Consider the following 56572-nt stretch of genomic DNA (forward strand, 5'->3'; position numbering starts at 1 on the left):
GATCACGAGGTCGAAGGGCGAGGCAGGCATGTCGTGCTCCGGCTGGACGGGAGAAGTTTCCGGCCCGACAATAGACAGACCCAGAGCCGAAGCGGAACCTCATGGCACGCAGACCCCGTATCCTCGTCATCAACCCCAATTCCAACGAAGCCGTCACCGAGGGCCTGCGCCAGGCGGTGAAGCCTCTGACCTATGCCGACGGGCCGGAGATCGTCTGCGAGACGCTGGCGGAAGGGCCCTTCGGCGTCGAGACGCAGGAACATGTGGAGAGCGTCACCCTGCCGCTGCGGCGCAAGGTGGAAGCCACCAACGACGCCGACGCCTTCATCATCGCCTGCTATTCCGATCCGGGCCTCTTCGTCGCCCGTGAGGGCACCAGCCGCCCGGTCTTCGGCATCGCCGAATGCGGCGTGCTGACCGCCCTCGCCCGCGCCGACCGCTTCGGCGTCATCGCCATCAAGTCGCGCTCCATCCCCCGCCACATCCGCTATCTCCGGCAGATGGGGCTGATGGAGCGCCTCGCCGGCGAGCGGGCGCTGGAAATGTCGGTGGCCGAGACCGCTTCGGGCGACGGCACGCTGGCCCGCATGATCACCATCGGCCGGGAGCTGAAGGACCTCGACGGCGCCGGCGCCATCGTCATGGGCTGCGCCGGCATGGCGCGGCACCGGAAGCCGCTGGAGGACGCGCTGGGGATCCCGGTGATCGATCCCACCCAGGCCGCCGTCACCATGGCCATCGGCACGCTGGCGGTGGGGTGATCGGGGCGGCCTCGGGCGCGACGGCCGACCTCTCCCCGCCGGGGAGAGGTGAAGCGCGGGCCCCCGAGCGCCGCGACCCTGGTGCCGGTAGTCTCCCTCCTTATCCTTAGGTGCGCGTGAGCCGATGGCGAACGAGCCTCGAAGGACGCACTTGCCCTGATGCAGGGCAGAACGCCCAGCGCGTCTGACGGCGGCTATTGACGGCGGACTCCGCACACACGAGTCTGCCGTCATGCTGACCTACATCATCCGGCGCACCCTGCTCATGATCCCGACCATCCTCGGGATCATGCTGATCTCCTTCCTCGTGGTGCAGTTCGCGCCGGGCGGGCCGGTGGAGCGCGTCATCGCGCAGCTCACCGGCAACGACGTCTCGGCGACGCAGCGCGTCTCCGGCGGTGGCGCTGATGCCGCCCAGTCGACGGCGGCGGAAGCGGCCAACAGCGCCTACCGCGGCGCGCAGGGGCTCGACCCGCAGTTCATCGCCCAGTTGGAGAAGCAGTTCGGCTTCGACAAGCCCGCCCACGAGCGGTTCCTGCTGATGATCTGGAACTATGCCCGCTTCGATTTCGGCAAGAGCTATTTCCGCGACGTCTCGGTGCTGCAGCTCATCGGCGAGAAACTGCCGGTCTCCATCTCGCTCGGGCTCTGGCTGACGCTGCTGACCTATCTCGTCTCCATCCCCCTCGGCATCCACAAGGCGATGAAGGACGGCTCGCGCTTCGACGTCTGGACCTCGGCAATCATCATCGTCGGCTATGCGATCCCCGGCTTCCTCTTCGCCATCCTGCTCATCGTGCTCTTTGCCGGCGGCTCCTTCCTCGACTGGTTCCCGCTGCGCGGCCTGTGGTCGGACAACTGGGCGGAGCTGAGCCTCGGCCAGAAGATCCTCGACTATCTCTGGCACCTCGCCCTGCCGCTCACCGCCATGGCGCTCGGCGCCTTCGCCACCATGACGCTGCTGACGAAGAACTCGTTCCTCGACGAGATCCGCAAGCAATATGTCATGACCGCCCGCGCCAAGGGTCTGGATGAGGGCCAGGTGCTCTACGGCCACGTCTTCCGCAACGCCATGCTGATCGTCATCGCCGGCTTTCCCGGCGCCTTCGTCCACGCCTTCTTCACCGGATCGCTGCTGATCGAGACCATCTTCTCCCTCGACGGGCTCGGCCTCCTCGCCTTCGAGAGCGTGCTCAACCGCGACTATCCCGTCGTCTTCGCCACGCTGTTCATCTTCTCGCTCGTCGGGCTGGTGGTGAACCTCATCTCCGACCTCATGTACACCTGGGTCGATCCACGCATCGACTTCGAGGCGCGGGAGGTCTGAGCCATGAGCACCGCCGTCCTGCGGAACGCCGCCGCCGCGCCGCGCCCCTTCCTGTCGCCGCTCAACCAGCGCCGCCTCGCCAATTTCCGCGCCAATGGCCGCGGCCTTTGGAGCCTGCGGATTTTCATGGTCCTCTTCGTCGTGACGCTCTTCGCCGAGCTCATCGCCAATGACAGGCCGCTCTTCATCCGCCTCGAGGGGCAGAATTTCTTTCCCGCCCTGGTCAACTATTCGGAGAAGCAGCTCGGCGGCGAGTTCGAGACGCCGGCGGACTACAAGGACCCCTTCCTGCTCGACCATTTCGACGCCAAAGGGGCTTTCCTTGTCTGGCCGCTGATCCGGCACAACTACGCCTCCACCGTGAAGGACCCGGTGACGCCCTTCCCCTCGGCACCGACCTGGGCCCAGCGCGAGCGGCTGCCGGATTGCACCACCGCCACCGCGAGGCCGCGCGGCGAGCGGCCACAAGGGTCGAGCTATTGCGAGATCGGCAACTGGAACTGGCTCGGCACCGACGATCAGGGCCGCGACGTCCTCGCCCGCGTCATCTACGGCTTCCGCATCTCGGTGCTGTTCGGCCTCGCACTTTCCATCATCTCCTCGCTGGTCGGCATCGCCGCCGGCGCCGTCCAGGGCTATTTCGGCGGCTGGACGGACCTCCTGTTCCAGCGCTTCATCGAGATCTGGACCGCCATCCCCTCGCTCTATCTCCTGCTGATCATCTCGTCGGTGCTGGCGCCGAACTTCTTCGTGCTCCTCGGCATCCTGCTGCTCTTCTCCTGGGTGACGCTGGTCAGCGTCGTCAGGGCCGAATTCCTCCGCGCCCGCAACTTCGAGTATGTCACCGCCGCCCGGGCGCTCGGCATCGCCTCCTCCACCATCATGGTCCGCCACCTCCTGCCCAACGCCATGGTGGCGACCATCACCTTCATGCCCTTCGTCCTGTCGGGCAGCGTCATGACGCTGACCGCCCTCGACTTCCTCGGCTTCGGCCTTCCCGTGGGGTCGCCCTCGCTGGGAGAACTCCTGCAACAGGGCAAGTCCAACCTGCAGGCGCCCTGGCTGGCACTGACGGGCTTCTGCACCCTCGCCGTCATGCTCTCGCTGCTCATCTTCGTCGGCGAGGCGGTGCGCGACGCCTTCGACCCCCGCAAGACCTTCACGTGAGATCGTGATAGGGTCCGGGCATGAACGAGGTCGTCAGGAAGATCGTCTCGGTTGCCGACCTGCCGGAGCATCTGCGGGCGGGTCTCGACCCGGCACGCCCGGTCGAGATCGTGCAGGAAGTCGCCGCCGCGACGACCGCCTCACAGCGTCTGCGGGAGCGTATGGACAAGCTCGGATTCAAGCGCATCCGCTCGACCGAGGAAGCCGTGGAGCGCGTCCGTCGCATTCGGGACGGCGGGCCGATCTGACGTGACCCTGGCCTATCTCGACGCAAACTTTCTCATCCGCATCGTCGAAAGCCCCGGCCACACGCTGTCGGGGCATGAGCGCCTGTGGGACATGGCCGGGGCCGGCCGGATCTCTGTCGTCACAAGCTGGCTGACGCTCAGCGAGGTCCTCGTCGTACCGATGCGCGACAAAGAAGACGGGCTGGTCATGGCCTACCAGGACCTCTTCGCCGGCCAGATGGTGCCCATCACCCTGATCGACGTCAGCGTCGACGTTCTGACGTCCGCCGCGCGGCTGCGCGCCCGTTGGCCGGCCCTGAAGCTTCCCGATGCGGTGCATCTCGCCTCGGCGGAGAAGGCGGACTGCGATGTCTTCGTGTCGGGCGACCGCCGGTTGCGGATCGCCGACGCGCCATTCGTCATCGATCCGGACAACGACGTCGACGTCGACCGATACTTGACGGCCATCCCATGACCGCAGACACGCCCCTCCTCTCCGTCCAGGACCTCTCCGTCGCCTTCATCCAGGGCGGCAAGGCTTCGCTTGCCGTCGACCGCGTCTCCTTCGACGTCCATCGCGGCGAGACCGTCGCCATCGTCGGTGAATCGGGTTCCGGCAAGTCGGTCTCGGCCCTGTCGGTGATGAAGCTCCTGCCCTATCCGGCGGCCTCCCACCCCTCCGGACGCATCCTGTTCAAGGGCGAGGACCTGCTCGCCGCCGACGAGGCCGCCATGCGGCGGGTACGCGGCAACGCCGTCACCATCATCTTCCAGGAGCCGATGACCTCGCTCAATCCGCTGCACACCATCGGGCAGCAGGTGGCCGAGACGCTGATCCTGCACCGGGGCATGGCGACGGAAGCCGCGAGGACGCGCACCATCGAACTCCTGGAAAAGGTCGGCATTCCCGATCCCGCCGGCCGGCTCGACGCCTATCCGCACCAGCTCTCCGGTGGCCAGCGCCAGCGCGTGATGATCGCCATGGCGCTGGCCAACGAGCCCGACCTCCTGATCGCCGACGAGCCGACCACCGCCCTCGACGTCACGGTCCAGGCACAGATTCTCGCTCTCCTGAAGGATCTGCAGCGAGAGCTCGGCATGGCGATCCTCTTCATCACCCATGACCTCGGCATCGTGAAGCGGCTCGCCGACCGGGTCTGCGTCATGAAGAACGGCCGCATCGTCGAGCAGGGGCCCGTCGCCGACATCTTCGAGCGCCCCCAGGACCCCTACACCGCCGCGCTCATGGCGGCCGAGCCGCAGCGCCGCACCCGGACCACGCGCGCCGAGGCCGGCGCCATCATGCAGGCCGACGATCTCAGGGTCTGGTTTCCGGTCAAGCGCGGCCTGCTCCGCCGCACCGTCGGCCATATCAAGGCGGTGGACGGCATTTCCGTCACGGTGCGCGAAGGCCATACGCTCGGCATTGTCGGGGAATCGGGCTCTGGCAAGACGACGCTCGGCCTCGCCCTGCTGCGCCTCATCGCCTCCGAGGGGCCCATCGTCTTCATGGGCCGGCCGATCCAGGGCCTCGGCTTCAAGGCCATGCGGCCCAACCGGCGCTTCATGCAGGTGGTCTTCCAGGATCCCTATGGCTCGCTGTCGCCGCGCATGTCGGTGGCCGAGATCGTCGCCGAGGGGCTGGCCGTCCACCATGCCGGGCTGAGCGATGCCGCACGCGACGAGCGCGTCGTCGCGGCCCTCCGCGATGTCGGCATCGATCCCGAGACCCGCCACCGCTACCCGCACGAATTCTCCGGCGGCCAGCGCCAGCGCATCGCCATCGCCCGCGCCATGGTGCTGGAGCCGACCTTCGTCCTGCTCGACGAGCCGACCTCGGCCCTCGACCGGATCGTCCAGGCCCAGATCGTCGACCTGCTGCGCGACCTCCAGGCGAGGCGCAACCTCACCTATCTGTTCATTTCGCACGACCTGAAGGTGGTCTCGGCGCTGGCCGACGACATCATCGTCATGAAGGGCGGCAAGGTGGTGGAGAGCGGTCCCGCCGAGCGGGTTTTCAAGGCGCCGGAGAACGAATACACCAAGGCACTTTTCGCGGCCGCCTTCGATCTCGCGGCCTCAACGCATGAGAGACCGTCGACGTGAACACCTTCCTTCTTGGTTTGTCAGGCTGGGATCCGGAACCCTGGCGCACGCGTTTCCAGACTGTCCTGCCCGGCTGGAAGGTCGTGCTGCACAGCGAGCCCTTCGATCCCGCAGAGATCGCCTATGCCGCGGCCTGGAAGCAGCCTGAAGGCACCTTTGCCGGCCTGCCGAACCTCAAGGCGATCTTCTCGCTCGGCGCCGGCGTCGATCATCTGTTCAAGGACAAGCGCCTGCCGGCCGGCATTCCGATCGTCCGCGTCGTCGATCCGGACCTGACCACCCGCATGTCGGAATACATCGTCATGCACTGCCTGATGGCACTGCGCCGGGTGCGCGTCTATGACGGCTTCCAGATGCAGCGCTCATGGACCGATCTGCGCGACCAGCCGCAGGCGAGCGACATCCAGGTCGGCCTGCTCGGCATGGGCGTGCTCGGCCAGGACGCCGCCGGCAAGCTCAAGGCGATGGGCTTCCGGGTCGCCGGCTGGAGCCGGCGCGAGAAGTCCGTCGACGGCGTCGCCATGCATCACGGCGCATCGGGTCTGACAGCACTCGCCGCGAGCTCGGACATTCTGGTCGCGGTCATGCCACTGACCCCCGACACCGCCGGCATCCTCAATGCCGGCTTGTTCGCCCATCTGCCGAAAGCGGAGGCCCTCGGTGGCCCGGTGCTCATCAATGTCGGCCGCGGCGGGTTGCAGAACGAGGCGGACATCCTGTCGGCCCTCGACAGCGACAGGCTCGGCGCCGCCGTGCTCGACGTCTTCCAGGTGGAGCCGCTGCCGGCTGACAGCCCGTTCTGGCTGCATCCGAAAGTGACGGTGACGCCGCACAATTCGGCGATCTCCTCGCCGCCGGCGATCGCCGCCTATGTGGCCGGACAGATCAGAAGCGCCGAGCAGGGCGGCGCGCTCACCAATGTCGTGGACCCGTCACACAGCTATTGATGGGGCAAGACCTTCCCTTCGGTCATGTTTTTTCAGGCGCTTTGCTTGAGCAAATCGGGCTGCTTTCGCGTTGCTCTTAGCGCTTCCTTTACTACGGAACCCGACAGTGCTTCCGTCGCTGCACGAGCTGCCCGGAGAGCGTTTTGTTCAACAAGATTTCAGTCAACATGCTGCTGAAGACGGTTGTCACCGTCCTTGTGCTGGCCGTCGTGGCGCAACTGGCTATCGGCGCCTGGTCGTCCTGGACGAAGCTGCAGAGCGCCAGCCGGACCGCCGCTGTCTCTGAAGCGACCTCGCAGATGTTTACGGCGCTCCATAACCTTCGCGTCGATCGCGCGACAACGATCCGGCAGCTGAACGCGGACGCCGTCATCCAGAGCGTGCCGCCCGCCATCGCCCGGAACCGCGCGGCGGAAATCCCGGCGCTGAAGGCGGCGGTCGCCGTGATGAAGACCATCGAGTTTCCGGGGTCTGCAGCGACCATCGGCAGCCTTGAACGCGCTACTCAGCGCCTCGAAGCGATCCACGCCGAAAGCGCTGCCGCCTTTGCCCAGCCCAAGGCCAGCCGCAGGGCCAACATCGCGCAGGACTTTCACGCGATCGCCACCGAAACGCTCGACAGTCTGGAGCGGGCGTCAACCCAGCTGACACGGCTCATCAAGCTGGAGGATTCCTTCATCGACCAGCTCATGGAGATCAAGGAGCTGGCCTGGGTTGCCCGGGAAGCTGCCGGCGACATCTCGGTCTACATCTCCAACGCGCTTGCCGGTGTGGCGCTTCCCGCCGATCCGCTGGTTGGCTACGCAACCATGACCGCCCGCCTCGAGACGGCGTGGACCGCAATGGAGAAGCTGGCAGCCGGTCTGCCCATGCCTCCGGAATTCGCCGCAGCCGTGGCCAAGGCCAAGGCCGGCTTCCTGTCTCCCGACTACACCGCTCTGCGCATGACGACGCTGAAGCAGATCATCGCCAAGGAGACGCCGGCTCACACGACCTCGCAGTGGACGCCGATGTCGGTCGAGCGGCTCGCCGGTCTGCTCGGCGTTGCCGACGCAGCTCTCGACATTGCCGAGAAGCGTGCCGCAGAGCTGCGGTCAGATGCCAGCCGGTCGCTCTTGCTGCAGCTCAGCCTGCTCGGCGCTGCGGTCATCTTTGCCATCGGCACGATCATTCTCGTCTCGCGCCGCGTCACCGGCCCGCTCGGCGAGCTGCAGCAGGGCATGCTCCGCCTCGCCAAGGGCGACATGACCGTGGAGGCGATGTTCTCCGAACGCAAGGACGAGATCGGCGCACTCGGCAGCGCCATGAAGACCTTCAAGGACAACATGACCGAGGCCGAGCGCCTGCGTTCCGAACAGGGCGCCCTCGCCGCGCGCAGCGCCGCGGAGCGGCGGGAGGCCATGCTGCAGCTGGCCGACGCCTTCCAGGGCACGGTGGGCGGCATCGTCCAGACGGTCTCGCGCGCTTCCGCCGAACTGGAGGCCGCCGCCACCAGCCTGTCGAAGACGGCCGAGAACACCCAGGGCCTCGCCACCGTCGTCGCCTCGGCCTCGGACGAAGCTTCCGCCAACGTCCAGTCGGTGGCCGGAGCCGCCGAGGAAATGTCGAGTTCGGTCAGCGAGATCGGTCGTCAGGTCGAGGAATCGAGCCGCATGTCGGGCGAGGCCGTCAAGCAGGCGGAGAAGGCCGACCAGCGCATCGCCGAAATGTCGAAGGCGGCCGGGCGCATCGGCGATGTGGTCAAGCTGATCACCGCCATCGCCGAACAGACCAACCTGCTCGCCCTCAACGCGACGATCGAGGCGGCCCGCGCCGGCGAGGCCGGCAAGGGCTTCGCGGTCGTCGCCTCCGAGGTGAAGCAGCTCGCCACGCAGACGGCCAAGGCCACCGAGGAGATCGGTGCGCAGATCGCCATGATGCAGGCGGCGACGCAGGACTCGGTCACCGCGATCAAGGAGATCGGGTCGACCATCGACCATCTCGCCGGCATCGCCTCGGCCATCGCCGCCGCGGTGGAGGAACAGGGCGCGGCGACCCAGGAGATCTCGCGCAACGTCCAGGAGGCCGCGCAGGGCACCGCCGAGGTCGCCAGCAACATCGCCAGTGTCAACAGCGGCGCGGCCGAGACCGGCTCGGCCTCGACACAGGTGCTGAGCTCGGCCCGGTCGCTCTCCCGCGAGAGCGAAGTCCTGCAGCGGGAGGTGGCGCGCTTCATCGAGACAGTGAAGGCCGCCTGATCCCTGCCCGTCACGCAGGCTTGATTGTCCATGCGACGGCCGCTCCGTGATGGTGCGGCCGTTCGCATTCGAGAGATCCCGCCATGCGCATGACCCGCCGGTTCGCCGCCCTGTCCAGCCTCGCCGCCGTCGCCGGGCTCGCCGTCCCGCGCCCGCTCCGCGCCGAGGAGGGCTGGTATCCGCTGAAGGACGAGGCAGGCCGGCCCATCCAGAATTTCCGCGTCCCCATCGAGCTGCAGACCGAGATCATGGCGCTGGAGAACGCCGTCACCTTCGGCGCGCGCCAGGCCGACGTGACGATCATCGAGGTCTTCGATTCGAACTGCCCCTATTGCCGGGTCGCAGCAGGCGAGGTGAAGCAGATGATCGCGCGGGACCGCGAACTGGCCGTCACCATCATCAATGCGCCGAGCATTGGCCTGCCCTCGGTGCAGGCGGCGCGGGTGGAGTATGCCGTCAAGGTTCTCGGTGGCGTCGACAAGGCCCGCGCCTTCCACGAAGCCTCGATGAAGGCCCGCGGCCTCTTCGACGGACTTCGCGCCCTCAGGGTGGCCGCCGAGATCGGGCTTGATCGCAAGGCCGTCGAGGACCTCGCGGACCGGCCGGAATCGGGTCAGGTCGTCGCGCGGGCCGTGCGCCTCGCCAATGCCAGCAACCTCGCCGCGACCCCGTCCTGGCTCATTGCCGGGACCGCCGTGATCGGCTGGCCGGGGCGCCCGACGATGGAGGCTGTCGTCCGATCGGTGCGTGACTGTGACAAGCCGGTCTGCGCCTAGGCGAGAAGCCGCCTGACGCTGGTGACCTCGCCGTAGGACTTGTCGCGGATTCGGGCGATCGCGCCGCTGAGCGGCTCCGTCACCACCATCATGTGATGGCCGTTGGCGTGGAGCAGGGAGTCGGGACCGGCGACGATGCCCACATGCCCCTTCCAGAAGACGAGGTCACCCCGTCTGAGGGCGGTCACATCACCGTCGAAGGCAACGGTGTCGCCGACGGCCTTCTCCTGCATGTCGGTATCGCGCGGCACCGCGATGCCACAGGCCTCCAGCGCTGTCTGCACCAGGCCGGAGCAATCGATGCCGAGGCTGGTGCGGCCGGCCCACAGATAGGGCGTGCCGAGGTAGCTCTCGGCCACCGCGACGAAGTCGCTCGCGACCCGGTCGAGCGGTTCAACATGGGCCGCGATGACATGCGCCCCCGTGTCCGTCACCGCGAATTCGCTGGTCTCCCGCTCGATGGTCAGGCGGCTGTTGCGGTGGATCAGCCAGTTCGGCGGCAGCTTGATGCTCGGGCCGGGATAGAGATGGGTGCGGGCCACGGCGACCCGGTGCGTGGCCGGCGCCCGGCGCGGCCTGAAGGCCGGCGAGACGGCATAGCCGACATAGCCGTCGCGGGCCGACTGCACATAGGCGAAGCCGGCCTCGTCCTCATAGAGCACCGCCTCCTCGCCGTAGAGCAGCTCGCTGTCGCGGGCGGCATTGACGACGCGCGACGGCGCGAGCGGCACCACCGGCAGTTCGACGCGGACGGCACGGCCCTCGACGAAGCGTGCGCTGTCGACCCGGCCCTCCAGATGGGCGGCGGCGAGGTCGGCACGGGCCGGGGTCAGGCGGCGGTCGAGACCGGGAGGCAGGGCAAAGGTCATGGCGATCAGGCTAGCATGAGGGCGGTTAACGGCTCAGGGCGGCAGCAGGCCGGCATGTTCGGAGACGAGATCGCCCAGCCTTTCGACCGCGAGCGCGCCCTTCACCGTACGTTGGATGACCACGTCCCGCCGGTCGTTCTCGTCGCGGCGGCGCGAGACGAGCTCGAGCTTGCCCATACTGTCGAGGGCGCGGGTGATGACCGGCTTGGTGACGCCGAGCTTGCGGGCGAGATCGCGGACGTGATGGGGCGGCGGCTCGAGATAGATGGTGAGCAGGATGGCGAGCTGGCGCGAGGAGAGATCGGGTTCGCCGTCGCGCACCAGGGCCAGCGACACGTCGTGCATCAGCTTCATCGCCTGGGACGGGCGCAACGCGACGGCCATGGGATACGCTACCGGAAGACACTCGGGACAACTCGTTTCGGACCCGTAGTAAAAGGCCCCGCGGCCCACTGTGCAAGCGCCATCCGCCATGGCATGAGGCGAGAGTTAACCCGGAGCGCCCTGTGGTCGCCGACCTCGCCACGCTGACGACCATGGCCCTCGCCGCCTTCACCGCCGCCACCCTCCTGCCGGGAGGATCGGAAGCGGTCTTCGTCGCGCTCCTCGCCGCCGGCACGTCCAGCCCCTTCGCGCTGTTCCTCGTCGCGGCCATCGCCAATACGGCCGGCGGCATGACGAGCTGGTGGATCGGCACGCAGATCGCCCGCGGCGCCGACAGCGAGCGCGGCCATGCCTGGATGCGGCGGTTCCGGCTGCCGCCCGAAAGCTTCGCCCGCGCCACGCGGCTGTTCACCCGATACGGCTGGGCGACCCTGCTGCTGTGCTGGCTGCCGGTCATCGGCGACCCCATTACCCTCGTCGCCGGCATGGCGCGCTATCCCGCCCTGCCGACGGCGCTGATCACGGGCCTCGCCCGCACGTTGCGCTATGCCGCAGTCTGGGCGGCGGCGGCCGGGATCATCGCCTGGTGGAGCTGACCGGACGGCGCCCATCCGCGCCGCCGCCCCTGTACCTCACCGGTGAAATGCACTAATCACGGCGCATTCCCCGTGACTGCGAGAGGCTATCGCGATGCAGACCTACGACAGGCTCGTCACCGTCTTCGGCGGTTCGGGATTCGTCGGCCGACATGTCGTGCGTGCCCTCGCCAAACGCGGCTTCCGGATCCGCGTCGCTGTCCGCCGTCCCGATCTCGCCGGTCATCTGCAGCCGCTCGGCGCGGTGGGGCAGATCCATGCCGTGCAGGCCAACCTGCGCTATCCCGATTCGGTCCGCCAGGCGGTGATGGGCTCCGAGATCGTCATCAACTGCGTCGGCATCCTCTTCGAGACCGGCCGGCAGAAATTCGATTCCGTCCAGGCCCGCGGTGCCGCGACCGTCGCCAAGGCGGCGGCGGAGGCGGGCGCCCGCCTCATCCACCTCTCGGCCATCGGCGCCGATGCGGACAGCACCGCGCTCTATGCACGCACCAAGGCGGCCGGCGAGGCCGCCGTGCTGAGCGAAGTCCCCGACGCGGTGATCCTGCGGCCCTCCATCGTCTTCGGACCGGAGGATGATTTCTTCAACCGCTTCGCCGGCATGGCGCAGATGTCGCCGGTCCTGCCGCTGGTCGGTGGCGGCGAGACGCGGTTCCAGCCGGTCTTTGTCGGCGATGTGGCGCAGGCCGTGATGGCCGCCGTGGACGGCCAGACCAAGCCCGGCGCCGTCTATGAACTCGGCGGCCCCGCGGTGAAGAGCTTCCGCGACCTGCTGGAATTCGTGCTGGCGACGATCCAGCGCAAGCGCCTGCTGGTGTCGCTGCCCTTCGGCGTCGCCCGCCTGCAGGCCAAGATCCTGCAGCTTCTGCCCAAGCCGATGCTGACCGAGGATCAGGTCGAACTGCTGCGCGCCGACAATGTCGTGAGCGAGGCCGCCAAGGCCGAGGGGCGGACCCTCGAGGGGCTCGGCATCCAGCCCCAGTCGGTGGAGGCGGTCGTCCCCACCTATCTCTGGCGTTTCCGCCGGCAGGGCCAGTTCACCGAATCGACGCGCTGACCGCCCTCAGCGCATCAGGTAGAGCCCCACGAGCCCGGCCGAGCCGACCACGATCCGCCACACGGCAAAGAGCGTGAAGCCGTGGCGGCTGACATAGTCGAGCAGGAAGCGCACCACGAAGAGGCCGGAGATGAAGGCAGCGACGAAGCCGACGCCGATCGTCGTGACGTCGGAGAAGTCCAGGATCTTGTGGTTCTTGTAGAGGTCGTAGGCGAAGGCCCCCGCCATGGTCGGCATGGCGAGGAAGAACGAGAACTCGGCGGCGGCGCGCTTGGACGTGCCCATCAGCAGGGCCCCGACGATGGTGGCGCCCGACCGCGAGACGCCCGGAAAAAGCGCGGCGCACTGGCACAGGCCGATCTTCAGCGCCAGCCAGGGCGAGAAGCGGAAGGCATTGTCCTCGCGGACCTCGAGCTTCATCCGATCGACGACGAGCAGGACGATTCCGCCGAGGATCAGCGCCACGCAGACCAGATCGGGACGTTCGAAAATCGCCTTGATCTGGCCGTGCAGCAGCGCGCCGAGCGCCGCCGCCGGCAGGAAGGCGACGAGGACGGAGACGACGAAGCGCCGCGCCCAGGCATCGGTCGGCAGGCACAGGACGACGCCGAGCAGGCGGGAGAAATAGACCAGCAGGATGGCGAGGATCGCCCCGAGCTGGATCAGCACCTCGAAGGTCTTCCCCGTCGATTTGAAGCCGAGGAAATGGCCGATCAGGATCAGGTGTCCCGTCGACGAGACCGGAATGAACTCGGTCGCCCCCTCCACCACGCCGAGGACCAGCGCCTTGGCCAGATTGACGATGTCCATGTTGACCTCGGTCGCGTCGCAACAGCCGGAACGCCGGCTCTGCCCCTGTCATAGCCACGACTGTCTTCATGTCCGGTTAAGCATGCGCCTCCGTGAAAGTGCTGAGGTCCGCGCATCGCACGGCCTGTTCACCAAAGGTCAACCATGACGGATCGTGAAGGCCGATCGGCAAATCCTGCGGTTGTTTCCCTGCCGCCATGGCGCTATGCACCCGCCTCCACCCGCATTGTCATCGAAAAACCACATCGGGACCCTCGATTGCGGTCATTCAGGTCTGGGGCGCATGGGACTCACTCTCCACCATCGATTTTTCTGCCCGCATTCCCGCTTTGTGCGCCTCGTGCTTGCCGAACGTGGTCTCGAGGCGGAACTCGTCGAGGTGAAGCCGTGGGAGCGCCGGACCGAGTTCCTGCGGATCAATCCCGAGGGGACGACGCCGGTTCTGGAACTGTCGGAAGGCGTCGCCGTTCCCGGTCCCGAGGGCGTCGCCGGCTGGCTCGACGACACCGACACCCTGCCCGCCGATCGCCGCCTGATGCCCGAGGCCATCCTGCACCGCATCGAGGTGCGCCGCCTGATGCGCTGGTTCCACGGCAAGTTCTTCGAGGAAGTGTCGGGTCCTCTGGTGGAAGAGAAGATCGACAAGCGGTTCATCCCGGCCGAATACGGCGACGGCGCGCCCAACACGACGGCGCTGCGCGCCGCGCGCGCCAATATCCGCTATCATCTGGCCTATGTGGGGTGGCTGGCGGCGCGGAGCGACTGGCTCGCCGGCCCTCAGATGAGCTACGCCGATCTGGCGGCCGCCGCGCATCTGTCGGTGGTGGACTATCTGGGCGAGGTTTCGTGGAACGACGACGCGGCAGCGAGGGACTGGTATGCGCGGGTGAAATCGCGCCCGTCCTTCCGCACCCTGCTGAACGACCGCGTGGTCGGCATGCAGCCGAGCGCGAGCTACGCCGATCTCGACTTCTGAGCGACACTGTCGCGCTGCGTGCCGCCATCACCGCGCAGGCCCGCGCCGAAGGGTTCGATGCGATCGGCTTCACCCGCCCTGACGCCATTCCCGAGGCCGGCCAACGCCTCGCCGAGGCTATCGAGGCCGGTCATCACGGATCGATGCACTGGATGGCGGAGACCCTGGAACGGCGATCCCACCCCAATGCCATGTGGCCCGAGGGCCGTTCCCTCATCATGCTCGGCGTCAATTATGGGCCGGACGAAAACCCGCTCGACGGCCTGAGAGACCATGACCGCGGCCTGATCTCCGTCTATGCCCGCGGCGACGATTATCACGAGGTCATCAAGGCGCGGCTGAAGGCGCTGGCCCGCTGGCTGGTGGAGGAAACCGGGTGCGCGCTCAAGGTCTTCGTCGACACCGCCCCTTTGATGGAAAAACCGCTGGCGGCCGCCGCCGGCCTCGGCTGGCAGGGCAAGCACACCAACCTCGTCTCCCGCGACTTCGGCTCCTGGCTCTTCCTCGGCGCCATCATGACGACGCTGGAGATTCCCGCCGACGCTGCCGAGCGCGATCATTGCGGCTCGTGCCGCGCCTGCCTCGCCATCTGCCCGACCGACGCCTTTCCGCGTCCCTATGCCCTCGATGCGCGGCGCTGCATCAGCTACCTCACCATCGAGCACAAGGGCCCGATCCCGCACGAATTCCGCAAGCCCATGGGCAACCGCATCTATGGCTGCGACGATTGTCTCGCCGCCTGCCCCTGGAACAAGTTCGCCGAGACCGGGCGCAACCTGAAACTGGCGGCGCGCGAGCACCTGAAGCGCCCCGCCCTCGCCGATCTGGCGCGGCTCGACGACGCCGCTTTCCGCGTGCTCTTCGCCAAGAGCCCGGTGAAACGCATCGGCCGCGACCGCTTCGTCCGCAATGTGCTGATCGCCATCGGCAACAGCGACGACCCGACCCTCGTGCCGCCCGCCTTCGACCTCCTCGCCGATCCCGCCCCGGCCGTCCGCGGCGCGGCCGTCTGGGCTCTGCGGCAACTGGCGCCGGAACGCCTGCCCGCGCGGCCGCCGGCCAGCGAGGACGATCCCGACGTGCTCGCCGAGTGGGCACCCATCCCCTAAGCTCCTCCCCGATCGCCAACCGCAAGCTCATCCCATGACGCATCTCCTCGTTTTCGGCCTCGGCTATTCATCCCGCGCGGTGCTGCGCGCCACACCGGCCGCCACCACCCGGATCACCGCGACGGTCCGCTCGGCCGAACGGGCCGCCGCCCTGTCCTCGGCGCCCGTCGAGGGACGCGCCGTCACCATGCTGCCTTTCGACGGCACGGCCCTGTCGTCGGACCTCGCCGCGGCCATTGACACAGCCGACCACATCCTGGTCTCCGCCCCGCCGGACGAAGCCGGCGACCCCGTCCTCAGGGCCTGCGCCGTGGCTCTTGCGGCCCATCCGGCAAAGGCCATCGCCTATCTCTCCACCGTCGGCGTCTACGGTGACCATGCGGGCGGCTGGGTGGACGAGACCACCGAACCGCGACCGGCGAGCCCGCGCAGCTTTGAAAGACTGGAGGCGGAGCGCGCCTGGACAGCCTATGGCGCGGCGCATGGCGTACCGGTCGCCATCCTGCGCCTTTCCGGCATCTACGGGCCGGGGCAGAACGCTCTGGTCAATCTGGCGCGTGGCACGGCGCGGCGAATCATCAAGCCGGGCCAGGTCTTCAACCGCATTTACGTGGATGACATCGCCCAGGCGGTGCTGGCGAGCTTCGCCCGCCGTTACAACGGCATCGTCAATGTCACCGACGACGAGCCCTCGCCGCCCCAGGACGTCATCACCTATGCGGCGGAACTGATGGGCGTTCCGCCGCCGCCAGAGGTCCCCTTCGAGGAGAGCGGCCTCTCGCCCATGGGGCGGAGCTTCTATGGCGAGTGCAAAAGGGTCAGCAACATGAGGCTGAAAACTGAACTGTCCGTTAAGCTGTTGCATCCAAACTTCAAGGCGGCGCTCCGGGCATTGGCCGCCGGGGGCGACGGCAGGCGCTAGGGAGTTCCGCAGAGTCATCTTGATATTGCATTGCAGCATAGTCGTGACAGCATTGCTGCGACGCACAAATCACGGAACCATACCCCTCGTTCGTCAGCCGCACGCCTTCCCGACGGCCGGTGCCGCGGATGACGACCGTCACCCGAGCCTTAGGGGTATGTCATGATGATCGATATCGGCATTGCAGACTTGGCCATCATTCTCATCGGTCTCGGCGTTGGCGCGGCACTCGCGCTCTTCGTCATCGACACGGCCAAGCAGATGAATCTGCGCACCGACCCGTAAGATCCGGGCTCAGGACGCGTCGCCGGACACCAGAAGCCGGCCCGCAGGAACGTTCAGGGCGTTCCACAGCAACTGACCGGCCGCACGGATGACCGGCGCGAGCGTATAGGGGGCGTTGACGGTCACCAGACCGGCTCCCGACAGGCGCTGACCGTCAACGACGCGCCAGGTCGCCTCGATGGTGAGGCATTTCGGAATCGCGAGATCGGCGATCATCCGGTGGAAGCGCTTCACCTCAAGCGGATCCTTCACCGGGTACCAGAGCACGAAGACCCCCGTCGCGAAGCGGCGCACGCCGTTGGCCAGAGCCTCGGCGAGACGGTCATAATCGCCGCGTCTTTCGAAGGGAGGATCGATCAGGACGAGCCCGCGCTTCTCCTTCGGCGGCAGGAAGGCCTTGGGCGCCAGCCAGCCGTCGAGCGTGATGACCTTGGCGCGTTTCTCCGCATGGAAGAGCGATGCCAGCGTCCGGGAATCCTCCGGGTGGAGCTCGCAGAATGTCAACCCGTCGATCGGGCGGGTCATCAGCCGCGCGATCTCGGGACTGCCGGGATAATGCGTCAGCCGGCCGTCCGGATTGAGCCGCGCGACGACGTCGAGATAGGGATCGAGAAAGACCGCCAGCGGCTCCGGCAGATCCTTGCCCCACAGCCGGCCGATGCCCTCCACCCATTCACCCGTCCGCTCGGCGGGGTCGGAGGTCAGGTCATAGCGGCCGGTGCCGGCATGGGTGTCGACGACGCGGAGCGGCGTATCCTTCTGCATCATATGCGCGAGGATGAAGGCGAACACCGCGTGCTTGATGACGTCGGCCGGATTTCCCGCGTGGAAGGCGTGGCGATAGTTCATGCAGGAAGGCTGTGACCGGCATTACCGCCGAGGTCAACTTTTCATGCCCGGCAGGCGACGACCAGCCAGCCGGGAACCGGTTGTCCGGCCTCCCGGCGCGTCGTCGCCGGCTCGAAGACGACGGGGCGAAGGCCTCCGGCCGCCAGTGCCTCCTGCAGCACCGGTTCGGCATGGGCATAGCGGAGCCCGGCACCGAGGACGACGCCGTCGCCGTCATGGCTCTCGACGGTGAAGGCGCAGAGGCCGGCCTTCGACAGGACTCGGCCAGCCTCGGCGAGGATCGGCCCGAGATCGGCGCAGTAGATGAACACGTCGGCGGCCACCAGAAGGTCGGCGGAGGCATCGGGCAGAGCTGCCAGATGGGCCGCCAGGTCGCTGACGGCGAGGCGCTCATAGATCCCCTTGCGCCGGGCGATCTCGACCATCCGCCCCGAGAGGTCGACGCCGTCGATGGTGCCGGCGAAAGGCGCGAAGACCTCGCCTGCCAGCCCGGTGCCGCAGCCCAGATCGAGAACGCGGTCGAAGCGGAGGGGTTCTCCGGAGGCCGCGCGGGCGCGCGTCACCGCGTCGAGGAGGACTTCCGGACCGCGATAGGCCAGCCCCTCGCGCAGCGCCTGCTCGAAGCGCGGCGCGTAATCCTCGTAGAGAGCCGTCACATAGGCCGGCGTCATCGCCTCGGCGGCGCCGACTTCGCCGAGGCGGGCGAGCATCAGCTGCGCCCCGAACATGTCGGTCGGATCCCGGTCGAGCGCCTGGCGGAACGCCGTGGCGGCCGCGCCATGGTCGCCCCGCGCCATCTCGACCTCGCCGAGGGTGAACCATCCGGCGGCCCAGTGCGGCGCGATCTCCAGCGCCTGGACGAGGAGATCGGCGGCCGCTGTCAGGTCGCCATCGGCCTTGGCCGCCATGGCATAGTCGAAGCGGCGGTCGGCGAGAAGGTCGCCGGATGAGCGGAAGGCTTGCGGCCCCATCAGTCGTCGGCCGAAAGCCTGCCCGTCGGCCGGGTCAGGAAGGCGAAGTGGCCGCGGCTCTGCAGCCACCACAGGAGGACGAGGCTGGGGATGGCCGTCAGGCAGGACAGGACGAAGAACCAGAACCAGCCGGTCTCCGCGGCGACAAAGCCGGCGGGTGCGGAGATATAGGTCCGCCCGACGGCCGACAGCGCCGACAAGAGCGCATATTGCGTCGCCGTGTGCAGCGGTGACTGGCAGAGCGACGAGAGGTAGGCGACGAAGATCACCGTGCCGATGGCACCGGTGAAATTCTCGGCGACGATGACGAAGGCGAGCATGGCATAGCTGGCGGGCATCACCGCCTGCAGGGCGAAGACGAGGTTGGATCCCATCTGCAGGAAGGCGGCGAGCCACAGGCAGGTCCGCAGGTCGAGGCCGCGGGCGACGAAGCCGCCGGCGAACCCGCCGGCCAGCGTCGCCGCCAGGCCGAGGCCCTTGACGATCGCCGCATATTCCTCGCGCGAGTAGCCCATGCCGCGGATGACGAAGGGTCCGGTCATCGCCCCGACGAAGGCGTCGCAGAGCTTGAACAGGATGACGAAGGCGAGGATGGCGAGGGCCGCATCGCGGGTCAGGAACTCGGAGAAGGCGCCGATCGCCGCCTTCCAGACCCGCGCCAGCTGGTTCTCGCCGGCAAGGCCCCTGGCCGCTTCCGCCGAACGACCCGGCTCGCGTGCCACCAGCGTCGTCACCATGCCGACGACGACGAAGCCCGCCATCACCACATAGCCGAAGGTCCAGGCGGAGGCCTTGTCGAAGCCCTGGACCTTCTCGAAATAGGAGACGATGAAGAGGGCTCCGGCGGTGGAGACGAGCATCCCGATGCGATAGGCCGCGACATAGGCGCCGACGCCGGCGGCCTGTTCCGATACGTCGAGCTTCTCGACCCGGTAGGTGTCGATGACGATGTCCTGCGTCGCCGAGGCAAGCGCCACCAGCACCGCCCCCAGCGCGATCATGAAGGGCGAGACGTCAGGGTTCTGGAAGCCGAGGAAGACGATCGCCGCCATCAGCATGATCTGGCTGAAGATCAGCCAGCCGCGGCGGCGGCCGAACAGACGGCAGAGGACGGGAATGTCGAGGGCATCGACCACCGGCGCCCACAGGAACTTGATCGTGTAGGGCGTGCCGACGAGGGCGAAGAGGCCGATGGTCGACAGATTGACCGAGCTTTCCGCCATCCAGACCAGCAGGGTCGACCCGGACAGGGCCAGCGGCAGGCCGGCCGAAAAGCCGAGGAACAGGACGACCAGCACGTCGCGCCGGAAATAGACCGCCGCCGCCTCGCCCCAGCTGCGCCGCGCCGGAGCCTCCGGCTCGACGGCGACCTGACCCGTGCTCATGTCGTCCTCCGCGCTGACCGTCCTCGCGCAGGTGACGCGATCATGGTTAACGAAAGCTCAACGCGGCCGCGCACCTCACTTGATATAGCGCGCCAGCGGCGGTGTCAGGCGCTCGATCACCAGGCGGATCAGCACCGGCAGGAACAGGCCCACGAGCGTCAGCACGACGACATAGACATAGAAGGCGTTGCCGTCCCATTTGACCACGAGGAAGCCGAAGCCCTTCACCAGGCCGATGCAGATCGTGTTGAAGAGATAGATGGCCATGGTATAGCGGCCGAAGAACAGAAAGACCGGATCGTTCGCGGCCGCCAGCCGTGTCGCGGCGAAATGCAGCGCCGGGATCGCGGCGAGCGCCACGGCGAGGCCGATCAGCGGGTTCGCCAGCCACTGGGCGGCGGTCAGCAGGGCGGCGAAGAGCGCGACCGCGAGCCAGCCCCGCCGCTCCAGAAGCTCCGCCATGAGGCCGCGCCGCTGCCCCAGCCAGACGCCGATGAAGAAGAAGGCGGCGTGGCGCAGCACGCGGTCGGCATAGAGGAGGCTCTCGACCTCGATCTGCGTCAGGACCAGGCCGAGCCCGATGAGGGCGGGCAACATGCGCGGGAACGGTACGACGACGAAGCGGAAGACCAGCGCATAGACGAAGGCCGCGTAGAGATACCAGACGGAGGTCGCGGGGCTGCGGCTCGTATGGACGAAGAGACCGTCGAGATAGGCGAGCAGGCCGTCCTGCGTGTTGTCGACGTGGACGATCTGGGAAAAGACCATCTTGCCGGCGATGATGATCAGCCCGAAGGCGAAAAAGGGCAGCAGCAGCCGGTCCGCCCGCCGCGCGATGAAACGCACCGCGCCCTCGGTGCGGTCGCTGCCGGCATAGCCAAGCACGTAGCCGCTCAGATACATGAAGAACGGCATGTGGAAGAGATAGATCGCCGTCTTGAGATGCTGATACCAGTCGTGGCCGGCGGGGACCTGCTGGGACACGACGTGCCCGACCACCACCAGGACGATGCCGATACCCTTCGCGGTGTCGATGTCGAGCAGGCGCGCACGGGACCCGGCCGCCGGTGCGACGATTGCGGCGGGATGGCGCTCCTCGGCAGTGATGGCTGGCGGACTCATGGCGAAACCCCGCGCGCGGCCGGCGCCGCGTTCTGGGCGTCGAGACTAGCCCGGCAACCCTTCACAAAGCCTAAGCCGACCATCGAGGCGGGCACCGCGCCCCTGCTGCAATCGCAGGCAATGATACCTGCCTAAAAACAAGGCGTATTGCATGGCGGGCCATGCAGCCGCGGTGCGCGCCCCTTGCCGCAACGACAGGACAAAAGATGATTCAAAAACAGAGTCAAAGGATTGGCCGACAAATCCCGCGCTGGCACGCCCGTTGCGAAGAGACATCGGCCATCGGGCAATGGTCTGGCTGCCGTAGCCCGGGGCGGAACCAGTAACGGGAACTCTCCATGTTGAACCTCAAATCAAAAGTGCTCGGCCTCGTCGCCGGCGCCGCCATGGCAGCCGGCGTCCTCGCCGCGCCGGCCAAGGCGCAGGAGCCGATCAAGATCGGTATCCTGCATTCGCTGTCGGGCACGATGGCCATCAGCGAGACCACGCTGAAGGACGTCATGCTCATGCTCATCGAAGAGCAGAACAAGCGCGGCGGCGTGCTCGGCAGGAAGCTCGAACCCGTCGTCGTCGATCCCGCCTCGAACTGGCCGCTCTTCGCCGAGAAGGCCCGTGAGCTCATCACCCAGGCCAAGGTGGCCGTGACCTTCGGCTGCTGGACCTCGGTGTCCCGCAAGTCGGTTCTACCGGTCTTCGAGGAACTGAACTCGATCCTGTTCTATCCCGTGCAGTACGAGGGCGAGGAATCCTCGCCGAACATCTTCTACACCGGCGCCGCCCCGAACCAGCAGGCGATCCCGGCGATCGACTATCTCCTGGCCGAGGGCGTGAAGCGCTTCGTGCTGGAAGGCACCGACTACGTCTATCCGCGCACCACCAACCGCATCCTTGAGGCCTACCTTCTCTCCAAGGGCATCAAGGCGGAGGACATCTCCACCAACTACACCCCGTTCGGCCATTCCGACTGGCAGACGCGCGTCGCGGCCATCAAGCGCTTCGGCTCGACCGGCGTGAAGACCGCGGTCGTCTCCACGGTCAACGGCGACGCCAATGTCCCCTTTTACAAGGAGCTCGGCAACCAGGGCGTCAAGGCGACCGACATTCCCGTCGTCGCCTTCTCGGTCGGTGAAGAGGAACTGGCCGGCATCGACACCAAGCCGCTGGTCGGCCACCTCGCCGCCTGGAACTACTTCCAGTCGGTCGACACCCCCGCCAACCGCGATTTCATCGCCCGCTGGCGCGCCTTCAAGAAGAACGAGCGGGCCGTCACCAACGATCCGATGGAGGCCCATGTCATCGGCTTCGCCATGTGGGTGAAGGCGGTCGAGGCCGCCGGCACCACCGACGCGACCGCCGTGCGCCGCGCCATGATCGGCATCGCCGTGCCGAACCTGACCGGCGGCATCTCGACCATGATGCCGAACCATCACATCACCAAGCCGGTGCTGATCGGCGAGATCCAGGAGAATGGCCAGATCCAGACGGTCTGGCAGACTCCCGGCACCGTGGTGGCCCAGGAATGGTCGCCGCATCTGGAAGGCTCGCGCGACCTGATCGCCGACCACCGTCCGCCGATGAACTGCGGCAACTTCAACGTCCGCACCGGACGCTGCGGCGGCGCCCCGCGCTGAGCCCGGCCCGACGACAGGGGGGGGGCGCACCGGTAGCGGCGCGTCCCCTCGTCCCCCGCAGTGCTTCGCAACGAGGGCCGAGCTTGAACGCGTCAACACGATACGGTCCCGGTATCATCTCCGGGAGATTGCGCCCCCGCCCCTATCACTCCGCTCTGCGGGGGGAGAGGATTGGATATGTCGGCGCACTGTCCTCTTGCCTTTTCGCCGCCCTCGTCTCGTTCTTCCTGATCCTCGCCGGTCCCGCGCGGGCGCAGGACAACGCCGCCCTCGTCCAGCGCTTCGCCACCGAGAGCTTCAACGACATCGTCGGCGCCGTGAACGGCCTCGCCACCTCCGGCTCGCCGCGGGCCGCCCCGGTGATCGAGGCGCTGCGCGACGGCCGCCTCGTCTATCGCGCGAGCGACCGCGCGGTCTTCATCCGCCGCCCCGACAATTCCTTCGTCAACGCCCTCACAGGCGATCCGGCAGCCGACATCGGCACCACCCGCCCCGTGCGCCTCAACAACAATGTCCGCCGCGCCATCGACGCGGCCGTCGGCGCGCTGTCCCTGCTCCATCCCGACCCGGCCCGCCGCATCAGCGCCGCCGAGGCCGTGTTCAAGTCGCGCGACGGCACGGCACTGGCAGCCCTGGAGGCGGCGATCGGCCAGGAGCGCGACGCCCGCATCAAGACGCTGATGGAAGAGGCGCGCGCCGCCGTCGTCGTCGCCAACCCGCAGGCCTCCGAGGCCGACCGTATCGCCGCCATCGGCATCATCCAGCGCCGCGGCGATCAGGATGCGCTCGCCATGCTCGGCTCGCTGCCGGCGACGACGCCGCCGCTGGTGCGCGAGGCGGCGGAGAGCGCGGCCGTCGGCATCCGCCGCACCCTCGCGGTCTGGGAGGCCGGCCAGAACGTCTGGCACGGCATTTCACTCGGCTCGGTGCTGCTGCTCGCCGCCATCGGCCTCGCCATCACCTTCGGCGTGATGGGCGTGATCAACATGGCCCATGGCGAAATGGTGATGATCGGCGCCTATACGACCTTCGTGGTGCAGCAGGTCATCCGTACCTTCGCCCCAGGCCTGATGGACGCCTCGCTCTTCATCGCCCTGCCCATGGCCTTCCTCGTCGCGGGCGCCATCGGCGTCGCCATCGAGCGCCTCATCATCCGCCATCTCTACGGCCGGGCGCTGGAGACGCTGCTCGCCACCTGGGGCGTCAGCCTCGTGCTGCAGCAGGCGGTGCGCTCCTGGTTCGGCCCCACCAACCGCGAGGTCACGACGCCCTCCTGGATGTCCGGTTCCATCGAGATCGGCCATCTCGCCATCACCGCCAACCGGCTTGCCATCATCGTCTTCGCCGCCATCGTCTTCGCCGCCCTGCTCGTGTTCCTCAAACGCACCCCATTCGGCCTGCAGACGCGGGCGGTGACGCAGAACCGGCGGATGGCGGGCGCCATGGGCATCCGCACCAACTGGGTCGACGCCTTCACCTTCGGGCTCGGTTCGGGCATCGCGGGGCTCGCCGGCGTCGCCCTCAGCCAGATCGACAACGTCTCGCCCAATCTCGGCCAGGCCTACATCATCGACAGCTTCATGGTCGTGGTCTTCGGCGGTGTCGGCAACCTCTGGGGAACACTGGTCGCCGCCATGACTCTCGGCATCGCCAACAAGCTCCTCGAACCCTATGCAGGCGCGGTGCTGGGCAAGATCCTGCTCCTCGTCTTCATCATCCTGTTCATCCAGAAGCGTCCCAGGGGCCTCTTCGCCCTCAAGGGCCGGGCGGTGGAATGATGCTCACGCGGTTCCTCTTCGAAAAGATCGACCGTGCCGGCTGGGTCTTTCTCGTGCTTCTCGGCATCGCCGCTGTCCTCGTTCCCGTGCTGAACCTCGCGGTGCCTCCCGGATCGATGTTCCACGTGTCGAACACGGCCGTCGGCCTCTGGGGCAAGTACATGACCTATGCCCTGCTCGCCATCGCGGTCGATCTGGTCTGGGGCTATTGCGGCATTCTGTCCCTCGGCCACGGCGCCTTCTTCGCCCTCGGCGGCTATGCCATGGGCATGTATCTGATGCTGCAGATCGGCCCGCGCGGCGTCTATGCCCATCCGACCCTGCCGGATTTCATGGTCTTCCTGAACTGGCAGGAACTGCCCGTCGCCTGGTGGGGATTCTCGTTCTTCCCCTATGCCATGGTGATGGTGGCCCTGGTGCCGGGCCTCCTCGCCTTCGTCTTCGGCTGGTTCGCCTTCCGCTCCCGCGTCACCGGCGTCTATCTGTCGATCATCACCCAAGCCCTCACCTATGCGCTGATGTTGGCCTTCTTCCGCAACGACATGGGCTTCGGCGGCAATAACGGCCTCACCGACTTCAAGGACATCCTCGGCTTCAACATCCAGAGCCAGACGACCCGGGCGGTGCTCTTCTCGCTATCGGTGCTGGCGCTGATGGCCGGCTACCTCGTCGCCCGCGCCATCGTCACCTCGAAGGCCGGCAAGATCATCATCGCCATCCGCGACGCCGAGCCGCGCACCCGCTTCCTCGGCTACCGGGTGGAGAACTTCAAGCTCTTCGTCTGGACGGTCTCGGCGGTCATGGCCGGCATCGCCGGCGCGCTCTACGTGCCGCAGGTCGGCATCATCAATCCGAGCGAGTTCTCGCCCGCCAATTCGATCGAGGCCATCGTCTGGGTCGCCGTCGGCGGCCGCGGCACGCTCGTCGGCGCGGCCCTCGGCGCCGGCCTCGTCAACTTCGCCAAGAGCTGGTTCACCGGCGCCTTCCCGCAGGGCTGGCTCTTCGCCCTCGGCGGCCTGTTCATCTTCGTCACGCTGTTCCTGCCGAAGGGCATTCTCGGCACCTTCACCGACTGGTGGCGCTCCCGGCAGCGCAAGCCAGAACCGCCGGCAGCCACATCAGCCAGCCAGCCGGCCGCATGAGGATGGGCCCATGCTGATCGACCCGATGGAAACCCAGCTGCCCGGCGATCCGGTCAAGGCGATCGAGCGCCCGCAGGTGGTCACCCAGTCGCTGCTCTACCTCGACGGCGTCTCGGTGAGTTTCGACGGCTTCCGCGCCATCAACAACCTCTCGCTGATCATCGCCCCCGGCGAGATGCGCGCCATCATCGGCCCCAACGGGGCCGGCAAGACGACGATGATGGACATCATCACCGGCAAGACCAAGCCGGATGCCGGCGACGTCATCTTCGACGGTCAGGTCGATCTCACCCAGCTCGACGAGACGTCCATCGCCAATCTCGGCATCGGCCGCAAGTTCCAGAAGCCCACCGTCTTCGAGATGCACACGGTGGAGGACAATATCGAGATGGCGGTGAAGGCCGACCGCACCGTCTTCGGGACGCTGTTCTCGCGCCATTCGGCGGAGATCTGGCGGCGGGTCGACGATATCCTCGGCATCGTCAGGCTCGGCGACCACAGGAAGCGCCCTGCCGGCGATCTCTCCCACGGCCAGAAGCAGTGGCTGGAGATCGGCATGCTGCTGGCCCAGGACCCCAAGCTCCTGCTGGTCGACGAGCCGGCGGCCGGCATGACCGACGTCGAGACCGGCGCGACGGCCGATCTCCTGAAGGACATCGCCAAGACCCATTCCGTCGTCGTCGTCGAGCACGACATGGGCTTCATCCGCGAACTCGGCGTCAAGGTCACCTGCCTGCACGAGGGCTCGGTGCTCGCCGAGGGCAGCCTCGACCAGGTCAGTTCGGACGAGCGGGTGATCGAGGTCTATCTTGGGCGGTGACCATGCTTGAAGTGAAGAACGTCGACCTCCACTACGGCGCCGCCCAGGCGCTGCGCGACGTGTCGATCGTCGTCGAGCCGGGCAAGGTCACCTGCGTCCTCGGCCGCAACGGCGTCGGCAAGACCTCGCTGATGCGCGCCATCATCGGCCACCAGCCGATCTCCGGCGGCGAGATCCTGTGGGAGGGGCGCGACATCACCCGCATGCCGCCCTTCGAGCGGGCCCGCCGCGGCATCGCCTATGTGCCGCAGGGCCGCGAGATCTTCCCGCTCCTCACCGTGAAGGAAAATCTCGAAACCGGTTTCGCACCGCTGAAACGTGCCGACCGCTCGGTGCCCGACGACATCTTCTCGCTCTTCCCGGTGCTCAAGGACATGCTCGGCCGCCGCGGCGGCGATCTCTCCGGCGGCCAGCAGCAGCAGCTCGCCATCGGCCGGGCGCTGGTCACCCGGCCGCGCCTCATCGTGCTGGACGAGCCGACGGAAGGCATCCAGCCCTCGATCATCAAGGATATCGGCCGCGCCATCGATTATCTCAGGCAGAAGGGCGACATCGCCATCCTGCTGGTCGAGCAATATCTCGACTTCGCCGAAGAACTCGGCGACCGCTTCTATGTGATGGAGCGCGGCCGCGTGGTGGTCCAGGGCCTCAAGGGCGAGGTCGACCGCGACGCGCTGCACCGGAGCATGGCGATCTGAGGGCCGCCGCGCCGGCAGTTGATCAGCCCCTTTGCCGATTCAATGTCCGGCGCGCTTCGTCTATCGTGCCGCACCGGAGAGCACATGCATGTCTGAAGGCCCCTTCTCGCGCGGCGTCGTCGCCGCCCCCCATGCAGCGGCGGCGGAAGCCGGGCGGCAGATCCTGGCGGAAGGCGGCAACGCCATCGAGGCGATGATCGCCGCGGCGGCCACCATCGCCGCCGTCTATCCGCACATGACCCATCTCGGCGGCGACGGCTTCTGGCTGATCCACCAGCCGAGCCGGCGGGTCCACGGCATCGAGGCCTGCGGCTTTGCCGGCGAGAGGGCGACCCTCAAGTCCTATCTCGACAAGGGCCATGACGAGATCCCCTCGCGCGGGCCCCTGGCGGCCCTGACCGTTCCCGGCGCCGTCGGCGGCTGGCGCCTGGCCAACGCCATGGCCAAGGCCTCGGGCGGCACCCTGCCGCGCACGGTCATGATGGAGCCGGCGATCCGCGCCGCACGCGAGGGCTACAAGGTCAGCCGGTCGCAAGCGAGCCTCACCGTCGACAAGCTCTATGAGCTGAAGGACTGCCCCGGCTTCGCCGAAACCTTCCTCGTCAGCGGCAAGCCGCCGGCCGAAGGGACGGTGATGAAACAGGCGGCCCTCGCCGACTCGCTCGAACATCTGGCGCGGGCGGGCTTCCAGGACGCCTATCGCGGCGACGTCTCGCGCGAACTTGCCCGCGACCTCGAGGAAATGGGTTCGCCCATCACCCGCGCCGACCTGCAGGCCTATTACGCCGTCGAGCGCACGCCGCTGACCCTCGCCCACAGCTTCGGCGACATCCACAACATGCCGCCGCCGACGCAGGGCCTCGCCTCGCTGATGATCCTCGGCATCGTCGACCAGCTCGACGCCATGCATGGCGCCGTGCGTCCCGACACGGTCGCCTTCGTCCACCGCATCGTCGAGGCGACGAAGCGCGCCTTCCTCGTGCGCGACCGTTTCGTCACCGATTTCGACCGCCTCGACGGCTCTCCCCTCGACCACCTGCGCGCCGAGGCCCTGAAGGCGGAGGCCGGCGCCGTCTCCCTCGATCGCGCCCTTCCCTGGCCGCACAGGGCGGCTCCCGGCGACACGATCTGGATGGGCGCCGCGGATTCGGAGGGACGCGTCGTCTCCTACATCCAGTCGATCTACTGGGAATTCGGTTCGGGCTGCGTGTCGAAATCGACCGGCTTCCTGATGCAGAACCGCGGCGCGAGCTTCGTCCTCGACCCCACCGCGCTCAATCCGCTGGAGCCGGGCCGTCGCCCCTTCCACACGCTCAACCCGGCCATGGCGCAGCTGAAGGACGGGCGCGTCCTCGCCTATGGCACCATGGGCGGTGAAGGCCAGCCGCAGACCCAGGCGCAGATCTTCGAGCGCCACATCCGCCATGGCCAGCCGCTGGAGGCAGCCCTCGACGCGCCCCGCTGGCTGCTCGGCCGCACCTGGGGCTCCTCCGTCACCAGCCTGCGCTTCGAGAACCGCTTCGACGAGAGCCTCGTGCGCCAGCTCGGCGCTATGGGCCACCAGACCGCGATCCTCGACGAGGCCTATTCCGACACGATGGGCCATGCCGGCGGCGTCACGCTGCACAAGGACATGTCGCTGTCCGGTGCCCATGATCCGCGCGCCGACGGCGGCGCCGCGGGCCTCTAGCCGATGCCGCCCGGCTGGGCTGCCCGGCCGCGATCTCGCATCGGCGGAGCAGAGCGCGTATGGTCCGTGATCCCGAGCGCCATCAAAGACCTGACATGGATTCGTCTCTCCCCGAAAGCCGCGCCAAGCGACAGGCCGCCATCCGAGGCCCCCTGATCGAGGCCTCCGTCCTCGCCGCCGACCTCGAGACCATCACCGTCGCCGCCGGCAAGACCCAGGATGCGCGAGCCGAGGTGGTCCAGATCCTCAAGCGCCGCCTGGCGGAAGCTCGCCGCACCGCCGAGGAGCGGTTGATCGCGACCTCCGACGGGCGCGGCTGCGCCGAGGCCCTGTCGCATTTCCAGGACGATGTGATCCGCGCCCTCTACCGCTGGATCATGGACCAGCTCTACCCCTCGGAGAATCCCTCGTCCGGTGAGCGCATGGCCATCGTCGCCACCGGCGGCTACGGCCGCGGCATGCTGGCGCCGGGCTCGGATATCGATCTCTTGTTCCTGCTGCCCTACAAGCAGACGGCCTGGGGCGAGAGCGTCGCCGAGGCCATGCTCTACTGCCTCTGGGACATGGGGCTGAAGGTCGGCCACGCGACCCGCTCCGTCGACGAGTGCATCCGCCAGGCCCGCACGGACTTCACCATCCGCACCGCCCTGCTCGAGGCGCGCTACATCCTGGGCGACGCGCAGCTCTTCGGTGAACTGGAGCGGCGCTTCGTCGCCGAGGTCGTCCGTGACACGGTGCCCGAATTCGTCGCCGCCAAGCTCGCCGAGCGCGACGAGCGCCACCGCAAGACCGGCCAGTCCCGCTATCTCGTCGAACCCAACGTCAAGGACGGCAAGGGCGGCCTGCGCGACCTGCACACGCTGTTCTGGATCGCCCGCTACGCCTACCGCGTGAAGACCGATGAGGAACTCGCCAAGAAGGGCGTCTTCACCCGCCGCGAAGCGCAGATGTTCCGCCGCTGCGAGACATTCCTGTGGACCGTGCGCTGCCACCTGCACTTCCTCACCGGGCGGCAGGAGGAGCGCCTGTCCTTCGACCTGCAGCGGGAACTGGCGCCGCGTCTCGGCTACCGCGGCCATAACGGCCTGGTCGATGTCGAGCGCTTCATGAAGCACTACTTCCTCATCGCCAAGGATGTCGGGGATCTCACCGCCATCCTCTGCGCGGAGCTGGAGGAGCGGCACGAGAAGCCCGCGCCCGTCCTCGACCGCTTCATCGCGCGGCTCAGGCCGAAGTCGCGCCGCGGCTTCAAGGAGAGCCCGGACTTCCAGATCGACCACGACCGCATCACGGTGGCGGACGATCAGGCCTTCGCCCGCGATCCCGTCAACCTCATCCGCATGTTCTGGCTGGCGGACCGCTACAACCTCGCCTTCCACCCCGACGCCATCCGGCTGCTTACCAAGTCGCTGAAGCTCGTCGACGACAAGCTGCGCAACGACCCGGCGGCGAACCAGCTGTTCCTGTCCATCCTGACCTCGGCGAACACGCCCGAGATCGTTCTGCGGCGGATGAACGAGGCCGGCCTCCTCGGGCGCTTCGTCCCGGATTTCGGCCGGGTCGTCGCGATGATGCAGTTCAACATGTACCACCACTACACGGTGGACGAGCACCTGCTGCGCTGCATCGGCATCCTCCAGCAGATCGAGCGCGGCGGCGATCCGAGCCTCGGCCTCGCCGCCGATCTCGTGAAGACCGTGCAGCCGCGCAACCGCGACCTGCTCTATGTCGCGCTGTTCCTGCACGACATTGCCAAGGGCCGCCCCGAGGACCACTCGACCGCCGGTGCGAAGATCGCCCGCAAGCTCTGCCCGCGCTTCGGCCTCAATGCGCTGGAGACCGAGACGGTCGCCTGGCTGGTCGAGCAGCATCTGGTCATGTCGACCATTGCCCAGTCGCGCGACCTCGCCGAGCGCAAGACCATCGAGACCTTCGCCAATGTCGTCCAGTCGCTGGAGCGGATGAAGCTGATGCTGATCCTCACCACCGCCGACATCATGGCGGTGGGGCCGGGCGTCTGGAACGGCTGGAAGAGCCAGTTGCTGCGGACCCTCTATTACGAGACCGAGCCGGTCGTGACCGGCGGTTTCTCCGAGGTCAACCGCTCCCGCCGCGTCGAGATCGCCCAGGAGGAGTTCCGCCGCGCTGTGCCTGCGAGGCTGCCCGCTCTCTCCGGCGACGCGCTGGAGACCTATATCGGCCGTCACTACGCCGCCTACTGGCTCAAGGTCGACCTCGCCACCAAGATCGAACATGCCCGCTTCCTCAAACAGGCCGAGGACGAGGGGCGCTCCCTCGCCACCCGCATCGAGCTCGTCGACGGCCAGGGCGTCATCCACCTGACCGTTCTCGCCCCGGACCACCCGCGGCTCTTGTCGATCATCGCCGGAGCCTGCGCCGCGACGGGCGCCAACATCGTCGGCGCGCAGATCTACACCACCACCGACGGCCTCGCGCTCGACACCATCTCGATCACCCGCGCCTTCGACCGCGACGAGGACGAGGAGCGCCGGGCGGGCCGCATCGCCGACGCCATCGAGAAGGCGCTGCGCGGGGAGATGAAGGTCGGCGAGGCAGTGGCCGCCGCCGCCAAGAAATCGCCATCGCGCCATCGCTCGCGGACGTTCCGCATTGCTCCGGACGTCTCGATCAACAACACCTGGTCGACCCGCTACACGGTGATCGAGGTCTCCGGCCTCGACCGCCCGGGGCTCCTGCACGACCTGACCTCGGCCCTCTCCCGCCACAGCCTCAACATCGCTTCCGCCTATGTCGCGACCTTCGGGGAGCGCGCCGTCGATGTCTTCTATGTCACCGACCTGATGGGCGCGAAGATCCAGTCGGCCCAGCGCCAGACGGCGATCCGCAAGGTGCTGACCAATGTCCTGGAGGACGAGGGCGCGCGCTGACCGGCCTTGGAACGCCGTGGAGAGGTTTGCAGACCGGGAGTGCGTCCTTCGAGGCTCGCACTCGGACGATGCTTGACGCATCGCCGAGGGCTCGCACCTCAGGATGAGGAGGGGCTATGCTTTGCAACGCCGTCGAACGCAGACCGAGCCAGGCGTCTCTTGAGAGACGGTGCAGAACACCACCCTCCTCATCCTGAGGTGCGAGGGCAAAGCCCGAGCCTCGAAGGACGCACTGGCGTCGGGCAGGTCACCCATGGATACCCACCCGGACGCCGCCCGTTAACCCTGCCGAACGATGAAGGCCCTCCGCAAAATCGCCTTAACCGCCCCTTCATCGCGCCGGCTTTACCCGTGAAGAGCGGCATCAGGATGAAAAAGGGGCGGACCAGGCGGTCATGGCGCGGCGCGGCGGAAAGGGCGAGCGGATCGAACCGAGCTTCGGCACGGGGCGCGGCGGTGCGGACCTCCGCGCCACGCGCGAGGATCGTCCCTGGCTGCGCTTCGGCGAACCACCGAAACCCGCCAGGCCCGCCAGGCCCCGCCGCAGCGATCCCGTCGAGGACGAGGCCCCCGTCGCGAAGGGCCGACGGCAGTCCGAAGGCCGGCGCGACCGCGCCGAGAAGCCGCGGCGCCGCAGGCGCCGGGGCATTCTCGGCACACTGGTCATCTGGGGCGCGACGCTGTCCATCTGGGGCCTGATCGTCGTCGCCGGCATCGTCGCCTGGTATGCCGCCCATCTGCCGCCGACCCATACGCTGGAAGTACCGCCGCGACCGCCGAACATCGCCATCCTGGCCGCCGACGGCGCCGAACTCGCCAATCGCGGCGATACCGGCGGAGCGGCGATCCAGCTCAAGAGCCTGCCCAAACACGTCCCCCAGGCGCTGATCGCCATCGAGGACCGGCGCTTCTATTCGCATTTCGGTCTCGACGTGGTGGGCCTCGCCCGCGCCGTCGTCACCAATGTCACCAATCGCGGCGTCCATCAGGGCGGCTCGACGCTGAGCCAGCAGCTCGCCAAGAACCTGTTCCTGGCGCCCGACCGCACCCTCGGCCGCAAGGTCCAGGAAGCGCTGCTCGCCCTCTGGCTGGAGCACAATTACTCGAAGGACCAGATCCTCGAACTCTATCTGAACCGCGTCTATTTCGGCGCCGGCGCCTATGGCATCGAAGCCGCGGCGCGCCGCTACTACGACAAGCCGGCGACGGCCCTGACGCTGCAGGAGGCCGCCGTCATCGCCGGCCTGGTGAAGGCGCCCTCGCGGCTGGCGCCGACCCGCAATCCTGGTGGCGCCCAGGCGCGTGCCCAACTCGTGCTCGCCGCCATGGCCGACCAGGGCTACATCACCGAGGCCCAGGCGCAGACCGCGCGCAGCAACCCCGCCCAGGCCAGCCGCGCCATTCCCGGCGGCTCCATCAACTATGTCGCTGACTGGATCATGGATCTCATCGACGACTATGTCGGCAAGGTCGAGACAGACCTGACGGTCGAGACCACCATCGTCGGCCCGGTGCAGCAGGCGGCCGAGGCGGCCCTCGTCGAGACACTCGCCCGCGGCGGCCAGCGCTACAACGTCGGTCAGGGCGCCGTGGTCGTGCTCGACCGCGACGGCGCCATTCGCGCCCTCGTCGGCGGGCGCGACTATGCCCAGAGCCAGTTCAACCGGGCGGTCGCGGCGCGCCGGCAGCCGGGCTCCGCCTTCAAGCCCTTCGTCTATCTCGCCGCCCTCGAGCGCGGCCTGACCCCGGACACGATGCGCAACGACGCTCCAGTCGCCATCGCCGGCTGGCGCCCCGAAAACTACACCCGCGACTATCGCGGCGAGGTCAGCATGACCACCGCCCTCGCCGCCTCGCTCAACACGGTCGCCGTGCGCCTCGGCCAGGAGGTCGGTCCGCGCAGCGTCGTCCGCACGGCCCAGAAGCTCGGCATCGGCTCGGCGCTCGCCGCCAACCCCTCCATCGCGCTCGGAACGTCGGAGGTGAACGTCCTGGAACTCGTCGGCGCCTATGCCCCCTTCGCCAATGGCGGCACCGGCGTCATCCCCCATGTCATCACGCGCATCCGCAGCGCCAACGGCCGCGTGCTCTTCCAGCGCCAGCCCATGACCAACGGCCAGGTCGTCGAGCCGCGCCATGTCGCGATGATGAACGCCATGATGAACCAGACCACCGTCTCGGGAACGGCGCGCACCGTGCGCCTGCCGGGCTGGATCGTCGCGGGCAAGACCGGCACCAGCCAGGAATTCCGCGACGCCTGGTTCGTCGGCTATACGGGACGCTTCGTCGCAGGCGTGTGGCTCGGCAACGACGACGGCACGCCGACCCGTCGCCTCACCGGCGGCGGCCTGCCCGTCGACATCTGGAACAGGGTCATGGCCGAGGCCCACAAAGGCCAAACCATCGTCGATCTTCCCGGAAACTGGCGTTCCTACGATGCTCCGGGCCGGATTTTGCCAGGTGAAGCCCTCGACCAGCCCATGACCCTGTCGCGTGTCGACCCTGGCGGGCGCCGTCCGCAGCGTCCCGCCGAACCCGAAGATCGCAGCGCCGTGGTCCGCCCGCAGCAGGAGGGGGGCTTCCTGGAACGCCTGTTCCGCTAGCCCCTCGCTCTTGCGGGTCCCGGCAGCAACCCTACATGCAGGACTCCCGGTTGGGCCGGATTGGCAGTGGAGGAACGGTGCGATGATGAAGATCGTCTGGTGGGGAGCCTTCGTCGGCGCCGCCTTCTGGTCGGTTTTCGCCTGGATCGCCTATGCCGTGGTCGACACGGTCGGGACCGGCGCGTCGAGCGTCGGTACGGTGCCGGGTTTCCCGGCCGAGCCCTTCACCTTCGCCTGGATCGCCGGCCTCGTGCATGGCCTCGGCGTCTCGGCGGTCACGGTCACCTGGCTCTTCGGCATCGCCTTCATCTTCGGCGTGCCCCTCGTCATGCAGCGTGTCTTCGGTCGTCGGCGCGCGCAGGCGTCCCTGCCGGCCCGCCAGGCAGGAGCTTCATCGATCCCCGGCCAGTCATGGGGTTCGTCGATTCCCGGCGGACAACCGGTTTCCGCGCCGCCGCGTGACCGCGCGACAGGACGCTGACCGAAGCCCTATTCGAACAGATCGGCGAATGTCAGGTCGAGGCCGGCGACGCCCTTGAGGATTTCGGACAGGTGATGGCTCATCGCCGCCACCGCACGCTCCGCGTTACCGTCCTCGATTGCGTTCAGGATCGCCTGATGCTGCTGGACCAGCGGATCCATCGACCCCGGTGAATGCAGCGTCAGCGCGCAGACGCGGTCCATATGCGCCTTCTGCATCTCCACGGCCGTCCAGGCCTCCATGCAGTCCGCGCCCTCCGCCAGGGCGATATGGAACAGGCTGTCGAGCCGCTGGAAACCGGCATGATCACCCGCCCGCGCCGCCGTCTCTTGGGCGGCGATCAGCGAGGCCGCGCGGTCGCGATAATGCGTGTCAAACCGCTCGCAGGCACGCCTGACGATGGCCACCTCGATCGCCTCGCGGATGAAGCGGGCGTCGAGCATGCGCCGGACGGAGAGCTTCACCACCACGGTCCCGCGCTGCGGCTGGACGTCGAGGAGACCCTGCCGCATCAGCGCGATGAAGGCCTCGCGGACGGGCTGCCGCGACACCTGAAACCGCTCGGCGATCTCCGACTCCGACAGGCGTTCGCCCGGACGGATCGTCAGGTCGATGATGCCGGCGCGCAACTCGCGCTCGACCCGCGCCGCGGCGCTCTCCTGCATGCGCGGCAGGGACTGGATCGGGAGTGCGATCGTCATCGGTCGATGGATCCCATTTTCTTCTCTTGAACTTCCATACAAGTGCATACTAGAATTGGTGCGGATCAGGAAGTCTGCATTTCGCAAGGCTCCGATTGCCACGTTCCCCACCACAAGAAGGGAACATTGTTTCCACCGGGAGGATCCCATGCTGACACGCCGCATCTTCGTGTCCACCGCCGGCGCCATCGTCGCCAGCCCCGCAATCATCGGTCGGCCTGCCGCCGCCCAGACCACGGTCACCCTGCGCTCCACGGACATTCATCCCGATGGTTATCCGACCATCGATGCGGTGAAGTTCATGGGCCAGCTCCTCGAGCAGCGCACCAGCGGCCGCATCAAGATCAACGTGTTCCACTCGGCCCAGCTCGGCCAGGAGCGCGACACGATCGACCAGACCCGTTTCGGCGTCATCGACATGAACCGCATCAACATGGCGCCGTTCAACAATCTGATCGCGTCGACCAACATTCCCTCGCTGCCCTTCATCTTCCGGTCCGTCGCGCATATGCGCAACGTCATGGACGGGGCGATCGGCGACTCGATCCTCAACGACTTCTCCGCCCACGGCCTCGTCGGCCTGGCCTTCTACGATTCGGGCTCGCGGTCCTTCTACAATTCCAAGCGACCAATCACGACGCCCGCCGACATGCGCGGCATGAAGATCCGTGTCCAGCAATCGGACATGTTTGTTGCCCTGGTGCAGGCTCTCGGCGCCAACGCGACGCCGATGCCCTTCGGCGAGGTGTTCACCAGCCTGCAGACCGGCGTCATCGACGGGGCCGAGAACAACTGGCCCAGCTACGAATCGACCCGCCACTTCGAGGTCGCCAAGTTCTATTCGCTCTCCGAGCACTCGCTCAGCCCCGAGGTTCTGGTGATGTCGAAGCGCTCCTTCGACAGGTTCAATGCCGCCGACCAGGCCCTCGTCCGCGCCGCAGCGAAGGAATCGGTCGCGAAGATGCGAGAGCTCTGGGACGCCCGCGAGAAGGCCTCCGAGGCGAAGGTCCGCGCCGGTGGCGCTGTCATCAACACTCTGGAGAAGCAGCCCTTCATCGACGCCATGAAGCCGGTCTACGACCGCTTCGTCACGGACGCGAAGATGAAGGAACTCGTGGCGCGCATCCAGGCGCTGACCTGAGCGGCCGGCCGGACCCGCCGACGGCGGGTCCGGCTCCCCGGCTGATCCCACGCCCCGCACGCCACTGGCGCAGACGAGCCCCCATCGAGATCCCATGCGCGCCATCCTTGCTGTTCTCTCGCCGATCGCAGCCATCCTCAGCCGAATTTCGCTCCTCACCGCGGGCGTCGGCATCATCATCATGACGGTGCTCGTCTTCTGGAGCATCTTCGGTCGCTACATCCTCAACGATACGCCGACCTGGACGGAGCCGGCGGTGCTGTTGCTCATGAGCTGGTTCATCCTGCTCGGATCTGCCAGCGGGGTCCGCGAGCGCAGCCATATCGGCTTCGAGATCGGGCTGGCGGCATCGCCGCCGCCGCTGCGTTTCGCGCTCAAGCTGGTCACCGAGATCCTGCTCATCGGCTTCGGCCTCGCCATGGTCGGCTACGGAACGCAGCTCGCCGTCGGCACCTGGAGTGCCATGACGCCGATGATCGGCATCAGCCAGGGCTGGGACTACGTCCCGGTCGCCGTCGGCGGCGTATTGGTCACCCTCTTCTCGATCGAGCGCCTGCTGATGGTTCTGGCGGGCACAGATCAGACCGTCGCTTCCTCCATCGAACAGATCTGAGGCCGCGACGATGGAACTCCTGATCCTCTTCGGCTCCTTCACCCTGCTGCTGCTGATCGGCATGCCCATCGCCTTCTGCCTCGGCGTCGCCTCGCTCGCCACGGTCCTCTACATGGACGTGCCGCCGGTGGTGATCTTCCAGCAGATGAACTCCGGCATGAACGCCTTCGCCATGATGGCGATCCCCTTCTTCATCTACTCCGGCGACCTGATGCTCCGTGGCGGGATCGCCGAGCGCCTGATCGCCTTCGCCGCCTCGCTCGTCGGCCACCTGCGCGGCGGGCTCGGTCAGGTCAACATCCTGACCTGCACGCTGTTCGGCGGCATTTCCGGGTCGGCGGTAGCCGATGCGTCGGCGGTCGGCGGTCTGATGATCCCGCAGATGGTGAAACGCGGCTACGACGCTGACTACGCCGTCAACGTCACGGCGAACGCGGCGATCATCGCGCTGCTGATCCCCCCCTCGCACAACATGATCATCTACTCCCTGGCGGCGGGTGGAAACCTGTCGATCGCCGACCTGTTCACCGCCGGCATCGTCCCGGGCCTGATGCTGGCGGGTTCCCTGATGGTCGCCGCCTATGTCGTGGCGCGCCGACGCGGCTATCCCCTCGGCGTCTTTCCGGGCTGGATGATGGTGGCCCGCACCCTCGTCATCGCCGTCCCCGGTCTCCTGCTCATCGCCATCATTTTCGGCGGCGTGCGCTCCGGCATCTTCACCGCCACCGAGAGTTCCTGCGTCGCGGTCGTCTACGCCTTCCTCGTCACCGCCCTGGTCTATCGCCAGCTGACTTGGGAGAGCTTCGTCGAGGCAACGCTCGGCGCGGTTCGGACCACCGCCATGGTCCTGCTCGTTATCGGCACCGCCGGCGCCTTCGGCTGGCTCATGGCCTTCCTCCAGGTGCCGGCCCAGACGGTCGCCTTCATGAAGAGCGTGACCGACGACCCCGTCATGATGCTCCTGCTCATCAACGTCATCCTGCTCTTCCTCGGCACCTTCATGGACATGGCGCCGATGATCATCATCCTGACGCCGATCCTGCTGCCCGTCGTGAAGGCATTCGGTGTCGATCCCATACACTTCGGCGTCATCCTGATCCTGAACGCCGGCATCGGTCTCAACACACCACCCGTCGGCTCCGTCCAGTTCGTCGCCTGCGCCATCGGCAAGGTGTCGATCGGCGAGAGCATGAAGACGATCTGGCCCTTCTACGGCGCCTCCGTCGTCGTGCTGCTGCTGGTCACCTACGTGCCGGCCTTCTCGCTCTGGCTGCCCGCCCTCTTCCGCTGATCAATCGCCCAAAGGTTCGCCATGTCCATCGCCGTCCGCCAAGCCTCGCATCCGGAAGCTGCGAGGCATTTCGACACCACAGCCCTGCGCGCCCATTTCCTCATCGAGACCCTGTTCGTCCCGGACGAGGTGAACCTCACCTACAGCCATGTCGACCGCATCGTCGTCGGCGGCGCGATGCCGGTGGCACGTTCCATCACGCTGGAAACACACAAGGCGCTGGGGCAGCCGACCTTCCTCGCCAGGCGCGAACTCGGCGTCTGCAATGTCGGCGGTCCCGGACGGATCGTCTGCGACGGCGAAGCCTTCCAGGTGAACCTGCGCGACATGCTCTACATCGCGATGGGAACAACCGACGTCGCGTTCCATTCGGACGACCCGCAGAACCCCGCCAGGTTCTACCTTTTCTCCACCCCGGCCCATGCACGACACAAAACGGTCCTCGTCCGCGAGGCCGACGCCAATGCCCTCGAACTCGGCAGCCAGGACCAGGCGAACACCCGTACCCTGCGCCAGTACATCATCCCGGGCCGGGTCGATTCCTGCCAGCTCGTCATGGGCCTGACGACGCTGAAGCCGGGCAATATCTGGAACACGATGCCGAGCCATGTCCATGACCGCCGCTGCGAGGCCTATCTCTATTTCGACCTGAAGGACGACGCCCGCGTCTTCCACCTGATGGGCCAGCCGGAGGAGACGCGCCACCTCGTCGTCGCGAACGAACAGGCGATCATCTCCCCGCCCTGGTCGGTCCATTCCGGCTGCGGCACCGCCGCCTATTCCTTCATCTGGGCGATGGGAGGCGACAACCAGGACTTCACCGACATGGACATGGTGCCCATGGGAGCCTTGCGATGACGACGGGCACGGACATCTTCCTGCACGACGGCGACGTCGCCTGGACCGATCTCGGCGGCGGCGTGAAGCGCAAGATCCTGACCTATGACGCCAGCGTCATGCTGGTCCGCGTGGTTTTCGAGAAAGGGGCCGTCGGTGCGCCCCACTATCACCACCATATCCAGTGCACGCTGGTCGCCAGTGGCCGCTTCGAGGTCACGATCGGTGATCGCAGCACGGTTCTCGCGGCAGGCGACAGCTTCATCGTGCCGACCAATGTCGTCCATTCGGTCATCGCGCTGGAGGCGGGCGAACTCGTCGACACTTTCACGCCCCTGCGCCAGGACTTCCTCTGACGCGGCGGCTGGAGCGTGACAGCCGGCCGCCCGCCCTCTCACCGTTGCGATAGCGGCCCGGCGAGGAGTGTCACTCGGCCGCCAGCGGCAAGGCGGATTGAGGCACCGCCTCGCTCGCGGGCGGAGCGCTGGCCGCCGGCACCGGCTTGCGGACCCGGAACCAGACCGCATAGAGGGCCGGCAGGAACACCAGGGTCAGGATCGTGGCGCCGAGCAGGCCACCGCCGATGGTGATCGCCATCGGCCCCCAGAACAGCGAACTCGCCAGCGGGATCATGGCCAGAATCGCAGCGAGCGCGGTCAGCACCACCGGCCGCGACCGGCGCACGGTCGCCTCGATGATGGCGTCGTAGAGCGAATAGCCCGCCGCCACCTCCTCGTCGATCTGCTGCACCAGGATCACCGTGTTGCGCATGATCATGCCGGCCAGCGCGATCAGGCCGAGCAGCGCCACGAAGCCAAAGGGCGCGTTGAGCAGGTTCAGGGCGAGCGACGCGCCGACGATCCCCAGCGGCGCGGTGAGGAACACCAGCGCGAGCCGCGAGAACGACTGAAGCTGGATCATCAGCACCGCGAGCATACACAGCAGCATGATGGGGAAGAGCACGAAGATCGACGCATTGGCCTTGGCCGATTCCTCCACCGCACCGCCCTGCTCGATCCGCATACCGGCAGGAAGCGTGGCGATGAGATCCTTGAGGGCCGCCTGCACCTGGGCGCTGACCTCCGGCGGCTGAACACCGTCGACGACGTCAGCACGCACCGTCATCGTCAGATCGCGGTTGCGCCGCCACAGGATTGGATCCTCCTGCTCGTACTGGATGCGCGCCACCTGGGCGAGCGGCACGGGAACGCCGCCGCGGCTGGAGATCGTCAGGTCACCGATGCGGCCGAGATCGACGCGTTCGGAGGGAACGGCACGGGCGACGATGTCCACCTTCTCGGTCCGGTCACGGACCGTGGTGATGGTGACGCCGGTCAACAGGGTCTGCAGCGTCTGCGCCACGTCCTGGACGTTGAGCCCGAGCGCGCGGGCACGGTCCTGGTCGACGATCAGGCGTACCGACGGCGACTGCTCGTTCCAGTCGCGATGTGCGTCGCGGGTGTTGGGATTGGCGCGCATGATGTCGCGCACCTTCTGCGCCGTCTCCCGCACCAGCTCCGGCTCCGAACCCATGACGCGGAACTGGACGGGGAAGCCGACCGGCGGGCCGAAGTTGAAACGGTCGACGCGCACCCGCGCTTCCGAAAGGGCACCGGCGGCGATCTCGCGCTCCAGCCGCGACTTGAGCCGTTCGCGCGCCACGAGGTCCTTCGCCTGAATGACGATCTCGGAGAAGGATTCGTCGGGAAGCTGGGGATTGAGGCCGAGCCAGAAGCGCGGCGACCCCTGCCCCACATAGGTGGTGTAGGTCTTCACGTCGGCATCGCCCTTGAGCAGGACCTCGCCACGCTTGGCCGTTTCCAGCGAGGCGGTGATGGCGCTGCCCTGCGGCAGGCGCATCTGCAGGAACAGCTCGGTCCGCTCGGAAACCGGGAAGAACTGCTGCTGGACGCGGCCGAAGGCGACGATCGAGGTGGCGAAGATGATCACGGTGGCGGCGACGACGAAGAACTTGTGGTTGACCGACCAGCGAATGACGGCGCGCAGCCGGTTGTAGACGGGCGTCTCGTAGATGGCATGCGGGTTGGAATGGTCCGGCTTCGGCGGCGCCGGCTTGCCGCGCTTGAGGGCGCGGGCGAGCTTCTTCTGGTACCTGCGCTCCTCCAGGGCATGGAAATCGGGCAGGAACTGCGCCCCGAGATAGGGCGTGAAGATCACCGCCACGAACCAGGAGGCGATCAGCGCAATACCGACGATCCAGAAGATCGAGCCCGTGTACTCGCCGGTGGATGAGTTGGCGAGGCCGACCGGCATGAAGCCGATGGCGGTGACGAGGGTGCCGGTCAGCATCGGAAAGGCGGTCGAGGTCCAGGCATAGGCCGCCGCGGACATCCGGTCCCAGCCCTGCTCCATCTTCACCACCATCATCTCGACGGCGATGATGGCGTCGTCGACCAGCAGGCCGAGCGCGATGATGAGGGCGCCGAGCGAGATGCGGTGCAGGTCGATGCCCATCGCGAACATGGCGACGAAGACAATGGCGAGCACCAGCGGCACCGACAGGGCGACGATGATGCCGGTGCGCCAGCCCAGCGACAGGAACGACACCAGAAGCACGATGCCGAGGGCCTCGAGGAACACCTTGACGAACTCGGCGATCGCCTTCTGGACGATATAGGGCTGGTCGGCGATCTGGCCGAGTTCGATGCCGGCCGGCAGGTCGCGGCGGAACTCCGCGCTCGCCGCCGCGAGATCGACGCCCCACTGCGAAATGTTGCCGCCCCGCTGCATGACGACACCGACGAGAACAGCCTGCTGGCCTTCCTGGCGGATGAGATAGGTCGGCGGATCGACGAAGCCGCGCGTGATCGTAGCGATGTCGCCGAGGCGGAAGATGCGGCCGTTCACGTCGATCGGCGTGGCGGCGACCGCCTCCACACCGTTCAGGGCGCCGGTGACGCGCAGCGGCACGCGGGCCGATCCCGTGTCGATCGTACCAGCGGGAACCATGGCGTTCTGCCTCTGCAGGCTGTCGAAGATCGCCGTGGCCGGCACGCCCAGCGTCGCCAGCTTGGCATGGCTGAACTCGACGAAGATGCGCTCGTCCTGGGCGCCGTAGAGATTGACCTTGGTGACGTTCGCGACGCGCAGCAGGCGGCTTTTCAGCACCTCGGCATAGCGCTTGAGATCGGCATAGGACGCGCCGTCGCCCGTCAGGGTGAAGAGCACCGCGTCGACGTCGCCATACTCGTCGTTGACGTTCGGCCCGATCAGTCCCGCCGGCAGGTCGGAGCGGATGTCGTCGAGCTTCTTGCGCAGCTGATAGAAGAGTTGCGGCACGTCGCGCGCCGGCGTCTGGTCGCGGAACTGCACCTGCATCGCGGTGAATCCCGGCTTGGTATAGGTCTGCACGCGCTCGAACCAGGGCAGTTCCTGGAGCTTCTTCTCGATCCGCTCCGCCACCTGATCCTGCATCTCGCGGGCCGTGGCCCCGGGCCAGATCGCCGTGATGACGGCGACCTTGATGGTGAAGGAGGGATCCTCCGCCTGGCCGAGCCGCATGTAGGAGATGATGCCGGCTCCGGCCACGGCGAGCAGCATGAACAGGACGAGCGCCTTGTGCGTGACGGCCCAGTGCGACCAGTTATTGCGGGTCAGGCTGGGATCATGGCTGTCGTGGGCGGCAGACATCGGAGCGCTCCGCGGGGAATCCAGAGGGCAGACTGTTGGATATGGCCGACGACTGCGTCAGCGGGCGCCGACGATGCGCACGCGCTGGGCGATATCGAGCTTGTGGACGCCGAGGGTGACGACCTTGTCGCCTTCCGCGACGCCGTCAGCGATGAGAACCTCGCGGCCGTCATAGCCGGCGACCGTCACCGGCTTCAGCGACAGCTGGCCGGTGGCCGCATCGACGACGAAGACGGAGGCGCCGCGCCCTTCGGAAAAGAGCGCGGAGATGGGGAGGCGAGCCACGCGGGCGGACGCGGGCTCGCCAGCCGTGACGGTCGCAGTCATACCAATGACCACGCCGTCATCGGCGTCTTGAATGGTGAAACGGGCCTGGAAGGTCCGGGTGGCGACATCGGCCGATGCGGCGAGTTCGCGCAGGACGGCCGGATAGGTCTTGTCGGCGTTCGACCACAGCGAGACCCGGGCGGCGCCGGACCGGCGCAGATCGTCGATCAGTGCCTCGGGAATGGCGACGACGGCCTCCCGTTCGCCGGAACGCGCCAGCCGCACCACCGGCGTGCCGGCCGCGACCACCTGGCCGGGCTCAGCCAGCGTCGCCGTGACGACGCCGTCGCTGTCGGCGACCAGGGTCGCATAGGCCAGCTGGTTGGCGGCGAGGTCGAGGGAGCGCTTGGCGCGATCGAGCCTGCCGCGGGCATCGGCGGTCCGGGCAAGCTGCGCGTCGAGGGTCGCCTGCGTCGCCCATCCGGCGGCACGAAGGTCCTGCGTCCGCTTGTCCTGCGCGAGGGAGGAGGACACGTTCACCTCGGCGGCCGCGAGCTCGGCTGCGGCCTGCTGCATCTGCAGCGAGAGATCCGCCGAGTCGAGGCGGGCGAGCGCCTGACCGCGCACGACCCGTTCGCCCTGCTGGACGAGCCGCTCGGAGACCTTGCCGGCAACGCGGAAGCCGAGATCGCTCTCGACGCGCGGCCGGACGGTGCCGACGAAGGACCGCTCACGCACCAGCGGCTTGAACATGACCGGCTCGGCACGAACGGCGCGCGGTGGCGCATCCTCCGGCTTGGCGTCCGGGCGGGCATTGCTGTCGGTGCAGGCGGCGAGCCCGACGGCCAGCAGGCCGGCGGTGAAGAGGGGCAGGATGCGAAGGCCGTCTGAGCGGGACATGGCTTGGGTCCTCAGGCTTTCAGGGCGCGGATGGCGAACTGGGTCAGGCGGCTCGTCTGCTGGTCGAGATCGTTGTTGAGCGCGCAATGAGCGATCAGGGTCGGGTGAAAGACGCTGGCGTGGCACTGCTTGAAGGAGAGGGCAGCCTCGACCGGGTCCCGCACCACGAAGGTGCCGGCCGTCATGCCGTCGCGGATCACCGCGGCGAAGAGCGCGACGAGCGCCTCCAGATGGGCCTGGACGACATGCCAGTTCTCGGTCATCGCCGCTTCGACCATGTCGTAGAGGCGCTTCTCGTCCATGAACTGCGACTTGTTGAACCGATGGATGGCCATGGCCATGCGCGCCAGGCGTTCCTCCGCCGGCACGGCGTGCTCGGCCGCGATATGGCTCAGGGCGTCGTGACAATGCTCCAGCAGCCGGCGCGCGATTTCCTCGCAGATCGCCGACTTTGACGGGAAGAAGCGATAGACATTGGCCGAGCTCATCCCGAGTTCGTTGGCGATATCGGCGATCGCGGTCTTGCCGTAACCGACACGGCGAAAGTGCTCCTCCGCGACGACGAGGATGCGTTCGCGCGTTTCGTCTGCGGTGAAGCGGGCCCGGATGGACATGATACCTATGTGCTTACGACTGATGATTTTGGAAATCTAACACTTATCAGGAATGCGTCAAGGGACTCTCTGTCGCAGTGCGGCAACGGCGTTAACATCGCCCTTCGCAGTCGCAAAAAACAGCCCGCCAGGCGAACCTGACGGGCTGCGATCCTGCTGCCACGATACGTGCAGGAGATGGCCGACTTTGCGGAAATTCGGGGTCAGGACAGCCAGTTGCGGCCGTTGTACCAGGTGTCGATCTCGCTCTTCGCCTGATCCTTGGCGTAACCGTAGCGCTCCTGCAGCTTGCCTTCGAGTTGGTCGCGGCGGCCGGCGATCACGTCGAGATCATCGTCGGTGAGCTTGCCCCACTGTTCCTTCACATTGCCCTTCAACTGCTTCCAGTTGCCTTCGACACGGCCCCAGTTCATCGCCATGATCCTCCTCGATATGGGATGCCCGGTAAACGCCCGGCAGTGCGGCTGGTTCCGCCGCCGCAACCGCTTCCTGCCCGGAGTTCAGCGTGGCTTGCCGCGCAGACGCCCCACGATACCCGTCGGGAAGAAATAGACGCTCAGCACGAAGAGGATGCCGAGGAGCAGCAGCCAGCGGTCCGGGTGCAGCAGCTTCGACAGGAGCGGCAGGCCCTCGGTCGCCGCCGAGGCCGTGCCCATCAGCTTCTGCAGATAGTTCTGCGCCACGATGAACAGCGTCGCGCCCACCACCGCGCCGTAGAGCGTGCCCATACCGCCGATGACGACCATGAGCAGGATGTCGAGCATGATGGCGAAGGACAGCGTCGTGTCCGGGCCGGTATAGCGCAGCCAGATCGCACTCATCGCCCCCGCCAGCACGGCCATGGCCGCCGCGAGGCAATTGGCGACAATGCGGTAATAGACGACGCGGTAGCCCAGCGCCTCGGCCCGCACGTCGTTCTCGCGGATCGCCTGCAGGACGCGGCCGAAGGGCGAGTTGACCACCCGCAGCGCCAGCAGGAACAGCGTCACCGCCGCAGCGAAGACGAGGTAATAGGCGAGGATGCGGCCGTTGATCACCGTGCCGAAGACCGGCGTCTCGAACAGCCGGAAGCCCGGGCGCAGCGACGGCGGCACCGAGAAGGAACGGCCATCCTCGCCGCCGGTATATTCGGAGAACTGGGTCGCGAGGATCAGGAAGGCCGAGGCCACGGCGAGCGTGATCATGGCGTAGAAGATGGCGCGCACGCGCAGCGACAGGAGCCCGATCAGGAAAGCGAGGACAACGCCGACGAGGAGAGCGAGGAGAATGCCGAGCGCGATGACGCCCCAACTCGCGCCGAAGGCGTAGAGCCCGAGGCCGACGCCGTAGCCGCCGATCCCGAAGAACATCGTGTGGGCGAAGGAGACGATGCCCGTATAGCCGAGCAGCAGGTCGTAGCTCGCCACCAGCACGATGAAGATGCAGACCTTCGCCGCCGTGTTGATCGCCGCCGCCCCCGGAAACAGGAAGGGCGCGAAAGCGAGGCCGACGACGATGGCGACGAGGAGTCCGGTCAGCACGCGACTGCGCGGATAATCGCCGGAGAGCAGCGTGTTCAGCATCGGCCTACCTCTTCGCCACGGGATAGAGGCCCTGCGGCCGCCACATGAGGATCGCCACCATCAGCAGGATGTTGGAGGCGAGAGCCACTTTCGGCAGCAGGAAGGCGGTGTAGTTCGCCATCATCGCCACCAGGATGGCGCCGATGAAGCAGCCGCCGACCGAACCGAGACCGCCGATGATGATGACGATGAAGACCAGCACCATGATGTCGCCGCCGATCGCCGCCGTCAGCGTCTCGCGGTAGAGCGCCCACATGACGCCACCGAGGCCGGCCAGCGCCGAGCCGACGGCGAAGACGCCGACGAAGAGCCGGCGGATGCGGTAACCGAGCGCCTCGACCATTTCGGCATTCTCGACGCCGGCCCGGATCAGCAGTCCGATCCGCGTCCGGTTGAGCACGACGAGCATCGCGGCAAAGACGACGAGGCCGACGACGACGGCGAGGATGCGGAACTTCTCGATCGCCACGTCGCCGATCACCACCGCGCCGCGCAGCGCCGTGGGCAGCGCCATGGCCTTCTGGTCGCCGCCCCAGATGACGTGGATGAGCTGCTCGGCGACGATGAGACCGCCCATGGTGATAAGGATCTGCTTGAGGTGCTGGCCATAGACCGGTCTGACGATGACCCGCTCGAAGGCCCAGCCGAGGAGACCCGTGCCGATCATCGCGACGGTGACGGCGAGTCCGAGTGCCATCAGGTTCCAGCCGAGCGAATCCACCTGCACCCAGCCCGACAGCAGGCCCAGCACCGAGAGGGCGAGATAGGCACCCACAGCGATGAAGGCGCCGTGGCCGAAATTGAGCACGTCCATCAGGCCGAAAACGAGGGTCAGGCCCGAGGCGATGACGAAGATCATCATGCCCATGGCCAGCGCCGCCACCGTCAGCGTCACCCAGGTGGTGGGATTGCCGACGAAGGGCAGCGCCAGGGCAGAGAGCGCCACCGGCAGGAGGATCGGCAGATAATCGTGCTTGATGGCGGGAAGGGCTTCGGGAGTGGTGGCCGGGGCCGGGGCGACGGTCATGGCGAGGCCCTTTCGCAAGGGGCAGCAAAGAAGGCCTGAAGGGCGTGCATCGTCCGCTCCCTATTGATGCGCATCGAGCGACAGGCCGAGCAGCCGTTGCTGCAGGGCCTCGTCGCGGGCGAGATCGGCCATCGCGCCGCGGTGGACGATGCGGCCATCATCCATCACCGCCACATGATCGCCGAGGCTCGCGGCGAAACGGAAGTTCTGTTCCACCAGCAGGATCGTCGTCTCGCGCTTCAGCTCGGCGAAGGCGCTGATCATCGCCTCGATGATCGCCGGGGCGATGCCCTTGGTCGGCTCGTCGATGAGAAGCAGGGTGCGCGGCTCGGCGATGGCGCGGGCGATCGCAAGCATCTGCTTCTGCCCGCCGGAGAGGACGCCTGCCGGGAACTGCCAGAACTTCTTCAGCGCCGGGAACAGGCCGAAGATCCAGTCGAGCCGCGCCGTGTCGATGGGGCCTGACCGCGCCGCCAGGATCATGTTCTCGGCCACCGTCAGATCGGCGAAGACCGCCATGGTCTCCGGCACATAGGCGATGCCGGCCTGCGCGATGTCGGGGGTCGGCACGCCGCCGATCGACCGGCCGTCGAAGGTCACGGTGCCGCGCGAGGGCTTCCACAGCCCCATGATGGTGCGCAGCGTCGTCGTCTTGCCGGCGCCGTTGCGCCCGAGCAGCACCGTCATGCCGCCGCGGGGGAGTGCGAGATCGACCCCCTGCAGGATGTGATACTGGCCGATATGGGTGTGCACCCCGGCAAGGGTCAGCAGGGGCTCAGCCATGGACGGCCTCCACCGGCTTCGGCGCCTGGCCGAGATAAGCCTCCTGGACGACCGGCGAGGCGATCACCGCGGCGGGTTCGCCGTCGGCGACGAGCCGGCCGTTGTGCAGCACCACGATGCGGTCGGCGAGCGAGCGCACCACGTCCATCTTGTGCTCCACCAGGAGGATGGTCTTGGTCCCGTCCGCTTTCAGCTTCTGGATTAGGTCGAGGATGACCGGCACTTCCTCCACCGACATGCCCGCCGTCGGCTCGTCGAACATGAAGACCCGCGGCTCCAGCGCCATCATGATCGCCACTTCCAGCTTGCGCTTGTCGCCGTGCGGCAGGGCGGCCGCCAGCGTGTCGCGCACGCCGGCGAGGTTCACCTCCTCGAGGTAGTGATCGGCTTTTTCGATCCAGTCCCGGTGGCTGGACCACAGGGAGAAAAGGCTCGCCTTCGCGCGCCCGCGCGCCTGCGCGGCGAGGCGCACGTTCTCCCCCACCGACAGGTTGGGAAAGAGATTGGTGATCTGGAAGGCCCGGCCGATGCCGCGCTGCGCCCGGCCCGCGGCGCCGAGCATGGAGATGTCATCGCCGTCCAGCAGGGTCGTGCCGGAGGTCGCCGCGAGCTGGCCGGACATCAGGTTGAAATAGGTGGTCTTGCCGGCACCGTTCGGCCCGACGATCGCCGTGAGCGTGCCCGCATGGAAGGCGCAGGACACGCCGTCGACGGCGACATGACCGCCGAAGCGGATGGTCAGGTCGCGGGTTTCGAGGACGGGTGGCATGGGGCGATGGGGGCTTCTTGGCGGACGGGGCAGATCAGCACGATGAACAGGGATGCGCGGCACGACCGAACTGCCATACAGGACAGGCTGCGGCGCGGCCGGATCGTCTCCGGCCGCGCCAGGATTGCCATGTCAGCGCCGGTTGGTGATCGGCAGCGGCATCTCGGCGGCGGGAATGGTCCGCACCAGCTCAAGCATGTCGTTGTCGCGGCCGTTCGGGCGGATGCGGAAGTGGTACATGTCCTGCAGCGCCTGATGGTCTTCCCTTCGGAAGGTCATCGCTCCCTTGGGCGTCTGGAAGGTCATGCCTTGCATCGCGGTGATCAGCCTCTCGGTATCGGTTGAGCCGGCCTTCTCCAGCGCCGCAACCACGGCGGCCGCGGCGGCGAAACCACCGGCGACGAAGAAGTCCGGCGGCGCATTGTGGCGCTTCTGGTACTCGGCCTTGAGCCAGTCGTTCAGCGGGTTCTGCGGAAAGTCGTAATAGTAGTAGATGCCGCCCTCGGTTCCGGCGAAGGCCTTCCAGGCGTTCATCGCCGGCAGGATGTTGCCGCCGGGAGCGAGAGCGATGTTGAAGCGCTCCGGCTTCATGTCGACGAACTTGGCCATCGGATGGGCGCCGGCCCAGATGAAGCCGATGATGCGCTTGCCCGGGCGGTCCCGCAGGGACGCGAACAGGCGCTCGGCGAAGGGCGTGAAGTCGGCGGTGTTGCCGGCGGCGAACTCCTCCGCGACGATGCGGGCGCGCGGCCGGATGGCAGCGAGCGCGGCCTTGTAGGCGGCGACGCCGTCACGGCCGAAGGCGGTGTCGAGCCCCATCATGCCGATGAACACGTCCTCGTTCTCGGGGATCGAGGCGGCAGCGGCCAGTGCGTCCTGATAGGACGAGCGACCGGTCCGGAAGATGTAGCGGTTCCAGCGCTGGCCGGTGATCGAATCCGCCACCGCCGGCTCGACGATGAGGATCTTCTTCGCCTCCTCGGCGACCGGCAGCATGGCGAGCGCCACCGGCGAGCCGGTGGTGCCGACCGCGAGCGCCGCGCCGTCGTCGTTGTAGCATTCCTCGAGCAGCGCCTTGCCGCGATCCGGACGAAGCTGGTCGTCCTTGACCAGCACCTGGATCCGCATGCCGGCGACCGTGTTGGTCCCGCGGGTGAGATATTCGAGGCCCATCATGAAACCGACCTCGGTCTGCTTCGCATAGGCCTCGAGCGGACCGGTGCGCCCGGCGATGAGGCAAATCTTGACGTCCCGGACCTGCGCGGCGGCGCTGCCGGCAAAGGACGTCACGGCCATGGCGAGCGAGGCGGCAGCCACCGCCAGAGTCTTCCTCAACATCGAATCCTCCCTGATCCGTATTCCTAAACTGACACTTGAGTCATGTTTCATGTGACGCTAGCTTCGTCCCACAAACGCGTCAAGCGGGAAGCGGTCTGGAGCCAGCCGGCGACGGGCCGATGACGGGAAACGCAACGGATACCCTATGAGCAACCTCCATCCGACAGGGCCCCTGCCGGCGCCGAAGACCCAACGGGGCGAACGCACCCGCCAGAAGATCCTCGATGCGGCCGAACGTGAGATCGGCGCCCGGGGCTTCTCGGAGGCCTCGATCGCCACCATCACCGCCGAGGCAGCCGTCGCCCAGGGCACGTTCTACCTCTATTTCCGCTCCAAGGAGGAGGTGCTGCGCGAGTTGGTGCTGCGCATGGGTCGGCGGCTCAGACACCATCTGACCCTGGCGACGAGCGGGGCGGGCGACCGCATGAAGGTCGAGCGGCTCGGCATCCGCGCTTTTCTCGAATTCGTCCGCGACAATCCGAACCTCTACCGGGTCGTCGCCGAATCGCAGTTCGTCGACCCGGCCATCCACCGTGCCTATTACGAGGAGTTCGCGGCCGGCTACCGGCTTGGGCTCGAGGAGGCGGAGGCGCGCGGCGAGATCGCACCGGGGCATTCCGAGGTCCGCGCCTGGGCCCTGATGGGCGTCACCGACATGGTCGGGCGACGCTATGCGATCTATGATCAGGGTGGCCCTCTGGATGCCGTCGCGGAAGCCGCCTACGATTTTGTCGCCCACGGCATCGGCCCGCGCGCGACAGGGCGCGGCGTGAAGGCCTGACACGGCCGCCGCCATGGTCCGGCTCGACGCGAGGTTCGCATGAAGACGCTGCCCGACCTCTGCCGCCGCCGCGCCGAGCTGAGCCCGGACGCGATCGCCTTCGAGGAGGTCGGCAGCGGCCGCACGGTGACCTTCGCGGCGATGGACGCGGGTGCAGGGCGCGGCGCGGCCTTTTTCGCCGGCCAGGGCCTCGTCGCCGGCGACCGGCTCGCCGTCCTCTGCCACAACAATGCGACCTTCTTCGAACTGCTGTTCGCCTGCGCCAGGGCGAGGCTCATTCTGGTGCCGCTGAACTGGCGGCTGACGCCGGCGGAACTCGGCCCGATCCTCGCCGATTGCGGCGCGAAACTGCTGGTCGCGGATGCAGCGACCGAACCGCTGGCACGCGCGCTCTCCGGGCAGGTCCCCATCCTGCCCCTCGCCGACTACGAGGTCGGCAGCGCGGCCTTCGCTCCGGCCGCAGCGGCGCCGCCGTGGGAGATCGATCGGATCTGGTACCTGCTCTACACATCGGGCACCACCGGGCGGCCGAAGGCGGTCATCCAGACGCCCGGCATGGCGCTCGCCAATGCCGTGAACATCCAGCAGGCGACGGGGATGGGGGCCGGCGACGACACTCTGAACTATCTCCCGCTGTTTCACACCGCCGGCATCAACCTGCACGCCCTACCGCTCTTCATCGCCGGTGGCGCATCCCGCATCATCCCGAAATTCGACACCGACACGGTCGTCGATCTCATCGGCCGGGGCCGGATCTCTCTGTTCTTCGGCGTGCCGGCCGTCTACCAGGCGCTCAGCCTGCATCCGGACTTCGAGACCACGGATTTTTCCTGCGTCCGCCACTGGGGGTGCGGCGGAGCGCCGATCCCGGAGCCGCTGCTGCGCGCCTTCGGCCGCCGCGGCGTCACCGTCTGCAACGGCATGGGCATGACGGAAACCGGCCCGACACTGTTTCTGATGGACCCCGCCCATGCGGCGACGAAGATTGGCTCGGTCGGCAAGCCGCAGATCCTGGCGGAGGTCCGGCTCGTCGATTTCAAGGACGACGCCGTGGCTCCCGGTGAAGCCGGCGAAATGCTGTTCCGCGGACCCGGCATCACGCCCGGCTACTTCAACCAGCCGGAGGCGACCGCCAGGGCCTTCGCGCCCGGCGGCTGGCTGCGCTCGGGGGATATCGGGCGGCAGGATTCCGACGGCTACTACTATGTCGTCGACCGCATCAAGGACATGTTCATCTCGGGCGGGGAGAACGTCTTTCCCGCCGAGATCGAAAATGTCCTGCACGCCCATCCCGCTGTGCTGGAAGCGGCGGTTCTCGGCGTCGGAGATCCCGTCTGGGGCGAGGTCGGCCATGCGGTCATCCTCCTGCGCCCTGGCGCGGCCACCGCCGCAGACGAGATCCGCACCCACGCGCGCCTTCATCTAGCCGGCTACAAGGTTCCGCGGCACATCACCATCGTGACGGACTTTCCGCGTACGGCCGCCGGGAAGATCCAGAAGCACGTCCTGCGTACTCTCGTTGCCGGTGACGGCGGATGACGGCCCTGCATGTGCCGCCCGCCGCACTCACCGACATCGGCACGGGACGCCCGCTGGTCTTCCTGCACGGCTGGTCGGTCGACCGGTCCTTCTTCTCGGCACAGGCGGCGCTCGCCGCCGGGGGTTTCCGGGTCCTGGTACCGGACCAGCCAGGCCACGGCGAAATGCCGATCGGCCATACGCCGCCGACCATGGCGGGTCTCGCCGACGCTCTCGACGGCCTGCTCGGCGAGGCCGGCCTCGCCCCGGCGATCCTCGTAGGCTGGTCGATGGGCGCGACGGTCGCCCTCGAACACATCGCCCGCCGCGGCACGGCCGGTATCGCCGGGCTGGTCATCGTCGACATGACGCCGAAGGTCGCCAACGCCTCCGACTGGCCCTACGGCCTCGCCGGTGGACAGGAGATCGGCGATGCCCTCGCAGCCGCCGACCGTATGGAGGGCAACTGGCCGCTCTATGCCCCCCGGATCGCCCGCGCGATGTTCGCCGCCGACCGCGAGGCCAGCGCCGCCCTGATCCGCCGCGCCACGGAGAGGATCGTGACCCGCGACCCCGCCGTCATGGCGGCGCTCTGGCGCTCCCTCGTGCTGGCCGACCATCGCGCCACGATCGCAAGCCTGCAGGTTCCCGTGCTGGCGATCGCCAGTGCCCGCAGCCGGCTCTACAGCCCGGCCGTCGCCGGCTGGATCGCCGCTGCTGCGCCGCAGGGTCAGACGGTGATCATCGAGGGCGCAGGCCATGCGCCCCATATCGAGGAGCCGGCGGCCTTCAACGCGGCCGTCGCCCGGTTCGCCGACCTTCTGTGAGAATGGTCGCCGTCAATCCGATACGGGCTGGGAAACATCCGCACCCGCCAGCAGCCGCAGACTGCGCTCGGTCAGGCGGGTAAGCAGGTCGTCCAGTTGGTCGCGCTCGTGCGGCGAGAACCCCTCGCTCAGATCGGCAGCGAACCGCTGGGCGACCGGCACCAGGTCGGAATAGACGATCTGCCCTTCGCGGGACAGGGACAGGAAGGCCTCCCGCAGATCCTGGCGGTTGATCCGGCGCTGCACCAGCCGTCGCCGCATCAGACTTGCGACGGCGCGCGAGACCTTGGTCTTGTGCATGTGGGAGTGAATTCCGATGTCCTTGGCCGTGACCGACCCGAACTGACCCAGCGTTGCGATGACCCGCCATTCGGGGATACCGAGCCCGTAGCGCTCGGCATAAATCCCCGAAAGCGCCTGGCTGACCACGTTGGCGAGCACGTTCAGCCGATAGGGCAGGAACGAATCCAGCTCAAGCTTGACATCGGACATCGAGGACTTATCCGCAACACGGGCGTCCATGTGTGCTCCCTATGGAAGAGCGTCAATTCAAAAATTGCTTCGGCAAGGAATCGCTTGCATCCTATCGATATATCGTATCGCCTGGCGAACCATTTCGCAACGCGACAAAGATAAGACAACTCGCTGAGGTGGCGACTTTGTCCAAGTGGCTGGTCAAGCCCGCGCCAACAGGCTTTGATGCCATACCGGCCGCTCGAGACCGGACGAAGAACCCTATTTTCCGGGAAGAAGTGCCATGAAGCTCGCCTCACTCAAGCACGGTCGCGACGGCCGTCTCGTCGTGGTCTCCAGAGACCTGACCCGAGCGACCGATGCCTTTCCGGTTGTATCGACCCTGCAGGGGGCTCTCGACGACTGGAGCCGGCTGTCCCCCCGTCTGGAGGATCTGGCCGAGCAGCTGGAACTCGGTTCGGTCCCCTCTTTCCGCTTCCATGAGCACGATTGTGCGAGCCCCCTGCCCCGCGCCTATCAATGGGCCGACGGCTCGGCCTATGTGAATCACGTGGCGCTGGTACGCCAGGCGCGCGGGGCTGAGATGATGCCCGCCTTCTGGACCGACCCGCTGATGTATCAGGGCGGGTCCGATACGTTTCTCGGGCCCCGCGATCCCATCGCGCTCCCCGACGAGGCCCATGGCATCGACTTCGAGGGCGAGGTGGCGGTGGTCACCGACGACGTCCCCATGGGCGTGACCCCGGCGGAGGCGCGCGGCCTCGTCCGCCTCGTCATGATCGCCAACGACGTCAGCCTGAGGAATCTCATCGCGCCGGAACTCGCCAAGGGGTTCGGCTTCTTCCAGTCGAAGCCCTCGACCGCGTTTTCGCCGGTCGCCGTCACGCCCGACGAACTCGGCAGCGCCTGGATCGAGGGCAAGCTGCATCTGCCGCTCCTCGCCTATTTCAACGGCGAGCCCTTCGGTCGGCCCCAGGCCGGCATCGACATGACCTTCGACTTCGGCACCCTCATCGCCCATGCCGCAAAGACCCGCGCCCTTTCGGCCGGCACCATCGTCGGTTCGGGCACGGTCTCCAACCGCGACGAGGATGGCGGCCCTGGCAAGCCGGTCGGCGAGGGCGGCCTCGGCTATGTCTGCATCGCCGAGATGCGCACGGTCGAGACCATCCGCGACGGCGCCGCGAAGACACCGTTCATGCGCTTCGGCGATGCCGTCCGCATCGAGATGAAGGATGCCGCCGGCCATTCGATCTTCGGCGCCATCGACCAGATCGTGCGCAAGCACCATAGTTGAACGACGGGGCGCGACGATCGCACCCGCAAAAAGGCCTCCCATGTCCAAGTCTTTCGCGTCCACCGCCGACCTCGGCCCCAAGACCATCTCCTTCGACGAGCTGGGCAAGGGGCTCTTCGCCTATACCGCCGAGGGTGACCCCAATTCGGGTATCATCGTCGGCGACGACTGCTGCATGGTGATCGATGCGCAGGCGACCCCGGCAATGGCCGCGGACGTCATCGCGCGGGTGCGTTCGGTGACCGACAAGCCGATCCGCTTCGTGCTGCTGTCGCATTATCACGCGGTCCGCGTCCTCGGCGCCTCGGCCTATGAGGGCGCCACCATCATCGCCTCCGACGCTACGCGCGGCCTCATCGTCGAGCGCGGCGAGCAGGACAAGGCGAGCGAGATCGGGCGGTTCCCCCGTCTCTTCCCCGGCGCCGAATCCATCCCGCCGGGTCTGACCTGGCCCCATGTCACCTTCGAGCGGGAAATGACGGTCTGGCTCGGCAAGCGCGCCGTGACGCTCATGCATCTCGGCCGCGGCCACACGGCGGGCGACACGGTCGCCTGGGTGCCGGATGCCGGCGTCGCCTTCACCGGCGATCTCGTCGAATACCACTCCGCCTGCTATTGCGGCGACGCTCATTTCCAGGATTGGCCGAAGACACTCGACGCCATCGAGGCACTGGCGCCGAAGGCCGTCGTGCCGGGCCGCGGCGCGGCGCTGACGACACCGGCCATGGTGGCGGACGGCATTCGGCTGACGCGCGACTTCCTGTCGACGCTCTACGGCTCAGTCGCCGACAGCGTGGCGAAGGGGATGTCGCTGAAACAGGCTTTCGATGCCTGCCGCACGGCGATGGACCCGAAATTCGCGTCCTTCGCGATCTACGAGCATTGCCTGCCCTTCAACGTCTCGCGTGCCTATGACGAGGCGAGCGGCATCGCCTGGCCGGTCATCTGGACCGACCAGCGCGACCGCGAGATGTGGGCCAGCCTGCAGGGCTAGGCCCGGACGCGGACTTGCGCTGCCCTCGTCGCGCCATGGCGGGCAGCCAGTGGAGGGTGACGGCGGAGCATGGCGAGGCGATTGGGCGGGAAGGCTATCGGCCCGCCCGCTCCCAGATGTTCTTCGTCACCTGGACGAAGGCGGTGGAGCGCAACCCGGGATCCTTCATCGCCGCGGCGATGCGCGTCATCAGGCCGGCATCGCCCGATGCGACGGCGATGTCGAGCATGATCGCCCATTCGTCATCGGCCGGTTCCTCGCCCTTGTCGCCGGCGGCGATCGCGCGCATCCGCGCTTCCAGCCCCGCGACGCGGGCGATATAGGCCTTGGCCCCTTCCGAGGTGATACGGGCGGCCACGGCGTCGCTCGCCTCCTTCGGACCGCGCCCGACGATGGCGCGCCAGAGCGTCTCGAAGACGACGCCGATGCGCTCCTGCTCGAAGGTGACCCGGTTCAGTTCGTCGATGCGGCCGAGCCTGACGAACAGCTCGCGCGCTTCCGGGACGGCGCCGCGCGCCACCAGCATCTCCACCGCCGTGTCGACGATGGTGC

54 protein-coding genes (2 of these 54 running past the window's edge) are annotated in these 56572 nt (G+C 67.4%); 34 read left to right on the forward strand and 20 right to left on the reverse strand.

From position 1 onward, the window contains the following. A protein-coding gene (gene hydA, locus Q8O26_RS07030; RefSeq protein ID WP_305574786.1) for a dihydropyrimidinase crosses the window boundary here: on the reverse strand, positions 1-30 show its beginning. The gene continues 1452 nt to the left of window position 1, outside the view; only the first 30 of its 1482 coding nucleotides appear in the window; the start codon lies at positions 28-30; its stop codon lies off the left edge, out of view. A gap of 71 nt (positions 31-101) precedes the next feature. Between hydA and Q8O26_RS07035 the strand changes: the two genes are divergently transcribed. The 9 genes from Q8O26_RS07035 to Q8O26_RS07075 all read left to right on the forward strand — a co-directional run bounded on the left by Q8O26_RS07035 (position 102) and on the right by Q8O26_RS07075 (position 9548). Continuing rightward, positions 102-761, forward strand: a complete 660-nt coding sequence (locus Q8O26_RS07035; protein ID WP_305574787.1) for an aspartate/glutamate racemase family protein — start codon at positions 102-104, stop codon at positions 759-761. A gap of 232 nt (positions 762-993) precedes the next feature. Beyond that, positions 994-2088: a microcin C ABC transporter permease YejB gene (locus Q8O26_RS07040; RefSeq protein ID WP_305574788.1), complete on the forward strand. Its 1095-nt coding sequence runs from the start codon at positions 994-996 to the stop codon at positions 2086-2088. A gap of 3 nt (positions 2089-2091) precedes the next feature. After that, positions 2092-3255 carry an ABC transporter permease gene (locus tag Q8O26_RS07045; RefSeq protein WP_305574789.1) on the forward strand — a complete coding sequence of 388 codons (1164 nt, stop codon included), beginning with the start codon at positions 2092-2094 and terminating at the stop codon, positions 3253-3255. Positions 3256-3275: 20 nt separating this feature from the next. Next, positions 3276-3503, forward strand: a complete 228-nt coding sequence (locus tag Q8O26_RS07050; protein ID WP_305574790.1) for a hypothetical protein — start codon at positions 3276-3278, stop codon at positions 3501-3503. Between the two features lies 1 nt (position 3504). After that, the gene (locus Q8O26_RS07055) at positions 3505-3957 is read left to right on the forward strand and encodes a PIN domain-containing protein (RefSeq protein ID WP_305574791.1); all 453 of its coding nucleotides are present in this window, start codon (positions 3505-3507) and stop codon (positions 3955-3957) included. Continuing rightward, positions 3954-5588, forward strand: a complete 1635-nt coding sequence (locus Q8O26_RS07060; protein ID WP_305574792.1) for an ABC transporter ATP-binding protein — start codon at positions 3954-3956, stop codon at positions 5586-5588. Before Q8O26_RS07055 ends, Q8O26_RS07060 begins: the two co-directional genes overlap by 4 nt. Then, complete coding sequence (locus Q8O26_RS07065; protein WP_305574793.1) at positions 5585-6535, forward strand: glyoxylate/hydroxypyruvate reductase A; 951 nt, start codon at positions 5585-5587, stop codon at positions 6533-6535. The genes Q8O26_RS07060 and Q8O26_RS07065 overlap by 4 nt, the downstream gene beginning before the upstream one ends. Before the next feature lie 143 nt (positions 6536-6678). Next, positions 6679-8772, forward strand: a complete 2094-nt coding sequence (locus tag Q8O26_RS07070; RefSeq protein WP_305574794.1) for a methyl-accepting chemotaxis protein — start codon at positions 6679-6681, stop codon at positions 8770-8772. An 83-nt stretch (positions 8773-8855) separates the two neighbouring features. Beyond that, positions 8856-9548 (forward strand): DsbA family protein, encoded by a 693-nt coding sequence (locus tag Q8O26_RS07075; protein ID WP_305574795.1) that lies wholly within the window; start codon positions 8856-8858, stop codon positions 9546-9548. On the opposite strand, the gene Q8O26_RS07080 is transcribed toward Q8O26_RS07075, so the two are convergent. Then, the gene (locus Q8O26_RS07080; RefSeq protein WP_305574796.1) at positions 9545-10417 is read right to left on the reverse strand and encodes a C40 family peptidase; all 873 of its coding nucleotides are present in this window, start codon (positions 10415-10417) and stop codon (positions 9545-9547) included. The genes Q8O26_RS07075 and Q8O26_RS07080 overlap by 4 nt on opposite strands. Before the next feature lie 33 nt (positions 10418-10450). Beyond that, a complete protein-coding gene (locus Q8O26_RS07085; protein ID WP_305574797.1) occupies positions 10451-10801 on the reverse strand; it encodes a MarR family winged helix-turn-helix transcriptional regulator in 351 nt (116 codons plus the stop codon). A 122-nt stretch (positions 10802-10923) separates the two neighbouring features. On the opposite strand from Q8O26_RS07085, the gene Q8O26_RS07090 reads away from it, so the two are divergent. Both Q8O26_RS07090 and Q8O26_RS07095 read left to right on the forward strand, forming a co-directional pair. Next, positions 10924-11397 (forward strand): YqaA family protein, encoded by a 474-nt coding sequence (locus Q8O26_RS07090; protein ID WP_305574798.1) that lies wholly within the window; start codon positions 10924-10926, stop codon positions 11395-11397. A gap of 94 nt (positions 11398-11491) precedes the next feature. After that, a complete protein-coding gene (locus tag Q8O26_RS07095) occupies positions 11492-12454 on the forward strand; it encodes a complex I NDUFA9 subunit family protein (RefSeq protein ID WP_305574799.1) in 963 nt (320 codons plus the stop codon). Positions 12455-12460: 6 nt separating this feature from the next. Here the strand turns inward: Q8O26_RS07095 and Q8O26_RS07100 are convergent, their stop codons facing one another. Then, positions 12461-13264, reverse strand: coding sequence for an undecaprenyl-diphosphate phosphatase (locus Q8O26_RS07100; RefSeq protein ID WP_305574800.1), 804 nt, complete (start codon positions 13262-13264; stop codon positions 12461-12463). A gap of 283 nt (positions 13265-13547) precedes the next feature. Between Q8O26_RS07100 and Q8O26_RS07105 the strand changes: the two genes are divergently transcribed. From Q8O26_RS07105 to Q8O26_RS07120, 4 genes are all read left to right on the forward strand, one after another. Beyond that, positions 13548-14240: a glutathione S-transferase family protein gene (locus tag Q8O26_RS07105; RefSeq protein WP_305574801.1), complete on the forward strand. Its 693-nt coding sequence runs from the start codon at positions 13548-13550 to the stop codon at positions 14238-14240. Further along, positions 14237-15349, forward strand: coding sequence for a tRNA epoxyqueuosine(34) reductase QueG (gene queG / locus Q8O26_RS07110; RefSeq protein WP_371134480.1), 1113 nt, complete (start codon positions 14237-14239; stop codon positions 15347-15349). The genes Q8O26_RS07105 and queG overlap by 4 nt, the downstream gene beginning before the upstream one ends. 34 nt (positions 15350-15383) lie before the next feature. Continuing rightward, entirely contained in the window at positions 15384-16271 is an 888-nt protein-coding gene (locus tag Q8O26_RS07115; RefSeq protein WP_305574802.1) for an SDR family oxidoreductase, read from the forward strand. A 162-nt stretch (positions 16272-16433) separates the two neighbouring features. Continuing rightward, the gene (locus Q8O26_RS07120) at positions 16434-16556 is read left to right on the forward strand and encodes a hypothetical protein (protein ID WP_305574803.1); all 123 of its coding nucleotides are present in this window, start codon (positions 16434-16436) and stop codon (positions 16554-16556) included. Between the two features lie 9 nt (positions 16557-16565). On the opposite strand, the gene Q8O26_RS07125 is transcribed toward Q8O26_RS07120, so the two are convergent. From Q8O26_RS07125 to Q8O26_RS07140, 4 genes are all read right to left on the reverse strand, one after another. Further along, positions 16566-17405: a 23S rRNA (adenine(2030)-N(6))-methyltransferase RlmJ gene (locus Q8O26_RS07125; protein WP_305574804.1), complete on the reverse strand. Its 840-nt coding sequence runs from the start codon at positions 17403-17405 to the stop codon at positions 16566-16568. Positions 17406-17446: 41 nt separating this feature from the next. Continuing rightward, complete coding sequence (locus Q8O26_RS07130; protein ID WP_305574805.1) at positions 17447-18376, reverse strand: class I SAM-dependent methyltransferase; 930 nt, start codon at positions 18374-18376, stop codon at positions 17447-17449. Continuing rightward, positions 18376-19761, reverse strand: a complete 1386-nt coding sequence (locus tag Q8O26_RS07135) for an MFS transporter (protein WP_305574806.1) — start codon at positions 19759-19761, stop codon at positions 18376-18378. Before Q8O26_RS07135 ends, Q8O26_RS07130 begins: the two co-directional genes overlap by 1 nt. A gap of 75 nt (positions 19762-19836) precedes the next feature. Beyond that, positions 19837-20883 carry an acyltransferase family protein gene (locus tag Q8O26_RS07140; protein ID WP_305574807.1) on the reverse strand — a complete coding sequence of 349 codons (1047 nt, stop codon included), beginning with the start codon at positions 20881-20883 and terminating at the stop codon, positions 19837-19839. Between the two features lie 386 nt (positions 20884-21269). Here Q8O26_RS07140 and urtA point away from each other — a divergent pair, with 386 nt between their 5' ends. The 9 genes from urtA (at position 21270) to Q8O26_RS07185 (ending at position 34635) form a co-directional block, all read left to right on the forward strand. Further along, on the forward strand, positions 21270-22514 hold the full coding sequence (gene urtA, locus Q8O26_RS07145) for an urea ABC transporter substrate-binding protein (RefSeq protein ID WP_305574845.1): 1245 nt from the start codon (positions 21270-21272) through the stop codon (positions 22512-22514). Positions 22515-22702: 188 nt separating this feature from the next. Further along, the gene (urtB, locus tag Q8O26_RS07150; protein WP_371134481.1) at positions 22703-24292 is read left to right on the forward strand and encodes an urea ABC transporter permease subunit UrtB; all 1590 of its coding nucleotides are present in this window, start codon (positions 22703-22705) and stop codon (positions 24290-24292) included. Continuing rightward, positions 24292-25434 (forward strand): urea ABC transporter permease subunit UrtC, encoded by a 1143-nt coding sequence (urtC, locus tag Q8O26_RS07155; protein ID WP_305574808.1) that lies wholly within the window; start codon positions 24292-24294, stop codon positions 25432-25434. Before urtB ends, urtC begins: the two co-directional genes overlap by 1 nt. Positions 25435-25459: 25 nt before the next feature. Beyond that, positions 25460-26254 (forward strand): urea ABC transporter ATP-binding protein UrtD, encoded by a 795-nt coding sequence (gene urtD, locus Q8O26_RS07160; RefSeq protein ID WP_371134482.1) that lies wholly within the window; start codon positions 25460-25462, stop codon positions 26252-26254. 2 nt (positions 26255-26256) lie between these two features. Then, positions 26257-26952: an urea ABC transporter ATP-binding subunit UrtE gene (gene urtE / locus Q8O26_RS07165; RefSeq protein ID WP_305574810.1), complete on the forward strand. Its 696-nt coding sequence runs from the start codon at positions 26257-26259 to the stop codon at positions 26950-26952. 88 nt (positions 26953-27040) lie between these two features. Next, entirely contained in the window at positions 27041-28642 is a 1602-nt protein-coding gene (locus Q8O26_RS07170) for a gamma-glutamyltransferase family protein (protein ID WP_305574811.1), read from the forward strand. A 95-nt stretch (positions 28643-28737) separates the two neighbouring features. Further along, positions 28738-31551, forward strand: coding sequence for a [protein-PII] uridylyltransferase (locus tag Q8O26_RS07175; protein ID WP_305574812.1), 2814 nt, complete (start codon positions 28738-28740; stop codon positions 31549-31551). 395 nt (positions 31552-31946) lie between these two features. Further along, the gene (locus tag Q8O26_RS07180) at positions 31947-34154 is read left to right on the forward strand and encodes a transglycosylase domain-containing protein (RefSeq protein WP_305574813.1); all 2208 of its coding nucleotides are present in this window, start codon (positions 31947-31949) and stop codon (positions 34152-34154) included. Between the two features lie 82 nt (positions 34155-34236). Further along, on the forward strand, positions 34237-34635 hold the full coding sequence (locus tag Q8O26_RS07185; RefSeq protein ID WP_305574814.1) for a hypothetical protein: 399 nt from the start codon (positions 34237-34239) through the stop codon (positions 34633-34635). Between the two features lie 8 nt (positions 34636-34643). Here Q8O26_RS07185 and Q8O26_RS07190 read toward each other — a convergent pair whose 3' ends face one another. Beyond that, the gene (locus Q8O26_RS07190) at positions 34644-35336 is read right to left on the reverse strand and encodes a GntR family transcriptional regulator (protein ID WP_305574815.1); all 693 of its coding nucleotides are present in this window, start codon (positions 35334-35336) and stop codon (positions 34644-34646) included. A gap of 148 nt (positions 35337-35484) precedes the next feature. Here Q8O26_RS07190 and Q8O26_RS07195 point away from each other — a divergent pair, with 148 nt between their 5' ends. The 5 genes from Q8O26_RS07195 (at position 35485) to Q8O26_RS07215 (ending at position 39574) form a co-directional block, all read left to right on the forward strand. Further along, a complete protein-coding gene (locus Q8O26_RS07195) occupies positions 35485-36477 on the forward strand; it encodes a TRAP transporter substrate-binding protein (protein WP_305574816.1) in 993 nt (330 codons plus the stop codon). Between the two features lie 94 nt (positions 36478-36571). Then, positions 36572-37090: a TRAP transporter small permease gene (locus tag Q8O26_RS07200; RefSeq protein ID WP_305574817.1), complete on the forward strand. Its 519-nt coding sequence runs from the start codon at positions 36572-36574 to the stop codon at positions 37088-37090. A gap of 10 nt (positions 37091-37100) precedes the next feature. Next, the gene (locus Q8O26_RS07205; protein ID WP_305574818.1) at positions 37101-38381 is read left to right on the forward strand and encodes a TRAP transporter large permease; all 1281 of its coding nucleotides are present in this window, start codon (positions 37101-37103) and stop codon (positions 38379-38381) included. A 21-nt stretch (positions 38382-38402) separates the two neighbouring features. After that, positions 38403-39239, forward strand: coding sequence for a 5-dehydro-4-deoxy-D-glucuronate isomerase (gene kduI / locus Q8O26_RS07210; protein WP_305574819.1), 837 nt, complete (start codon positions 38403-38405; stop codon positions 39237-39239). Then, entirely contained in the window at positions 39236-39574 is a 339-nt protein-coding gene (locus Q8O26_RS07215; protein ID WP_305574820.1) for a cupin domain-containing protein, read from the forward strand. The genes kduI and Q8O26_RS07215 overlap by 4 nt, the downstream gene beginning before the upstream one ends. 70 nt (positions 39575-39644) lie before the next feature. On the opposite strand, the gene Q8O26_RS07220 is transcribed toward Q8O26_RS07215, so the two are convergent. The 9 genes from Q8O26_RS07220 to Q8O26_RS07260 form a co-directional block, all read right to left on the reverse strand. Beyond that, entirely contained in the window at positions 39645-42836 is a 3192-nt protein-coding gene (locus Q8O26_RS07220) for an efflux RND transporter permease subunit (RefSeq protein ID WP_305574847.1), read from the reverse strand. A 90-nt stretch (positions 42837-42926) separates the two neighbouring features. After that, positions 42927-44036, reverse strand: a complete 1110-nt coding sequence (locus tag Q8O26_RS07225; RefSeq protein WP_305574821.1) for an efflux RND transporter periplasmic adaptor subunit — start codon at positions 44034-44036, stop codon at positions 42927-42929. An 11-nt stretch (positions 44037-44047) separates the two neighbouring features. After that, positions 44048-44650, reverse strand: coding sequence for a TetR/AcrR family transcriptional regulator (locus Q8O26_RS07230; protein WP_305574822.1), 603 nt, complete (start codon positions 44648-44650; stop codon positions 44048-44050). A gap of 203 nt (positions 44651-44853) precedes the next feature. Beyond that, positions 44854-45063, reverse strand: coding sequence for a CsbD family protein (locus Q8O26_RS07235; RefSeq protein WP_305574823.1), 210 nt, complete (start codon positions 45061-45063; stop codon positions 44854-44856). A gap of 87 nt (positions 45064-45150) precedes the next feature. Continuing rightward, positions 45151-46212 carry a branched-chain amino acid ABC transporter permease gene (locus tag Q8O26_RS07240; RefSeq protein WP_305574824.1) on the reverse strand — a complete coding sequence of 354 codons (1062 nt, stop codon included), beginning with the start codon at positions 46210-46212 and terminating at the stop codon, positions 45151-45153. Positions 46213-46216: 4 nt separating this feature from the next. Continuing rightward, complete coding sequence (locus Q8O26_RS07245) at positions 46217-47239, reverse strand: branched-chain amino acid ABC transporter permease (RefSeq protein WP_305574825.1); 1023 nt, start codon at positions 47237-47239, stop codon at positions 46217-46219. Between the two features lie 60 nt (positions 47240-47299). Further along, positions 47300-48022, reverse strand: coding sequence for an ABC transporter ATP-binding protein (locus tag Q8O26_RS07250; RefSeq protein WP_305574826.1), 723 nt, complete (start codon positions 48020-48022; stop codon positions 47300-47302). Next, positions 48015-48791 (reverse strand): ABC transporter ATP-binding protein, encoded by a 777-nt coding sequence (locus Q8O26_RS07255; protein WP_305574827.1) that lies wholly within the window; start codon positions 48789-48791, stop codon positions 48015-48017. The genes Q8O26_RS07250 and Q8O26_RS07255 overlap by 8 nt, the downstream gene beginning before the upstream one ends. 132 nt (positions 48792-48923) lie before the next feature. Continuing rightward, positions 48924-50126: a substrate-binding domain-containing protein gene (locus Q8O26_RS07260; protein ID WP_305574848.1), complete on the reverse strand. Its 1203-nt coding sequence runs from the start codon at positions 50124-50126 to the stop codon at positions 48924-48926. Between the two features lie 148 nt (positions 50127-50274). Here Q8O26_RS07260 and Q8O26_RS07265 point away from each other — a divergent pair, with 148 nt between their 5' ends. Genes Q8O26_RS07265 through Q8O26_RS07275 form a run of 3 tightly spaced genes read left to right on the forward strand, consistent with a single transcriptional unit; the run spans position 50275 to position 53255 of the window. After that, the gene (locus Q8O26_RS07265) at positions 50275-50910 is read left to right on the forward strand and encodes a TetR/AcrR family transcriptional regulator (protein ID WP_305574828.1); all 636 of its coding nucleotides are present in this window, start codon (positions 50275-50277) and stop codon (positions 50908-50910) included. 39 nt (positions 50911-50949) lie between these two features. Then, positions 50950-52449 carry a long-chain fatty acid--CoA ligase gene (locus tag Q8O26_RS07270; protein ID WP_305574829.1) on the forward strand — a complete coding sequence of 500 codons (1500 nt, stop codon included), beginning with the start codon at positions 50950-50952 and terminating at the stop codon, positions 52447-52449. Further along, complete coding sequence (locus Q8O26_RS07275; RefSeq protein ID WP_305574830.1) at positions 52446-53255, forward strand: alpha/beta fold hydrolase; 810 nt, start codon at positions 52446-52448, stop codon at positions 53253-53255. Before Q8O26_RS07270 ends, Q8O26_RS07275 begins: the two co-directional genes overlap by 4 nt. Positions 53256-53267: 12 nt before the next feature. On the opposite strand, the gene Q8O26_RS07280 is transcribed toward Q8O26_RS07275, so the two are convergent. After that, complete coding sequence (locus Q8O26_RS07280; protein WP_305574831.1) at positions 53268-53777, reverse strand: MarR family winged helix-turn-helix transcriptional regulator; 510 nt, start codon at positions 53775-53777, stop codon at positions 53268-53270. 235 nt (positions 53778-54012) lie between these two features. On the opposite strand from Q8O26_RS07280, the gene Q8O26_RS07285 reads away from it, so the two are divergent. Beyond that, positions 54013-55026, forward strand: coding sequence for a fumarylacetoacetate hydrolase family protein (locus Q8O26_RS07285; protein WP_305574832.1), 1014 nt, complete (start codon positions 54013-54015; stop codon positions 55024-55026). A 40-nt stretch (positions 55027-55066) separates the two neighbouring features. Beyond that, positions 55067-56020, forward strand: coding sequence for an MBL fold metallo-hydrolase (locus tag Q8O26_RS07290; protein WP_305574833.1), 954 nt, complete (start codon positions 55067-55069; stop codon positions 56018-56020). Positions 56021-56114: 94 nt separating this feature from the next. Here Q8O26_RS07290 and Q8O26_RS07295 read toward each other — a convergent pair whose 3' ends face one another. Beyond that, a protein-coding gene (locus Q8O26_RS07295) for a hypothetical protein (protein WP_305574834.1) crosses the window boundary here: on the reverse strand, positions 56115-56572 show its 3' portion. Its footprint extends 1036 nt past the window's final position; 458 of the gene's 1494 nt are visible here — the last part of the coding sequence; its start codon lies beyond the right edge, outside the window — the gene reads right to left on this strand; its stop codon occupies positions 56115-56117.

Source organism: Phreatobacter sp., assembly GCF_030691135.1.
In the GTDB taxonomy this organism is placed as follows: domain Bacteria; phylum Pseudomonadota; class Alphaproteobacteria; order Rhizobiales; family Phreatobacteraceae; genus Phreatobacter.

Coding starts and splice junctions, on each gene's coding strand:
- Q8O26_RS07045 (WP_305574789.1), top strand. CDS start 2,092: ATGAGCACCGCCGTCCTGCGGAACGCCGCCGCCGCGCCGCGCCCCTTC.
- Q8O26_RS07270 (WP_305574829.1), top strand. CDS start 50,950: ATGAAGACGCTGCCCGACCTCTGCCGCCGCCGCGCCGAGCTGAGCCCG.
- Q8O26_RS07075 (WP_305574795.1), top strand. CDS start 8,856: ATGCGCATGACCCGCCGGTTCGCCGCCCTGTCCAGCCTCGCCGCCGTC.
- Q8O26_RS07235 (WP_305574823.1), bottom strand. CDS start 45,063: ATGAACTGGGGCCGTGTCGAAGGCAACTGGAAGCAGTTGAAGGGCAAT.
- Q8O26_RS07050 (WP_305574790.1), top strand. CDS start 3,276: ATGAACGAGGTCGTCAGGAAGATCGTCTCGGTTGCCGACCTGCCGGAG.
- Q8O26_RS07170 (WP_305574811.1), top strand. CDS start 27,041: ATGTCTGAAGGCCCCTTCTCGCGCGGCGTCGTCGCCGCCCCCCATGCA.
- Q8O26_RS07105 (WP_305574801.1), top strand. CDS start 13,548: ATGGGACTCACTCTCCACCATCGATTTTTCTGCCCGCATTCCCGCTTT.
- Q8O26_RS07040 (WP_305574788.1), top strand. CDS start 994: ATGCTGACCTACATCATCCGGCGCACCCTGCTCATGATCCCGACCATC.
- kduI (WP_305574819.1), top strand. CDS start 38,403: ATGTCCATCGCCGTCCGCCAAGCCTCGCATCCGGAAGCTGCGAGGCAT.
- Q8O26_RS07265 (WP_305574828.1), top strand. CDS start 50,275: ATGAGCAACCTCCATCCGACAGGGCCCCTGCCGGCGCCGAAGACCCAA.
- Q8O26_RS07225 (WP_305574821.1), bottom strand. CDS start 44,036: ATGTCCCGCTCAGACGGCCTTCGCATCCTGCCCCTCTTCACCGCCGGC.
- Q8O26_RS07085 (WP_305574797.1), bottom strand. CDS start 10,801: ATGGCCGTCGCGTTGCGCCCGTCCCAGGCGATGAAGCTGATGCACGAC.
- Q8O26_RS07080 (WP_305574796.1), bottom strand. CDS start 10,417: ATGACCTTTGCCCTGCCTCCCGGTCTCGACCGCCGCCTGACCCCGGCC.
- Q8O26_RS07190 (WP_305574815.1), bottom strand. CDS start 35,336: ATGACGATCGCACTCCCGATCCAGTCCCTGCCGCGCATGCAGGAGAGC.
- Q8O26_RS07135 (WP_305574806.1), bottom strand. CDS start 19,761: ATGAGCACGGGTCAGGTCGCCGTCGAGCCGGAGGCTCCGGCGCGGCGC.
- Q8O26_RS07115 (WP_305574802.1), top strand. CDS start 15,384: ATGACGCATCTCCTCGTTTTCGGCCTCGGCTATTCATCCCGCGCGGTG.
- Q8O26_RS07240 (WP_305574824.1), bottom strand. CDS start 46,212: ATGCTGAACACGCTGCTCTCCGGCGATTATCCGCGCAGTCGCGTGCTG.
- Q8O26_RS07175 (WP_305574812.1), top strand. CDS start 28,738: ATGGATTCGTCTCTCCCCGAAAGCCGCGCCAAGCGACAGGCCGCCATC.
- Q8O26_RS07035 (WP_305574787.1), top strand. CDS start 102: ATGGCACGCAGACCCCGTATCCTCGTCATCAACCCCAATTCCAACGAA.
- Q8O26_RS07195 (WP_305574816.1), top strand. CDS start 35,485: ATGCTGACACGCCGCATCTTCGTGTCCACCGCCGGCGCCATCGTCGCC.
- Q8O26_RS07095 (WP_305574799.1), top strand. CDS start 11,492: ATGCAGACCTACGACAGGCTCGTCACCGTCTTCGGCGGTTCGGGATTC.
- Q8O26_RS07285 (WP_305574832.1), top strand. CDS start 54,013: ATGAAGCTCGCCTCACTCAAGCACGGTCGCGACGGCCGTCTCGTCGTG.
- Q8O26_RS07245 (WP_305574825.1), bottom strand. CDS start 47,239: ATGACCGTCGCCCCGGCCCCGGCCACCACTCCCGAAGCCCTTCCCGCC.
- Q8O26_RS07205 (WP_305574818.1), top strand. CDS start 37,101: ATGGAACTCCTGATCCTCTTCGGCTCCTTCACCCTGCTGCTGCTGATC.
- Q8O26_RS07200 (WP_305574817.1), top strand. CDS start 36,572: ATGCGCGCCATCCTTGCTGTTCTCTCGCCGATCGCAGCCATCCTCAGC.
- urtD (WP_371134482.1), top strand. CDS start 25,460: ATGGAAACCCAGCTGCCCGGCGATCCGGTCAAGGCGATCGAGCGCCCG.
- Q8O26_RS07130 (WP_305574805.1), bottom strand. CDS start 18,376: ATGGGGCCGCAAGCCTTCCGCTCATCCGGCGACCTTCTCGCCGACCGC.
- Q8O26_RS07185 (WP_305574814.1), top strand. CDS start 34,237: ATGATGAAGATCGTCTGGTGGGGAGCCTTCGTCGGCGCCGCCTTCTGG.
- Q8O26_RS07140 (WP_305574807.1), bottom strand. CDS start 20,883: ATGAGTCCGCCAGCCATCACTGCCGAGGAGCGCCATCCCGCCGCAATC.
- Q8O26_RS07180 (WP_305574813.1), top strand. CDS start 31,947: ATGGCGCGGCGCGGCGGAAAGGGCGAGCGGATCGAACCGAGCTTCGGC.
- urtA (WP_305574845.1), top strand. CDS start 21,270: ATGGCAGCCGGCGTCCTCGCCGCGCCGGCCAAGGCGCAGGAGCCGATC.
- Q8O26_RS07280 (WP_305574831.1), bottom strand. CDS start 53,777: ATGGACGCCCGTGTTGCGGATAAGTCCTCGATGTCCGATGTCAAGCTT.
- Q8O26_RS07275 (WP_305574830.1), top strand. CDS start 52,446: ATGACGGCCCTGCATGTGCCGCCCGCCGCACTCACCGACATCGGCACG.
- Q8O26_RS07255 (WP_305574827.1), bottom strand. CDS start 48,791: ATGCCACCCGTCCTCGAAACCCGCGACCTGACCATCCGCTTCGGCGGT.
- Q8O26_RS07125 (WP_305574804.1), bottom strand. CDS start 17,405: ATGAACTATCGCCACGCCTTCCACGCGGGAAATCCGGCCGACGTCATC.
- Q8O26_RS07215 (WP_305574820.1), top strand. CDS start 39,236: ATGACGACGGGCACGGACATCTTCCTGCACGACGGCGACGTCGCCTGG.
- Q8O26_RS07250 (WP_305574826.1), bottom strand. CDS start 48,022: ATGGCTGAGCCCCTGCTGACCCTTGCCGGGGTGCACACCCATATCGGC.
- Q8O26_RS07060 (WP_305574792.1), top strand. CDS start 3,954: ATGACCGCAGACACGCCCCTCCTCTCCGTCCAGGACCTCTCCGTCGCC.
- urtE (WP_305574810.1), top strand. CDS start 26,257: ATGCTTGAAGTGAAGAACGTCGACCTCCACTACGGCGCCGCCCAGGCG.
- Q8O26_RS07100 (WP_305574800.1), bottom strand. CDS start 13,264: ATGGACATCGTCAATCTGGCCAAGGCGCTGGTCCTCGGCGTGGTGGAG.
- Q8O26_RS07230 (WP_305574822.1), bottom strand. CDS start 44,650: ATGTCCATCCGGGCCCGCTTCACCGCAGACGAAACGCGCGAACGCATC.
- urtC (WP_305574808.1), top strand. CDS start 24,292: ATGCTCACGCGGTTCCTCTTCGAAAAGATCGACCGTGCCGGCTGGGTC.
- Q8O26_RS07120 (WP_305574803.1), top strand. CDS start 16,434: ATGATGATCGATATCGGCATTGCAGACTTGGCCATCATTCTCATCGGT.
- Q8O26_RS07290 (WP_305574833.1), top strand. CDS start 55,067: ATGTCCAAGTCTTTCGCGTCCACCGCCGACCTCGGCCCCAAGACCATC.